This is a genomic window from Streptodolium elevatio (genome assembly GCF_053592165.1).
In genome coordinates this window covers 1-57,671 of sequence record NZ_JBSFVE010000014.1, presented here as the reverse complement: position 1 = coordinate 57,671, position 57,671 = coordinate 1, and the positions used below count along the sequence as shown (strand labels likewise).

Genomic DNA, 57,671 nt, shown 5'->3' with positions numbered 1-57,671 from the left:
TCGGTCATGCGTGTGGGTGACCTCACAACCAGCGGGTCGCCTCATACAGCGAGTTGCCTCACTGCCGGTGAGTGGCCGACCGGCTGCCTCACAGCCAGCCGTTGCGGCGGAAGAGCCGGTGGATCGACACACACGCGACCACCATCAGAATCAACGCGGCCGGATAGCCCCACCACTGCCTGAGCTCCGGCATGTGCTCGAAGTTCATGCCGTAGACGCCCGCGATCATCGTCGGCACCGCCGCGATCGCGGCCCACGCGGAGATCTTGCGCATGTCCTCGTTCTGCCGCACGCCCACCTGCGCGAGGTTCGCGCTCAGCACGTCGGACAGCAACCGGTCGAACGAGTCGACCTGCTCGTTGACGCGCGCGAGGTGGTCGGCGACGTCGCGGAAGAACGGCTGCGTCTCCGACGGGACGTACATGACCTCGGAGGTGGACAGCTTCCTTATCGGGTCGGTGAGCGGCTGGGCCGCGCGCCGGAACTCCAGTACTTCGCGCTTGAGGAGGTAGATGCGCTCGGCGTCGTTTTCGCGGTGCGCCGAGAAGACGCGGCCCTCCATCTCCTGGAGGTCGGTCTCGAGTTCGGAGGCGATCGAGACGTACGTGTCCACGACCGCGTCGCACACCGCGTACAGCACCGCCCCCGGGCCGTGCCGCAGCACGTCCTCCTTCTTCTCCAGGCGCTTGCGCACCTCGGAGAGCGGGTTCCCCGGGCCGTGCCGGACCGTCACGATGAAGGAGTCGCCCACGAAGATCATGAGTTCGCCGGTCTCGACCGACGAGGTCTCGTCGATGTAGTAGAGCGTCTTGAGCACCACGAAGACCGAGTCGTCGTACAGCTCCAGCTTGGGGCGCTGGTGCGCGTGCAGGGCGTCCTCGACCGCCAGCGGGTGCAGGCCGAACTCGCTCGTGACGAGCTCGAACTCCTTCTCCGTGGGCTCGTGCAGGCCGATCCACAGGAAGGCGCCGCCGACCGCCCGCGCCTCGTCGAGCGCGTCGGAGAAGTCGGCCGGGCCTTCGGTGCGGACACCGTTTCGGTAGATGGCGCAGTCCACGATCACGCGAGACATTGTGGCGGCTCCCGCCCCGCGGCGGGGAGGTGGCAGGTGCCTGCCGTCTGATATGCGGTATTTGCGGAGGCAAGGGCGGCTCCCGGGCCGCGCCACCTGGCCGACGACCGCCGTACAGTGATCCGATGGCGACGCTGCTCCTGGTCCGGCACGGGCGGACCACCGCGAACTCTTCGGGCGTTCTGGCGGGCTGGGCCCCCGGAGTCCACCTCGACGACAAGGGGAAGGAGCAGGCGGCGGCGCTGGCCCGGCGCATCGCCGAGGTGCCGCTCGCCGCGGTCGTCTCCAGCCCCCTCGACCGCTGCCGGGAGACCGCCGCCGAGATCGCCGCGGCCCGCGAGGGCACCAAGCTCGCGCTCGACGCCGGCGTGCAGGTCGACGACCGCGTGGGCGAGTGCCGCTACGGCGACTGGACCGGCCAGGAACTGAAGAAACTCGTCAAGGACCCGCTCTGGCCGGTCGTGCAGAACCACCCCAGCGCCGCGGTCTTCCCCGGCGAGGGCGGCGAGGCGCTGCGCGACACCCAGGCCCGGGCCGTCGAGGCGGTCCGCGACTGGAACGCCCGCATCGAGGCGGAGCACGGCCCGGACGCGCAGTACCTCGTGTGCTCGCACGGCGACGTGATCAAGGCCATCGTCGCCGACGCCCTGGGCATGCACCTCGACCTCTTCCAGCGCATCATGGTCGACCCCTGTTCGCTGACCGTCGTCAACTACGGCCGCATGCGGCCGTTCGTGGCCCGGCTCAACGACACCGGCGGCGCCGTGACCGGTCTGATCCCCGCCGCCAAGCGCCGGCGCCGCGGAAAATCCGCCGCCACCGACGACGCGGTGGTGGGCGGCGGAGCCGGTGCCCCGTAGGGTGCAGCGAGGGGTCCTTCCGGCCCGTACGCGACCGCCGGCGCCACCGCGGGCGGCGCGCGCGGTACGGTCGGGCGTCCCGACCGGCCCGCCCGGTCCGGCGGCGCCCGTCTCGTCGGTGCGCGGTCCCAGCCCCCGTCCCAACGCCCAGCAGCCCCCAGTTCAAGAGCCCCCAGTCCAATCCGTTGTACGAGTAGTACGGAGCCAACTCGTGCCCCGCCAGGTCTTCCTGTACGACCCCCCGGACCGGTTCGTCGCCGGCACGGTGGGGGAACCAGGGCAGCGCACCTTCTTCCTGCAAGCCTCCGCGGCCGGCCGCGTCACCAGCGTCGCGCTGGAGAAGGCCCAGGTCGCGGTCCTCGCCGAACGCGTCGACGAGCTCCTCGACGAGCTCGTGCGCCGCAGTGGCGGCGAGACCCCCGTACCGGCCGTCGCCCCGCCGGACCTGGAGGACGCGGCACCCCTGCAGGTGCCCATCCTCGAGGAGTTCCGGGTCGGCACGATGGCCCTCGCGTGGGACTCCGACGACGAGCGCCTGGTCGTCGAGGCACAGGCGCAGGTGCCGGACGACGACAACCCCGAGGACACCCTCCTCGGCGAGGACGACGAGGACGGGCCGCCGCTGCTGCGCGTGCGCCTGACCGGGCCGATGGCCCGCGCGTTCGCCAAGCGCGCGCTCCTCGTGGTCGCCGCCGGCCGTCCGCCGTGTCCGTTCTGCGGCCTGCCCATGGACGCCGAAGGCCACATCTGCCCCCGCGCGAACGGGTACCGCCGCTGAGCGCCGCACACGGCCCGGTCGGGGACCTCGGCAGCGCCCTGGACACGTCGGCCGCCGAAGAACTGCTGTCCCGCGGCGAGATCACCGTCGAGGGGCGGCTCACCGACGCCTCCAATGCGACGCTCTACTGCCGCGTCGAGCTCGACGGCGTGTCGCGCGCGTGCGTCTGGAAGCCTGTCGCGGGCGAGCGCCCGCTGTGGGACTTCCCGGACGGCACGCTCGCGGGCCGCGAGGTCGCGACGTACGCGCTCAGCGAGGCCACCGGGTGGGGCATCGTGCCGCCCACCGTGCTGCGCGAGGGGCCGTACGGAACCGGCATATGCCAGCTGTGGATCGACGGCGAACCGGCCGAAGGGCTCGTCGACCTCCAGGACCCGGCGGCACCCGAACCGGGCTGGAAGCCGGTCGCGCAGGTGGCCGTGGAGGACGGCAAGGGCGGCCACCGGCCCGCGCTGCTCGTCCACCTCGACAGCGAACCGATGCGCCGCATCGCGGTGTTCGACGCCGTGGTCAACAACGCCGACCGCAAGGGCGGGCACCTGCTGCCCGGCGCCGACGGCCACGTGTACGGCATCGACCACGGCATCTGCCTGCACACCGACGACAAGTTGCGGACCCTGCTGTGGGGATGGGCGGGGGAGGAACTGCCGGAGGAGGCCGTCGAGACGCTGCGGCGGCTGCGCACCGACCTCGGCGGCGCTCTGGGCGCCGCGCTGACGGCCCACCTCACTGCGGACGAGGTCGACGCCGTCGGAGCGCGCATCGAGGCGCTCCTGCGGGACGGGAAGCACCCGCTGCCGAGCCAGGGGCGGCGCCCGGCGGTTCCCTGGCCGCTCATCTGATCGCGGGCTCCCACCACCCGGCCGACCGCATCACCCGGCGACCGCACCGGTAGGCCGCCCGCCCGACAAAACGCCCGCCCGGCCGAACTCCAGCTCCACGAAGACCCGCACGGCGAAGGCCCGGAACCCCTCCCAGGGTTCCGGGCCTTCGCTTCGTACCACCGCCGCGCGGGCGTCAGCCCACGTGCACCGCACGAGCCGGAAGCTCGGCCCCCTCCTTGGCGGGCGCGGGCCGCGGGGTGTTCATCAGGAACCCGACCAGCACCGCGGCGCCGACCAGGATGAACGCGGCGTACGTCGTCGCGATCGAGAACCCGTGCACCAGCCCCTCCCGCTGTACCTGCGGGGTCACCGGTCCGTGCTCCTTCATGTAGTCGCCGGTCGCGGTCGTCGCGATCGTGTTCAGCAGCGCGATGCCGATCGAACCGCCCACCTGCTGCGCGGTGTTGGCCATCGCGGACGCGACACCGGAGTCCTCGGCGCGTACGCCGTGCGTCGCGTAGTTCATCGCGGGCGCCATCACCAAGCCCATGCCCGCACCGAGCAGGAACTCGGCGGGCAGGACGCCGGCCGCGTACGAGGTGCCCACATCGATGCGCGAGAGCAGGAACATGCCGCTCGCCGCGATGAGCATGCCGGGCACCATCAGCGCGCGAGGCGCCACCTTGGGCAGCAGCCGCGACGACAGGCCGCCGCCGCTGATCACCACGCCCAGCGACATCGGCAGGAAGGCCAGGCCGGCCTTGACCGGCGAGAAGCCCTTGACGACCTGGAGGTAGTAGGTCAGGAACAGGAACATCGCGAACATCCCGATCACCGCGAGGCCGATGGCCAGGTACGCACCGCCGCGGGTGCGGTCCAGCATCACGCGCAGCGGCAGCAGCGGCTTGGCGACCCGGGACTCGACGTACGCGAACAGGCCCAGCAGCAGCGCGCCGCCGACGAGCAGGCCGACCACGGTGCCGGAGCCCCAGCCGTCGGTCTCGGCCTCGCTCAGGCCGTACACGATCGCGAACAGGCCCGCGGTGACCAGCAGGACGCCCGGGATGTCGAACCGCGCGCGGCCCTTGGCGCGGGTCTCGCGCACCACCATGTAGGCGCCGGTGCCGGCGATCGCGGCGATGGGGATGTTGACGAAGAAGCACCAGCGCCAGTCCAGGTACTCGGTCAGCACGCCGCCGAGCACCAGGCCGAGGGCGCTGCCGCCGCCCGCGATCGCCCCGAACACACCGAACGCCTTGGCGCGTTCGCGGGGATCGGTGAACCCGACCGCGAGCAGGGACAGCGCGGCGGGGGCGAGGAGGGCGCCGAAGCCGCCCTGGAGCGCGCGGGCGGCCAGCAGCAGCCCGAACGTGTTGGCGGCGCCGCCGAGCGCCGAGGCACCCGCGAAGCCGACCAGGCCGATCATGAACGTGCGCTTGCGGCCGGTGTAGTCGGCGATGCGTCCGCCGAGCAGCAGCAGGCTGCCGAACGCGAGCGTGTACGCCGTGATGACCCACTGCCGCGACGAGTCGGACACGTCGAGGTCCTGCTGCGCCGAAGGCAGCGCGATGTTCACGATGGTCACGTCGATGATGACCATCAGCTGCGCGAGTGCGATGAACGTCAGGGCGAGCCAGCGGCGGGGGTCCGGCTCGGAGGGGGAGGCCCCGGCCGCCGCTTCCTTGTGCGGGGTGTCCGGTGTGCTCATGGCGATCGCCTTCTTCGTCATTCTCGTCGTGGTCCGATGTCGGGGTGGCGGCACCGGGGGACTTGGACTTGGACGTGCGTGTGCCGGGCACGGCGGTGTGTCCCGCCGTGTGCCTGAACGGTGTTGCGGGGGGCGGAACGGAACCGGCGTGTGGTGGCGTGCGCGCCGGGACGGGCGTACGGGTGGCGGCCAGGGGTCAGAGGTCGTCCGCTCGGCCGCTCGCGAGCCGCTTGCGGACCTTGTCGAAGTCCGCCAAGGTGACGACGGGCGCCGGGAGTTCGGCGCGTTCGCCGTCGCCCTCGGCGCGCAGGCCGTCGAGGTAGATGTCGAGGTGCCGGTGCGCGAGGTCGCCGTCGACGAGGAGCTTGGCGATCGCCGGGAGCGGGCGCGTCAGGCGGATCACCATGAAGGTGATGTCGCCGAACGCGATGTCCTTGCGCACGAGCCCCTGCTCCTGGGCGGTGTCGAGGATGCGCTGCACGACGGTGCCCGCGGCGAGCCGTGCGCCGTCGACCTCGTCGTCGAAGACCACGCGGCCGGCGAGCGCGGGCATGGTCGCGCCGATCTTGGCGTCCAGCGCGCGGTGCATGAACAGGCGGAGCGCGTGGTACGCGTCGGTGCCGTTCGCCTCCGCGTCCTGGGCCGCGTCGACCATGGCGGAGAACGTGTTGAGCACGACGGCGCGGATCAGGTCGTCGCGGTCGGGGAAGCGGCGGTAGAGGGTCGCGATGCCGACGCCCGCGCGCCGTGCGATCTCGTCGAGCGGGGCGTCGGCGCCGGACTCGATGAAGATGTCGCGCGCGGCCTCGATGATCAGCTGCCGGTTGCGCAGCGCGTCGGCCCGCATCCGTCCCTCGCCCGACTCCTTGCGCCCCGCGTCGCTCCGCTCGCTCATGCCGCCACCCCGCTCATGCCGTCTCCTCGTGGTGTAGGTGGAGAAAATTCCTCCGCTTGATGAAGACCGTAGCAGAAGTGGAGAGAATTTCTCCACTAGTTCTCCTCCGATTTTCGACGCATCCTGTGCCGCGCTCCGTGGACGGCGGCGGGCGGCGCCGGGGCGGCAGCCGCGTACGGGCGGCGGGCGGCCGGCGTACGGGCGTCGGACGCGGGCCGCGGCGCGCATTCCGGCCCGCCGGTATCCGGCGTGCGCTCACGTACCGTTACGCTCATAGGCATGTATGCCTGGCCCGCACCCGAACTGCCCGTCCTGCCAGGTCAGGGCGCGTCCCTGCGCGTGTTCGACAGCGCCGCCCGCGACCTCGTCACGACCGACCCGGGGCCCGTCGCCGGGCTCTATGTCTGCGGCATCACGCCTTATGACGCCACCCACATGGGGCATGCCGCGACCTACGTCGCGTTCGACCTCCTCCAGCGGGTCTGGCGCGACGCGGGCCACCGCGTCCACTACGTGCAGAACGTCACCGACGTCGACGACCCGCTGCTGGAGCGCGCGGCCCGGGACGGCGAGGACTGGACCGAGCTCGCGGAGCGCGAGACCACGCTCTTCCGCGAGGACATGACGGCCCTGCGCGTCCTGCCGCCGGACCACTACATCGGCGTCGTCGAGGCCATCGACCGCATCGTCCCGCTGATCGTGGACCTGCGGGACAAGGGCGCGGCGTACGACGTCGACGGCGACGTCTACTTCGCGGTGGCCTCCGACGCGCGCTTCGGCGGGGTGTCGGGCTACACCGCCGAGGAGATGCTCAAGCTGTCCGCCGAACGCGGCGGCGACCCGGACCGGCCCGGCAAGAAGAACCCGCTCGACCCGCTGCTGTGGCGCGCGGCGCGCGACGGCGAGCCCTCGTGGCCCAGCCCGCTCGGCCCCGGCCGCCCCGGCTGGCACGTCGAATGCGTCGCCATCGCGCTGGAACACCTCGGCATGGCCTTCGACATCCAGGGCGGCGGCTCGGACCTGGTCTTCCCGCACCACGAGATGGGCGCCTCGCACGCGCAGGTCGCCACCGGTGAAGCGCCGTACGCCAAGGCGTACGTGCACGCCGGCATGGTCGCGCTGCACGGCGAGAAGATGTCGAAGTCGCGCGGCAACCTGGTGTTCGTCTCCGCGCTTCGCAAGGGCGGCGTCGACCCGATGGCCATGCGCCTGGCGCTACTCGCGCACCACTACCGCAGCGACTGGGAGTGGACGGACGAGGTGCTGGCCACCGCCGAGGCCCGGCTCGAACGCTGGCGCGCCGCGGTCTCGCGCCCCGACGGCCCGTCGGCCGATCCCCTCCTGGCCGAGATGCGCGCGCGTCTGTCCGACGACCTCGACGCCCCCGGCGCCCTGGCCGCGATGGACGCGTGGGCGGACCGCCAGCTCACCGAGGGCGGTGCGGAGGAGTCCGCCCCCGGCGTGGCGTCCCGAGCCGTCGACGCACTCCTGGGCGTCGCTCTGTAGGCAAGCCCGGGAAGAACCCGCCCCGCCGGGTCGGGGCGCACCTCAGGGGGCGATCGAGTCGACGTAGCCGCCGTCGACGCGTACCGCCGCACCCGTGGTCGCCGACGCCTGCACGGAGCCGAGGTACACCACCATGGCGGCGATCTCGTCGGGCTCGATCAGGCGCTGGAGCAGGGACTGCGGCCGGTGCACGCGCATGAACTCGCGCTGCGCCTCGTCCCACGGCAGCGAGCGGTCCACCAACTGGTAGACGAAGTCCTCGACCCCGCCGGTGTGCGTCGGCCCGGCGACCACGGTGTTCACCGTGACACCGCTGCCGGCCGCCGCCTTCGCGAACCCGCGCGAGACGGCGAGGAGAGCGGTCTTGGACATGCCGTAGTGGATCATCTCGGCCGGCACGGCGAACGCCGAGTCGCTGGCGATGTACTGGATCCGGCCCCAGCCGCGGTCCGTCATGCCGGGCAGGTACGCCCGGGTGAGGCGCACCGCGGTCAGCACGTTCACCTCGAAGTACCGGCGCCACTCCGCGTCGGTGATCTCCAGCGGCTCCTGCGCGCCGAAGATGCCGAGGTTGTTGACGAGGATGTCGATGTCCGGCAGCCGGTCGACGAGTTCGGCGGTGCCCTCGTCGGTCGCGAGGTCCGCCGCCACGCCGAGCACGTCCGCGCCCGGCGCGCCGTGCCGGATCTGCCCGACCGCGGCGTCGACCTTGCCCGCGTCGCGCCCGTTGACCGCGACCCGCGCGCCCGAGCGGGCCAGCCCGGCGGCGATGGCCAGCCCGATGCCTTGACTGGAACCGGTGACCACGGCGGTCTTCCCCGTGAGGTCCAAGTGCATGTGGCGACAACCCGTCTTCCGTGGGTGGGCGGCGCGTCGGCCCCAACTCGGGGACCGGCGCCATGCGGTGCCCGTGCGCGCACCGCATGGCCATCAGCATGCAACGGCGCCGCCCGGGGAGCGCACAGCACACGCCGGGTTCCGCGGAGCGCCGCCGACGCGGCCGGCTCCGTCGGCGCTGTCGCACACTCCGCTGTCTCGGCTCTCTCAGCTCCGTCGGCTCCGTCGACCCGGCCGGATCAGCCCGTGCGGCCCAGCCGGTCGGGCAGCAGGCAGGCGTCCCCGAACATCGTGATGCCGGTGATCTGCCGGCGGTACGCCGTCGCCGAGCATGCGTCGAGGTACGTCCACACCGGCACTTGCTCGGCGGCGATCCGCTGCACCCGCGCATACGCCGCGGCCCGCACGCCCGCGTCGACCGCGGTCCGCGCCTCGTCCAGTGCCCGGTCCGCCTCGGCGTCCCGCCACCCGCCGAGATTGGCCGGCCCGCCGCCGCGCAGCAGTTCGGAGAGCGCCGGCTCGGGATCCGTGAAGGACACGCTGAACAACGAGGCCTGGAAGTCGCGGTTGACGATGACCCCGGACTGGTAGCCGGGGCCGTCGACGGCGCGGATGTCCATCTGCACGTTCTTGAGGGTGACCAGGCGGCTCTGGATGTACTCCGCGGTCTTCCGCGAGGCCGGGCTGTTGAGTGCGGTGAAGGTGAACCTCAACGGCTGGCCGGCGGTGGCGAGTTCGTCGAGCAGCGCTTGGGCGCGGGCGCGGTCCTGACCCGGCTGCCGGGCGTCCGGGGCGGCGTACAGCGTGCCCGCCGGGAAGAGGCCCGTCGATCCGGGCAACTCCCGGCCGTAGACCGTCTTGACGAGGTCGGAGGTGTCCAGCGCGGCGGCGAACGCCTGCCGTGCGCGGACGTCGTCGAACGGTGCCCGCGTCGTGTTGAAGACGATCAGGAGGCCCCCGGCCGTCACGGTCTCCGCCACACCGAGGCCCGCGTCCCGTGCGGCGCCCGCCTGGGTGGCCGCCGAGGCGAGCAGCAGGTCGGCGCCGCCGGAGGCCACGGTCTCGACCTGCTGCCGTTCGTCCAGCGCCGTCCTGACGACGAGCCGGTCCAGGTATGGGCGTTCGGGCTGCCAGTAGCGCGGGTTGCGTTCGAACACCATCTGGCTGCCGCGCGTCCACGAGGCCAGGACGAAGGGTCCCGCGCCGACCGGGTTCGCCGCGAACCCCGCCGGGTCCGCGGCGATGGCCTTGGGGGACCCGACGAACGCGAGGCTGCGGGCCACCACGCCGTCGAAGTGCGGGTTGGGCGCGGGGAGGGACACGGTGAGCGTGACCGGGTCCGTGACCGCGAGCCGGAGGTCCTTGGCGATCCGGAACTGCGGTGAGCGTACGCCCGGGTCGGCGGCCCGCGCCCAGTTGAAGCGGACCGCGTCGGAGTCCAGCGTCGTCCCGTCGGAGAACAGCACGCCGGGGCGGAGCCGGAGCACCCACGTCGTCCCGCCGTCCGGGGTGGTCAGCGATTCGGCGAGTTGCGGGCGCACCTCGCCGGTGCGCTGGTCCGCGTACACGAGCACGTCGAACACCGCGGCCATGCGGGTGCCGTACGTGATTCCCGTGGGGTTCACGGCCGCCGGGTCGAAGCCGTTCGCCTCCAGGGACAGCATCAGCGTCGCCGTGCCGCCGCGCACCGCGGGGGCCGTCGGGTCGGCCGCCGGGGCGCCGGCGGAGTCGTCGCCACCCCCGCCGCAGGCCGCCACCGAGGCCGCGAGGGCGGAGGACAGCACGCCGGCGGAGAACACCCGGCGGCTGACACTGGTCGACTGGGCCAGTCTTCGTGTCGGTGGGACGCGGGTCGGCCGGGTCGTCGGCGTCATCGGGGATGTCGGGAACATCGGTGTCATGGGGGGCTCCAGAACGGGTCTTGCGGCCGGGGTGCGTGGTTCAGCGGGGCGCGTCGCCCTCGATGACGATGCGGTGCATGACGCGCGGGCCCTGGTAGTCGTAGACGGCGTAGTGCTGCGTGCTGCGGTTGTCCCAGAGCGCGATGTCGCCGGTACGCCACGTGAATCGCACCTGGAACTCCGGCCGGGTCACGTGGTCGAACAGGAACGGCAGCAGCAACTCGTTCTCGCGCTCGTCGAGTTCGACGATCCGGGTGGTGAAGATCCGGTTCACGTAGAGGCAGCGGCGGCCGGTGGCCGGGTGGGTGCGTACGACGGGGTGGACGACGGGAGGCAGCGCGTCCATGTCGCCGCCGCGGTGCGAGCGCGACTTCGTGAAGTCGTGTTCGGCGGTGAGCCCGTCGAGCAGCGCGCGCATCGGCGCGGACAGCGACCGGTACGCACTCTCCATGTCGGCCCACAGCGTGTCGCCGCCAACGGCCGGCAGGGACACCGCGCGCAGCATCGTCCCCATCGGGGGAGCGGCCATGAACGTCGCGTCGCTGTGCCAGATGTCGGCGTTGGAGACCTTGGGCCCTTCGCCGCCGGTCGCCAGCACCATGACCTCGGGCAGGTCGGGCGCCGCGGGCTTGCCGAACGGGAAGCGCTGCAAGGCGCCGAAGCCGGCCGCGAAGTCGCGCTGGTGGTACGCGGTGACGTCCTGGTCGCGGAAGAAGAGCACCTGGTGGGTGTGCAGCGCGTCGGCGAGTGCGGCGTACACCGCGGGGGGCGGCGGTTTGCGCACGTCGAGGCCGCGGACCTCGGCGCCGATCGCGGGAGTGAGGGGGTGGATGTCGAACACGGGCATACCTCGCGAACCGATGAGACAGTTTGACTTAATCCGATGAGACGGAATGTCTTACACTGCTCGCATGGATGTCAAGACCCGGACCCGGGCGCGGATTCTCGACGCCGCCGAGCGCCTGTTCGCGGAGCGCGGCGTGGCCAACGTGTCGCTGCGGGAGATCGGCGCGGCGGCGGGCCAGCGCAACAACTCGGCGGTGCAGTACCACTTCGGCACGCGGGACGCCCTGGTCAGGGCGTTGTACGAGGACCGCCTCGCACCCCTCAACGCGCGCCGCCTGGAACTCCTCGCGGATCTGTCCGGCGGCCGGCGCGACGACCTCGGCGCCCTGGTGGACATCTATCTGCGCCCACTCGCGGAGGCCATGCGCGACAACCCCCGCGACGACAGCCACTACGCACGCTTCGTGCACCGCTTCACGCTGGAGGACGCGCCCGTCTCACCGCCCCTGGGCGAGGACGTCGCGGGCGGCATCAGGGAGGTCACCGCGCGCATCGGGGAAACCCTCGCGGCACATGAGCCGGACCTGCCGCCGGGAAACCGCGCCGCACGGCTGCGCCTCATGCAACTGCTGGTGACCGCAACCCTGGCCGACGCCGAGCGCCGGTTGGCCGACGGCAGCAAACTGCCGCTGCCCTTCGACGAGTTGATCACCGATCTGCGCGCCGCCGCGGTGGGCGTGCTGCGCGCGAACTCGGAACTGCCCCCGCGCGCCTGACAGTCGTCGGCGGGGTGGACTCACGGCCGCGGGCGGACGGAAGGCTCCGCCCGCCGCTGTCGGTCGGCCGATGTCGGGTCAGCCGGTACCCGGCCGGCCAGTGGTCGGCCGGCCCGTCGGTGGTCAGCTGGTCGGCCGGCGGTCGAGCGCCGTTCAGCCGACGTGCTGCCGGTGTCGCGTCAGTACCGGTCCTGGAACCCGGTCGACTCCGGGCGACCGGCCATCCGCGGCGGCGGGACCTGGCCGCCGTACGGCTGCGGCGCACCCGGCGCGGGCCGGTAGCCCTGCGGCGCACCGGGCGCCGGGCGGTAGCCCTGCGGGAGCGGCTGGGCGGCGTACTGCTGCGGCGGCTGCGGAGCCGCGGCGTACTGGCCGCTCTGCTGTCCGGTGATCGGCGTGAACGGCAGCGGCGCGGGCGGGGCCGGCGCCGGGGCGTAGCCGGGCGACGTGTAGCCGGCGTTGGCGTATGGCGAACTGCCGTACGAATTACCGGAATACGTGGCGGCAGGCGCCGCGGGGGCGGCGTACGACGGGCTCGAATACGACGAACCGCCGTACGACGAACCGGAGTACGACGAGGGCAGCGCGGGCAAGGCCGGCAGGGCCGGGCGCTCGCCGAAGCGCGAGTAGTGCCCGAGCCCCGTGAAGTCCGGCGCGGGCACGTGCATGGGGCCGATCTCCGGGCGGCCCCGCTCGGCCACCAGACGGTCGTAGATCGGGGTCTCCGAATACGGCGAATAGATGCCGCCGTCAAAGGCTCGAGCCGAGGTCATGGGCGATAAGGTACGCGATCCGGAGCCGTTGCGAACCCCTTTCGAGCTGTCGAATTTCCGAGGTACGCGCTGGTTTTACGCCAAGGACCCGAAGTACCCCCCTCCCATGCAACGTGCACGTAACCAACGGTGGTCGGCATGGACCGATAACATCCGATTGGGCCATTGGCGTACAGATGTACGGTGAAGTGTGGCCATCGTGCCTTCCGCAGAGCATGATGGCTGCTTGCGGCCTGCGGGCCCACCGCACTCGTGTGCACCCGCACTTGTGTCCACTTGTAACGCATGACCCACCCGACGGGGGAGGGACCACGTGCGACGCGAACGAAGCGAACCGACCGGCAACGGCCGCGGGCACCGCGACGGTGCCGTGACCGGGCGGCGGCCTCGGCCGGATGCCCCCGGCGCCCCGGATGCCGCGGGCGCCTGGGAACCCGCCGACGACGCCGGCATCGACGCGGGCCTGCCGCCCGACGGACCGCCCGACCCGCCGCCACCCGACGACGTGCTCCTCGACCGCATCCAGGGCGGCTGGCTGGGGCGTTGCGCGGGCGCGCACATGATGGCCCATCCGGGCGAAGTGCTGGACCGCTGCGACGCCGTCGACCGCGCGGTGTTGACGCTGCGGTTGCTGGAGACGTACGGTCCGGGCTTCACCCACGAGCAGATGGCGTCCCTATGGCTGCTGACCCTGCCCTTCCTGCGGCCCGGCGGCGCCGAACGGGCCGCGTACCGCATGCTCGTCGACGGCGTGACCGTGCCCGGGCACGTCGGCACCATGCGCAGGCCCGAGCCCACGCAGGAGGGCGACGGCGCCCTGCCCCGGGCCGACCTGTACGGATACATCGCCCCCGGCGATCCCCGGCGCGCCGCCCGGCTCGCCCGCAAGGACGCGCAACTCTCGCACGTCGGAAGCGGGCTGTACGGCGCCATGTGGGTCGCCGCCCTCTCGTCGGCGGCCTTCACCGCACGCGACGCCACGGAGGCCGTCGCTGTTTCCCTGCGGCACATCCCGCCCAGGTCGCGCCTGTGCGACGCGCTGTGCGAGGTGCTGGTCGCGCACGCGCGCGGACGCAGCTGGCCGGACGTCGCCGACGACATCCACCGCGCCCACGCGCACTACGGGCCGCAGCACACCGTGGGCAACGCGTGTCTGATCGCCGCCGGTCTGCTCTGGGGTGACGGGGACTGGACGCAGACGGTGTCGCTGACCGTGCGCGGCGGCTGGGACACCGAACTCGACGCGACGGTCGCGGGTTCGGTGGCCGGCGTGCTCGTGGGCACCGAGGGCATCCCCGCGGAGTGGCGGCACGCGGCGGTGGACCGGGTTCGGACCGCGGTGCCGGACGCGGGCGAATGCCGCATCACCGATCTTGCGGGAAGGACTTACGCACTGACCCGCACCAGCACTCCGTGACCACCCCGGCGACCGCCATCGTGACCATCTCCGCGATCGCCCCGTGACGTGAACTCCTTTTCGGGCGGCGGCCGCCCGAAAAGGAGTCCCCGAGAAGAACGCGGCGGAAATTCCACGAGCTATTCGGACGCTTGTCCGACGCATTGTCCGAGCCTTGTGCGGCCCTTGCGCGACGCCTTGTGCGTCGGCTTACCGAACGCCGTGTCCGGTCCCTTGTCGGACCACTTGTCGGGCCACGTGCCGGGAGCCTTGTCCGGCACGTTCGCATTCCGTGCGGGTGTGCGCGGGCCAAACCCCCGCGCGCACCCACACGACGCGTTCAGAGCCGCGCGGAGTGCGCCTGGATGCGGGTCACCGCGTCCGCGACGCGCAGGATCGTGGCTTCCTCCATATGCGACCACAACGGCACCGTCAGCACCCGCTCGGCCATTTCCTCGGTCACCGGAAGCCGCCACGACCCGGGCGGCGACGCGTACGCCTTCTGCAGGTGCACCGCGGGGTGGAAGTACCGGCGGGAATCGATTCCCTCGGCCTTCAGTGCCGCCGCCAACGCCGTTATGCCGCAGCCGAATTCGGCCGGATCGACGATGAGCGTCAGATCCTTCCACGTCGACGTGTCGCCGTCCGCGAGCGCGGGCAGCCGTACGCCGGGCAGCCCCTCGATACGCGCCGCGAACGCGGCCGCCAACGCCCCTCGGTGGGCCACGCGTTCGGGCAGCGTGCGCAGCGACACCAGCGCGAGCGCGGCGTGCAGCTCCGACATCCGCGCGTTCAGCCCCGGGAAGAGGCAGTCGTAGTCGCCGGGGTTGCCGTACCCCCGGCCGAGCCGGATCTGCTCGGCCAGCGCGGCGTCGCGCGTCGCGACGAGACCACCCTCCGCCGCGGCGAGGACCTTGGTGGGGCTCAGGCTGAACACCTCGGCCGCCCCGAACCCGCCGATCGGCGTACCGGCGCGGCGGCTGCCGAACGCGTGCGCCGCGTCGTACAGCAGCGGTACGCCCCACTCCGCGGCGACCTTGTCCAACTCCTCGACGTGGCACGGAGTCCCGTACACGTGCGTGGCCATCAGCGCCTTGACGGTGGGCGGAGACCCTTCCGCCGCGTCGATCACGCTTGCCAGGAGCGCCGGATCCAGCGTCAGCGTCTCGCGGTCCACCTCGGCGAAGTCCGGTAGCCCGCCCGCCCAGTGGGCCGCGTGCGCGGTGGCCGAGAACGTGAAGCTCGGCATCGCGACCCGATGGCCCGCCACGTCGAACGCCTGAAGCACCAGCATCAGGCCGCTCGTGCAACTCGCCACCGCGACCACATGCGGCACCTCCAGGAACTCTGCCGCGGCCTCCTCCAGTTCGCGGACGGTGTCGCCGTTCGTCAACTGCCCGCTCGTGAGGATCGCGTCGAACCGGCGGTCCAACTCCGCACGGTCCGGGACCTGTACGCGCGTCAGCGGCAGCCCCTCCGGAAACGCCGGCGACCCCCCGAGCACCGCCGGGAGCGCCACATCCGACGCACCGCCCTGCCCACCCATCGTCACCGCCATTGCGGATCCCCCCTCCCTGCGGCCGGGATCCCCGTCCCGGCCTGATCGGACGTGCCTGAAACCCCCGGATCCGGCATCCCGGACGACTCCGCCCCCGCCGTACTGCCGCTGAACGAGGCGCCGTTCGTGGCACCCGCGCCGACCCGGACACCCGCCCCGGCAGCCGCCGCACCCGCGGCACCCGCCGCACTCCCCGGCATGCCCCCGGCCGCGGCCCGCGGCTTGGCCGGAACTCTGCGGCGCCGGACCCCCACCCCGTCCGGCGCCTCGGGTTTGGGTATCGCGAGCAGGATGAGCACGAACGGGAAGACCTGCACGCGCTCACGCGTGAGGATGCCGAAGTTCTTGATGTTGGCGAACGCCATCGCGAACACCAGCACGTACACCAGCGCGAAGGCCAGGTACGGGCGTCTGATCAGCAGCGCCGGAAGGCGTCGCAACCGGGCCAGCGACGTGATGAACAACGCCAGCAGCAACACGCCTTCGAGCGACGCCAACAGCGCCTGCATGTTGTGCACTTCGAACGGGAACGGCCGGAACAGCACGGTCATCAGCGACTGCGGCAGATGCGACGGCGAGATGACGCTCGTCTGCTCGGCCGTCGTCTGCGCCGAACCGCCTTGCGAAGTCAGCGTCTGCGTGCGGTTGACGACTTCCGTGGCCGACCCCGCGCTCAGGTCCGCGGTCCCGAAGAACTTGCCGACCTGCTTCAGTGCGATCACCGCGCCGGCTCCCAGCACGACGGCGCCGATCCCGGCCCGTATCGGTCCGAGCGCCGACACCTGCTGCGGTCTGCTGCGCAGCAGGTAGCCGACGATGAGCCCGCACATCACCAGCACGGTGACGTGCGGCCGGACCATCGTCGTGCCCAGCATGCCGAGCAGCAGGAAGAGGTACGCCCCGCGCCGGCGCACCAGCAGCAGCGCGCACCCGTACGCGCACATGCCGAGGGTGAACAGCATCCACGTGTCCTTGCCGATGCCCGACGGCCAGAAAAGCAGCGACGGCAGGAAGAACACGAGCTTGGAATACCGCTTCCGGTCCCCGTCGGGATAGGCGATCGTGAACGCCCGCCAGCACAGGTACAGGCCCCAGAAGCCCAGCCACGAGTAGACGAGATATCCGGACAGGATCGACTGCCCGACGAACGCGTACACGATGCCGGTGAGGATCATGATGAAGCCGGTGCCGATGACCTTGCGCCCGATGTCGACGGTGAAGTCGCCGTCCCGGAAGAAGACCGCCAGATGGCGGCCTTCGAGGTCGTACATCGCGGCGTCGGCATTGCCGCCGTACAAGTGGAACGACATCCAGTACCGCGCGAAACAGGCCACCAGTTTGGCGACCAGCGCCCACACCACGATCTTCTGGAACCACGGCTCGTCGTCCCGGGTCAGCCGCTCCAGGATCGGGATGCTGAGCGTGAGCAGCAGCGGGAAGACGATGAGCGCCCCCCACATGTCGTACGCCCGGTTCTCCATCGACCACGCGAACACGGCCACGTAGAACCCGACCACCCCGGTCGCGGCGACGCCGCCCCACGGTATCCGCGGGCGGCGGAACCGCGGCAGCGCGGTGCCGCTCAAAAGACCTCCAGGTCACCCAGGGCCAGATGCCAGGAGTTCAGGGTGTGCGGGTCCAGGCCGTAGGGGAGCGGCCGCAACGGGCGCGCGACCATGAGCATGCCGGTGCGCGGCGGCGTCGCGTAGCCCGCGTACCGCGCCGCCCGCGACGCGTCCGAACCGGGCGTCAGGTGCGTCGCCACGTGGTCGCACCCGGACAGGCCCGCGGCGGACAGCAGCCGTCGCGCGGTCATCCGGTCGCCCGGCCTGATCAGCAGCTGCGACAGCGTGAATTCGGCCAGCGGTCCGCGCATGCGCGGGCGGCCGAACGCGACCCCGTCCAGCACGCCCTGCCGGTACGCGGCGATCACCCGGTAGTCCAGGCCCGGCGCGTCGCCGTACCGCCAGCGCAGGTACGCCTCCGTCGGCCGGGTGCGCAGCCGGTCCGGGTACAGCGCCGCGTCCGCCGAGTCCGCGTCGCCGATCAGCTCCTCCAGCCCGTTGCACGCGGCCGGGTCGGAGAAGAACTGGTGGGCGGTCGGGAAGCGGCAGCGGATGGTCGAGGCGTCCACCGTCGCCCTGGGCAGCTCGGAGACGTCGGGCAGGTTCGTCGCCCGCGAGCCGGTCCCGGACGCGTACGAGCTGCTCACCGCGCCGGGGCCGGGCCGCGTCCGGCCGAAGTCGGCCGTCGACCCGGACACCTTGGCCTCCGCCGCCTCACCGGACCGCAGTTCGCGCAACCCCTTGGCGAAGGCCAGGGGCCGGATCGGGTGCAGCGCGATCGGCACCTTGCCCACCTCGCGCCAGCCCATCTTGAGGTAGCCGGGCAGGCTGTTGGCGTTCGGCGTGTTGAACACCAGGTCGGTGTCGTCCGCGAGCCGGTCCAGCAGCTCCCGCGTCATCCGGGTGAACAGGCCGCGGCCCTGCATCTCGGGATGCGTCGCGGTGTCCACCGCCCGCACCGCGCGCACCGGTTCGCCTTGGTGCACGAACTCCCAGCGCAGGAACAACCGCACGGCCGCGATCCCGCCCTCCGGTGTCTCCGCGACCAGTCCGGGGCTGGCGCCGAACGGATTGTCGTGGTGCTTCCAGTCGAAGAACTCCTGGGTGCGTTCACCGGTCGGCCCGCCCCCCGCGAGCGCGGCGGCCAGCAGTTCGAGCACCTGCGGCTCGTCGTCCTTCGCCAACTCCCGGACCAGGACATCCCCTTGGGATCGGTCGGTCATCGTCTCAGCACCTCCCGGTACACGTCCTCGATCCGTGCCTGCGCGCCCGCCACGTCGAACGACTCCGACCGCAGGCGCGCGGCCTTGCCCCACGCGCGCCGCCGTGCCGGATCCGCCGCCGCCTCCGCGAGCGCCGCCGCCAATGCGGCCGGATCCCCCGAGGGTACGACGCGTCCCTCGACTCCGTCCGTCACGATCTCGGGCATGCCCCCGACATCGGTGACGACAACCGGCAAACCGGTCGCCATCGCCTCCATGAGCGCGACCGGAAGTCCCTCCTGCCGCGACCCGAGCGCGAACACGTCGAACGCGGGCAGCAGTTCGGGGACGTCGCCGCGCGACCCGGTGAAGACCACCGAGCCGGCCAGGTCGGGACGGGACGCCCGCTCACGCAACTGCGGCTCCAGCGGGCCCAGGCCGATCAGCACGAGGCGTGCGGCCGGCTCGCCGCGCCGCAGCAGCGCGTGCGCCTCCAGCAGGCCCATGTGGTCCTTCTTGGGCGTGAAGTTCGCGACCATGCCGTAGGTGAACGCGTCGGGGTCCAGGTCGAGCAGGCGCCGCGCCCGCTCGCGGCCGCCCGCGCCCTGGAGCACGCCGCCCAGATCGGGACCGTGGTAGACGACGCGCAGCGGCTCGACACCCGGACGCGTACGGGGCAGGCGTTCCGGGGCGATCGTCCCGGCGACCGCCTTCGACACCGCTATCACCGCCGAATTCCTGCGGTAGGTCCACGAGTTCGCGAGGCGCGTCGGAGTCCGGTAGCGGTGCCACAGGTTGTGCTCGGTGTGCACCAGCGCGACGCCGCGGTGCAGCAGCAGGCGCGCCGCGACCGCGGGGACGGGCATGTGCGTGTGCACCAGGTCGTACCCGCGCGCGGCGACCAGGCGCCGCAGGCGCAGCGGCCAGGTGCGGTCGGCCCGCGCCGCGCCGCCGCCGGCCGCCGGGCCGGGGTCCGCGCGGTCGCCGTCGGCTCCGGGGCGCTCGCCGAGGCAGTGCACGCGCACCCCGGCGTCGCGGAGTGCCGGGACGAGGGCGTCCTTCCACGGCAGGACGTATGCGACCTCGACGTCGAACCGCTCCCGGTCCACATGCCGGGCGCAGTTGACCAGCAGTTGTTCGGCGCCGCCGCGGCCCAGGCCCTTGGTCAGCCACAGCACGCGCGTCCGGGCGGCCGACCCGGGCGGCGCGCCGGTCACGGCAGGTCCTCCGTGCCGGACCGTCCGCCGCGGCCCGGACGGCCGCCGGGACGGCCGAACTGGCCCAGGTCGTTCGGGTCGTCGTCCAGGAACCCGCCGCCGCCGTAGCCGCCCTGCCCGCCGTCGAACCGGTCGTCGAGGTCCGCGGGGTAGGAAGTCGCCCGCGGCTCGCCCGGTCGCACGCTTATCGTGCGCAACTCGGCGGTGTGCACGAACGAGTCGGGGTCGGGTTCGCGGGTGGTGGGCGGCCGGGGCACCTCCGGGTCCGGGCCGTCGCCGTCGGTCCCGCCGCCGGGTCGTACGGCCACGGCCGCACTGCCGTCGCCGATCTCGGTGCGCCGCGCCCAACTCGGCGCCGAGCGCTCGCCGTCCTCGGCCAGCTCCGCCGCGTTGGAGCGGCTGCGCAGGATGAGGCCGGAGCCCGGGACGCTGATCGACGACAGGCCGCGCCCGCGCATCCCGACGCTGGACGGGTCGGTGCCGACCAGCGCGATTCCCGCCACCGGAACACCCGTGCGGGTCAGCAGCTCGGAGACACGCGACGCCTGATCGGGCGTCAGGTTGCCGCTGCGGGTGACCACGAGCATCGCGTCGGAGTGCTGGATCAGGTCGTTCGTGTCGTTCGCGAACAGCAGCGGCGCGCTGTCCAGCAGTACGACGTCCGCGTGGTGCCGCGCCCGGGCGATGACCTCGCCGACCCGCAGCAGCAGTGCGGCCGGGTAACTGGTCGGCGCGCCGCCGGTGATCACCCGCACGTGCGGGATCTCGGTGGCGCGTATGACGTGCGCGAGATCCGTCTCGCGGTCCGACAGCAGCAGTTCGGACAGCCCCGTGCCGGTCTTCGCACCGAGGTACAGGTGCGTCTCCGGGTTGCGGAAGTCGCAGTCCAGCACGAGCACGGAGCGGCCGGCCTCGGCGAGTGCCGCGGCGAGGTTGGCGACGGTGCTGGTACGGCCGTCCCCGGGCTTGGGGGAGACCACCAGGATGACCGGCGCCGGGTCGGTGAACTGGCGTACCGGCAGCGAGGAAGCCCGGCCGGTGCGCGGCGGCGTCTCGCCGAGCCGGAACGCGAGCCCGGGCGGACCGGACAACAGCAGCGCGGACCGCAGGGAGCGGTACGCCTCCGAGACCGGACTGCCGGGGCGCGCCGCCACCAGCACGGCATGCCCGGCGCGCATGCGCCGGGACGCGCGCGGCACCTCGGCGATGACCGGCATGCCGAACGCGTCCTCGACCTGGAGGCGGGACCGCAGCCGCATGTCCATGCGGTCGACCATGAGCGCCGCGACGAGGCCGAGCGCCAGGCCCAACAGCCCGGCCAGCCCGAGCCGCAGCGGACGGGAGGTCGGGGCGAGGATGCTGGTCGCCGCGTCCGCCGAACTGCGCATGTTGTCCTGCACGAGGACTTTGGGGTCGTTGAACGGCTGCGAGTACTTTTCGAACTCCGCCGACAACTTCTTGTACGAGTCCTGCTTGGTGCCCAGGTCGGCCTGCTGGATACTCGTCGCCCGCTGAGCGGCGGGAAGGGCCTCGACTTCCTTCTGCAGCCGCGTGATCTCGCCACGCAGCTTGTCGAGTTCGGGGCGGACGCTTTCGGCGGTGGCTTGGAACTTCGCGCGCTGCTTCGTCGCGAAGATCTCCACCGTCGTGGTGGCCCAGGTACGGGCCAGCAGTTCCGAATCCTCCTTGCTCGCGCCCTTGACGGTCACCCAGAAGGCGCCCGCCTCGCCGTCGACCCCACTGGTCACCCGTGCCGCGATGAGCGCCGGATCCTTGTTGATCTTGGCGGCCACGGCCTTCGCGACGTCGCCGCCGTCGGAGACGAACTTGACCTCGATGAGCTGGAATTCCTTGTCGGTCTCCGGCGAGCGCACGACGGAGATCGTGCTCTCCCAGTCGTCACCCAACGCCTTGGGGTCCTCCGGGGTGAGCATGAATCCGGCGACCAACCCCACCGCCAGGCACGCCAGCACCAGCTTCCAGCGGCGCTGCAAGACGGAGAAGTAACTAGAGGTCTCCACCGGTCCCCCTCCGGATCGCGGTCAAGGAGTGCGCAGGGTGAAGTGCGTGAGCGGTCGGCCACGATGCGTTTCCGCGGCAGGTCAACGGTAGTTGAACGGGTCGGACGGCGAACCGCTCGGATGTGCCGGAACTGTGGAGGTTTTCCCAGTACGGCCGGTACTCGTGGGTCACATGGGTCACTTGCGGTTTCCTGCCCGTGCGCGTGCGTAGAAATCGACCATGCGGTCGCAGACCCGGTCGACGGTGAAGGTGTCGAGGAACCGCGAGAGCGCGGCGTCCGCCCGGGCTGCGGCGCCCGCCCGGTCGGTGAGGGCGGCGGTCAGGGCCGCGGCGAGCGCCGGGGCATCCTCGACGGGGACCAGCGCCGCGCACGCGTCGGACCCGACGATCTCGCGCACCGGCGGGAGGTCCGTGGTGACCACGGGAACTCCGCTGCCCATCGCCTCGATGACGACGCTGCCCAGCCCCTCCCAGCGCGAGGAGAGCACGAAGACGTCGGCGGCTCCCATGAGTTCCGGTACGTCGCGGCGCTCGCCGAGGAACCGCACGCTCTCCTCGCCGCCGACCGTCTCGGCGGCGGCACGCAACCGTTCGGTCTGCGTGCCGGGCGGCCCGGCGAGCACCAGGACCGCTTCGGGGACCGTCATGCGCACCGTGCCGAAGGCCTCGACGAGGACGTCCAGGCCCTTCTGGTACTCCTGGCGGGCGGCGGCGAGGACCACCGGGGTGTCGGCGGCGAGGCCCAGTTCGGCGCGCACCGCGTCACGCTGCTTGCGGGCCGCGGCCAGGAGTTCCGGGTCGCGGCCGCGCGGCACGACGTCGATGCGGTCGCGGCGTACCGCGAGTCGGCGGGCCATGACGTCGGCGACGTGCTCGGTCAGCGCGTGGAACCGGCGTACGCCCCGCGCGGTCGCCGCGTCCAGCCCCTGGGCGGCCCGCAGTTTCCACGGGCGCAGCGTCGGCGAGGCGAACTGCTCCGGCCCGTACGCGGAATTGACCAGGCTGGACACCACCGGGACCCGGCACGCCAGCGCCGCCGCGCGCCCGGCCACGTCCGCCTCGAACAGCGTCGTGTGCACCAGGTCCGGCCGCCGGTCCCGGATGACCCGGCGCAGACCCGCCGCGGAACCCGCGCGCGAGCCCCGGTGCACGCCGAAGAGCGCCACACCGGCGTCCGCCAGTTCCGGCTGGAAACCGTCCATGTCGAGCAGATAGGCGACGTCCAGTTCGACGCCGCGGCGGATCAGATGCGACGCCGTCACAGCCAGCGCCTGTTCGGCCCCCCCGGCCCGATCGACACTGTCGATCACGTGCAACACGTGCACGGGCACAACCCCCAATGTCTCCCAGTGCCCGACTGCGAGCCCTGGCACCACCCCGAGTACCGCCCCGAAGGCGTCCCGCCGCACTCCCCGACAGCGGTCCCCCCAACCGTGAGCCTAGCGATCGAACCGCACCAAGGGGCGGGTTCTCCGAACGCCGACGCGAGCGTAGCGACCCGCGGCGCGGGCATGTCGGCGGATGCCGCACGGCGCGGCCCGATGTGTGGCAGCCTGCCTGTTCATGCGCAGCTCACCACCCCGGAGCGGGGTGTTGCACGTGATCACCGATCCGCGGCGCCGCGGGGCCCAGACCTTCGCCCACGACCTGCACGAGGCGTTGCGCGCCCGCGGATTCCCTTCCGAGATCGCCGCGTTGGCGCCGCACCCCGCCGTCGGCGGGTCCGCGGCCCGGCCGTCCGGCGCCGGGCCCGACGACAACCGACTACCCGTTCCGACGCTCGGATCCGGCCGCCTGGACCGCCGCACCCTTGCGATGCTGCGCAACCGCGCGAAGCAGACGCGCGTCGTCGTGGCACACGGGTCGTCGACGTTGCCGGCATGTGCGATCTCGCTGGTTTTCGCCCGAACTCCGTTCATCTATGTCAATATCGGGGACCCACGGCACTGGGCGGCAAGCCCGGCCAGAAAACTGCGGGTCGGGGCGATGCTGCGACGCGCCGCGGCGGTCGCCTCGGTGTCACCCGTCGGACGCGATCTCCTCGTCGCGCGGTACGGGCTGCCCGCCGCCAAGGTGCGGGCCATCCCGAACGGACGCCGTCCGGAGGCGTACCCGCGCGTCGACGACAAGTCGCGCACGCGGGCGCGCCAGGACCTGGGGATCGCAGAAGACGCGGTGGTGCTCGCGGTGGTCGGGGCGCTGAGCCCCGAGAAGCGCGTCGACATCGCGATCGAGGGCTTTGCGCGGTACGCGGAGACGGCCGACCGGGCCGCCGCGGGTATCGGCGCGCCCGGGGGACCGGAGGGGGGAGGGGGGAACGGCGACGGCAGCGGCACAGGGGCCGGGCCGCACGCCACCGGACGCCACCGGCAACTTCCGGACGGAGAATGGCTCCTGTTGGTGGCCGGGGACGGCACGGAGCGTGAGCGATTGTCGCGGATCGCTGCGGAGCGGGCGCCCGGCCGCGTACGGTTCCTCGGTAGCGTGGACGACGCCGCACGGGTCTACCGGGCGGCCGACGCGCTGCTGCTCACCAGTGACAGCGAAGGCGTTCCCGGTGTGCTGGTCGAGGCGGGCCTGTCGGGGATCCCGGCGGTCGCGACGGATGTGGGGTTCGTCCGCGACGTCGTCCTCGACGGGCGGACCGGCGTACTCGCCGCCCCCGGCGACCCCGGCGCGGTGGCGGACGCCATCGGCCGCGTGCTCGCGGACCGCGACACGATGGGCGCGGCGGCGTACCGGTATTGCCTGGACGCCTACGCGATGGATTCGGTGGTGGACGCTTGGCAAGATCTCCTGCGCGCCGTCGCCGGGCCCGCGGGAATGGTAGACAAGGCGTAACAGGGGACAGGGCTGGGGGAGTTCGGCCGATCCGGCCGGATATGTAGGCCCGCGAACACCCGGTTGATCTCTTATGAGTGATTCACGTTCGTGGCGATGTGCCATGTGCGAGAGTTGACGGCGGACCAGGGAGGGGGAGTCCGTGGGGGACGCTGTGGGGGGCTCTGTCGGCGCGCGCGGCGATGGCGCGTGGCCGCACACCCAGATGAACGGGCAGACGCACCATGCGCCAGGGGGATCGGCGATGGGGCAGCCACCGATGCAGTCACCGATGCAACCGCCGATCCAGCAGGCCGGACCGGCACCGGGGTACGTCGGCCATGCCCGCGACCCGATGGCCGCGCCGCCGCACCAGGCCGCGCCGCCGAGGTCCGGAGGCCGGCACGCCCGCCCGGGACCTGCCGCCGACAAGGCGCAACCGGCGGCGGCGGGCGGGCCGGGGACCCGGCTGCCGAGCGGCCCGCGGCCCGGCTCCTTCGGTGCGCACGCGGCCGTCGTCATGCGGCCGATCCGCGAGATACCGGAGGCGCCGCCGCCCGAACTGCGGTTCAAGCGCCGCACCGGGCTCGTCAAGGGCGTCCGCGAGCTGTGGAAGGCCCGCGAACTGGTCCGCACGCTCGCCGAGCGCGACCTGCGGGCCCGCTACAAGCAGGCCGTGCTGGGCTTCGCCTGGGCCATCCTGACGCCGGTCATGCTCATGGTCGTCTTCACCGTGGTGTTCCAACGCGTGGGCGACGTCAGCAAGATCGCCCAGTCGCACGGCGCGCCGTACCCGCTGTTCAGCTACGTCGGCCTGCTCGGCTGGACGTTCTTCATGGCCTCGGTGACCCAGGGCGCCAGCGCGATCGTCTCCAACGGCCCGCTGCTCAACAAGGTGTACTGCCCGCGCGAGGTCTTCCCGCTCTCCACGATCATCGTCGCGCTGTTCGACATGATGATCGCCGCGGTCGTCCTCGTCGTGCTCTTCGGCATCTACACCAAGGCACCGGCCGAGACGTCGTACATCGCGCCGCTGTTCCTGGTCATCCAGATCGAGGTCGCGCTCGGCGCCGCGCTGCTGTTGTCGGCGTCCGTCGTGTACTTCCGCGACATCCGGCACATGCTGCCGCTGCTGATGCAGATGGGCATGTTCGCCACCCCGGTCGCCTACGGCCTCGACCAGATCACCAAGGAGTGGCTGGTGCCGTACGTCGCCGCCAACCCGCTCGCCGCCGTCATCGACGGCTACCGCCGCACCCTGCTGTACGGCCAGCAACCCGACTGGCAGCTGACCGGCGTCGCCGCGCTCTCGGCGAGCCTGATGCTCCTGATCGGCTACAAGGTCTTCAAGAAGCTCGAGACGGGGATCGCCGATGTTGCCTGACGGGAGCATCGAGGCCACCCAGCTGTGGAAGCGCTTCCGCGCCGACAGCCGCCGCATGCTGCTGCGCGACAACCTCGGGCGCATCGTCCGCAAGGTCACGCGCCGCGACGCCGCCGACTGGCGCTGGGCCCTGCGCGACATCAACCTGCACATCGAACCCGGCGAGGCGGTCGGCCTGATCGGGTCGAACGGGTCCGGCAAGTCCACACTCCTGAAGATGCTGACCGGCGTGATGTACCCGTACGCCGGGAAGATCGAGGTCCGCGGCCGCATCGGCGCGCTGATCGAGGTCCGGGCGGGCATCCACCCGGACCTCACCGGACGCGAGAACGCCTACCTGTACGGCTCGCTCCTCGGCCTCAAACGCGCCGAGGTCGCCGCCCGGTTCGACGACATCGTCGAGTTCGCCGAACTGGGGACCGCCATCGACCGCCAGGTCAAGTGGTACTCGTCCGGCATGCAGATGCGCCTCGGCTTCGCGGTCGCCGCGTTCCTGGAGCCGGACGTCCTGCTCGTCGACGAGGTCCTGGCGGTCGGCGACGCGCTGTTCCAGCAGAAGTGCCTGGACCGCATGCGTGCCGTCCTCGAACAGGGCACCACGCTGGTCCTCGTCTCGCACGACCTCGCGTCCGTCGAGTCCATCTGTACGCGCGGCGTGTGGCTCGAACAGGGCGACATCAGGGCCGACGGCCCCATACGCGCCGCGCTGCGCGGGTACCGCGACAGCGTCGAGGAGGAGACCGGCCTGCGGGTCAAGACCGACGAAGCGGTGCGCATGGCCTACTGCGACGTGCGCGGCATCGACCAGCCGGCCCCGACCACCAGCGCCCCGATGGTCGTCGACCTCGACTTCACCACCGAGCGCACCGGGCCCGCCGTACTGCACATCGGCGTCACCGAGGGCACCGCCAGCCCGGTCTTCACCGCACGCCGCGAGATCTACCTCGGCTGGGCCGGCAACCAGGTGCGCTGCACCATCGGGCAACTCCCGCTGCCGCGCGGGCGGTACGCCCTCTGGGTCGGCATCTACGACAAGGAGGGCCACCCGCTCATGGGGTGGGCGCCGGCCAAGCAGTTCGACGTCCTCGGCCCGGACCTCGACGCCCCGCCGCGCGCGGTCGTCATGGCCGCCCCGGTGTACGTCGACCACACCTGGGAGTCGTGACCCGGTGCGCGTCATGGTCATGCCGCACGACATGCAGTTGGGCGGAAGCTCCATCAACGCCCTCGACCTCGCGCGCACGGTCCGCGACCTCGGCCACGACGTGTGGGTGATGGCCCGTCAGGGACCGTTGTCCGTACGCGCGCGGGCCTTCGGGCTGCCGCTGATCGCGTCCCCCGAGGACATGCGCGTACGGCCCTCGCCCGCGACCGTGCGTGCGGTGCGCGCGGCCGTGCGCAGGCACCGCATCGACGTGGTGCACGCCTACGAGTACTGGCCGACGCTGGAGGCCTACCTCGGTGCGTCCGGTGCCGCCGCCATCGGATCGATCATGTCGATGGGCAGCTTGCCGCCGTACATTCCGCCGGTGCCGCTCACGCTCGGCTACGGGGACCTGTACGACGAGGTCCGGGCGACCCGGCGGCACGCGTACCTGCTCGAACCGCCGATCGACACCGGGCACGACCGCCCGGACGCCCCCGGGCTCGGCCTCGCCGAGTTCCGCGCCGCGCACGACCTGCCCGCCGGACCGCCCACGGTGGCCGTGGTGTCCCGCCTCGCCCACAACATGAAGCGGGAGAGCGTCGAACGCACCATCGACGCGGTTGCCGCACTCGACACGGTCGTCCCCGGCATCCGCGCGCTGGTCGTCGGCGGCGGATCCGCCGAACACGACCTCCGCGCCCGCGCCGAGCGCGTGAACACCGAACTGGGCCGCCGCGCCGTGGTCATGACCGGACCCCTGGACGACCCGCGTGCGGCCTACGCGAGCGCCGACGTCGTCTGCGGCATGGGCAGCTCGATCCTCCGCGGCATGGCCTTCGCGACGCCCGGCGTCGTGGTCGGCGAACAAGGCTTCACCGAGCCGGTGCGCCCGGAGACGATCCCCGTCTTCGACCGGTTCGGATTCCACGGCGTCGGCCCGGGCCTGGACCCGGCGGCCGACCCGCTGCCCGAGCTGCTGCGCGCGCTGTTCCACGACGAAAAGACCCGCAAGGGTCTCGCCTCCTGGTCGCGCGACATGGTCCGCGAGCGCCTGGGACTTGACCGGCTCGCACCGCTGCTCGTCTCTTACTACGAGGCCGCCCTCGCCGAGCGTGCCGCGCCGGGGGCGGTGCGCCGCACCGCCGCGGGCGCCGGGACCCTGGGCAGGCTCGCCGGCTTCAAGGCCAAGGAGGCGGGACGCGCGGCGCGGGCCCGGCACGGGAGGGCACGTGGCTGACGAGACGACGCGCGCCACGACCGGTCGCGGCGGCGCCGGGCTGGTCTTCCTGCACGCGGGGGCCTTCTCCGGCTCGGCCCCCGGGCTACTGGCGGCGATGCGGGAGCTGACCGACGTCACGGCGTACGACCTGATGCCGCTCGCCCGCGAACCACGGCTCGCCGGAGCCCGGGTGCGGGCCATGGCCGAGGCGCGCCGGTCCGGCGGCGGGACCCCGTGGACGAAGACGGCCGCGTGGCCGGTCGCCATCCAGCGGCACGTCGCCCGACGCGGCCTGCTCACTCCCGAACGCCCGCTGCTCGTCGTGCAGTCGCTGCCCGCGCTGGTGCCGCCGTCCGGCGTGCGCTACGGCGTCTACACCGACCGCGTCGGCCTGGAGGGCACGGCCGGCTCCGAGGACCCCGCGGGCGGCAGCGGCGAACACCGCTCCCGCTACACAGCCGGCTGGCTCGCCCGCGAGCGCGCGATGGTCGCCGGGGCCCACCGCGTCTACGTCATGGGCCAGAGCACCGCCGACGCCGTCACGGCGCGGTACGGCGTGCCCGACGACCGCGTCGTCGTGGTCGGCGCGGGCGTGAACGTCCCCGCCGACAAGGCTCCCGAGCACCGTGAACCCCTGGCCGGACCACCCAAGTTGCTCTTCGTCGGCGTCGAGTGGGAGCGCAAGGGCGGACCCGAACTGCTCGATGCCTTCCGCCGCGTGCACGCCGAGGACCCCGCCTGGCGCCTGGTCCTCGCCGGCAGCGCACCGGACGGTCCGTTGCCCGAGGGCGTCGAGTACGCGGGCCGCGTACCGCACGGCCGCATGCCCGAACTGTACGCGGCCGCCGACGCGTTGGTGATCCCCACGCACCGCGAGCCCTTCGGCATCGCGCTCGTCGAGGCCCTCACCCGCGGACTGCCGTGCGTCGGCACAACGGTCGGCAACCAGCGCACGATCGTCGCCGACGCGGGGATCCTCGTCGACCCCGGCGACGTCGACGGCCTCACCCGCGCGCTGCGCACACTCCGCACCGACCACGCTGACCTGCGCAAGCGCGCCGAGGCGCACGGCGCCGTACTGCGCACCACGATGACCTGGCCGCACGTGGCTCGCACCATATGGGAGGGGCTGTCGTGACACCTTCGGTCGAAGCGCCCTCGGTCGCCGCGGTGTTCGTGACGTACAACAGGTCAGACCTGCTGCGCGAGACGCTCACCGCGCTCGCGAAGTCGACCCGGCCGGTCGACGAGGTGATCGTCGTCGACAACGCGTCGTCGGACGGCACCGCCGAGATGCTGGCCGCGGAGTTCCCGGACGTCACGCACCTCCCGCTAGCCTCGAACACCGGGGCGGCGGGCGGCTTCGCGGCGGGGCTGCGGGCGGCGGAGGCGCACGGGCACGATTGGGCCTGGCTGTTCAACGACGACGACCACCCGCTGCCCGAGGCGCTTGAGACCATGCTCGGTCGGATTCCCGAACTACCGCGCCGTACAGCGATGTTCGCGTCCTGGCTGATCGACGACACCGGGACGGTCGCGCGGCTGGGCTCGGGGTGGCGCAACCGCCGCCTGCCGCTGGTGGATCCGCCCGCCGACCGCTCGCCGTACCCGGTGGACGTGCTCATCTTCGCGGGCGCCCTGGTCAACACCGCCGCGGTACGCGAACTCGGCCTGCCCAAGGCGGAGTACTTCATGATGTGGGAGGAGATGGAGTACTGCATCCGCGCGCGCCGCGCCGGATGGGCCGTCTACATCCTCCCCGAACCACTGGTGGCCACGCTCCACGTGGGCGCCGCGACCGCACCGCCCTGGCGGCTCTACTACCAGTCCCGCAACCACCTGGCGATGGCCCTGGAACACCGGTCGGCACCCGAGGTGTGGCACTGGGCGGTACGCCAGGCCAAGTTCACCGCCGTGACTCTGGCCCGGCAGGACCGCAAGCTCGTGCGCACCAAGGCGCGTTCGCTGGGCGCGTGGCACGCGCTGCGGGGGCGGACGGGGCGTACCGTTCCGCCTGGATGACCCCGGCAAGTCCCTTCGCTCGCAAGCGAGTTCGATGGACGAGGGAACCCCCTCGACTTCTTGCCCGATCGGGTAAAGCCCCTCGGAGCGGAGCGTCGTCCGCTCCTACACTCACCGTCATGCAGGGGGATACGCTTCGGCGGGCTTTGTGGAGGTTCGGGAGCAGGCTGCTGGACAAGGCGGCCCTCGTGCTCCCGATGCTGCTGATCGGGGTGCTGACCCTGGCCGCGCCGTCGCACCGGCGCAGGGCCGGGACGGCGCGCGCGTGCGCCCGGTGGCGGGCGAGATGACGCTGTCCCGTGTCGACGGCCGGCCGGGTGACAAGGTCACGCTCACCTACGAGGCGTCGTGCGGCCGGGTCCACTGGGACGGCAAACCCGTCCCGGCGAAGGAGTTCCCCGGCGGGGAGTTCTGCAAGAGCTACGAGTTCACCGTGCCCGCCGACGCGGCCGCGCGCGACCACAAGGTCGGGCTCGGCGACGGATCCCCCGTCGTGGACTTCACGGTGTGGCCGAACCCGCGCATCGAGGTGGACCGGACGGCGCAGCCCGGCCAACGGGCCTTCATCCACTACCTCAACCACGAGAGCTGCGCGGCGTCGATCACCTTCGACGACAGCACGGTCCTCGGGAAGGTCCAATGGGGCTACCAGAGCGGCGACTTCGTCATCCCGGCCGGCGCCGACCCGAAGAGCGCCCACAGCCTCCGCATGCCCTGCGGCGGCAAGGTGGCCGCATCGGCGCCGATGACGGTGCAGGCGCCTTCGGTTCCCCCTTTGGCCCGGAACGAACCGACCCAGCCTCCGCCTCCTCCGCCGGTCGTGGGGGAACCGGGGCCGGCCGATCCGGTCCCGGTCGCGCCCGGTGTTCCGCAGCCCCAGGTAGCCGACCCCGGCGCGCCTGCGCCGAACGCGCCCCCGGAGCTCGCGCCGGTTCCCGTGCCCCCTTCGTCGCCGCCGGCACGCTCGTGCCACAACGCGCCCGCGTGGTCGCCGCGTTCGCCGCGACCGCCGTACTGTTCGCCTGCGTCGAACCCGGCAGCGGGCTGAACGGGCGAACCGCCGTGCTCGCCCTGCAACTCGGCCTGGTCCTGGCCCTGACGTGGCTGACCTACCAGCACGCCGGCGAACTGCACGCCCGTCGCGTGAGCGGCGTCCGCGGGCCCCTGCACGTCGCCGGAGCCGCCTTCGTGGTCGCGGCGTCGTGCTTCGCGGTCTCCCGCACCGCGCACCTGATTCCCGGATACGTCTACGGTGTCGTCGTGGTCTACGCGGTGAGCCGGCAGGGCATCGCGCGGTGGAACGGCCGCCGGGAGCCGGGGCGATCCTGATCGGCGTCTGGCTCACCCTGGCCGTGGCGGTCGCGGCATGGTTCGCCCGAACTCCCGTACAGGAAGCGCTCGGTGCGCGCACGGGCACCGGACAACTGGCGGCCGGCCTGCTGACGCTGGTCTTCGTCGCCGGCGTCGAGACGGTGGTCTTCGTCGCCGGCGTCGAGACGGTGGTCTTCGGCCTCATGCCGCTGCGGTTCCTCGACGGCCACAAGTTGCGCGAGCGCGGACGCCTCGCGTGGGGCGTGCCGTTCCTGCTGGCCACAGTCCTCTTCGTACACGTGCTGGTGACCGAGTACGTCACCGCCGTGCCGACCGACCAGGCGATGCGGGCACTGACCGGAATCCTCGTGCTGCTTCTGGGATTTGGCCTGGCGTCGATCGCCTTCTGGGGCTATTTCCTGCGCTACGACCGTCGCAGGGGCGCGCCGCGCCCGGTGACGACCATCACCTGAACGGCGATCCGGCCCGGTTGCTCACGGCAGGCGCCAGTCGATGGGTGATGCGCCCATCTCGGCGAGCATCGTGTTCGTCCGGCTGAAGGGGCGCGAGCCGAAGAAGCCGCCGTTGGCGGACATCGGGCTGGGGTGCGCGGATTCCACGACCGGCACCGAACTGCCCAGCAGTGGACGCAGGTTGCGGGCATCGCGGCCCCACAGGATCGCGGTCATCGGCTTGCCGCGGGCGGCGAGGGCACGGATGGCCTGCTCGGTGATCGGTTCCCAGCCCTTGTCACGATGGGCGCCCGGCTTGCGCGGAGCGGTGGTGAGCGCCTTGTTCAGCAGCAGCACGCCCTGCTCGGTCCACGGCGTCAGGTCGCCGTTGGAAGGTGCCGGCACGCCGAGGTCGTTCTGGAGCTCGGTGTAGATGTTGATCAGGCTCGGCGGGAGCGGCCGTACGTCGGGCGCGACCGAGAAGCTGAGCCCGACCGCATGCCCCGGAGTCGGATACGGGTCCTGGCCCACGATCAGAACCCGTACGTCGTCGAAGGGTTGCTGGAAAGCGCGGAGGATGTTGGCCCCGGCGGGGACGTAGCTGCGGCCCGCCGCGATCTCGGCGCGGAGGAAAGCGCCCATCGCCGCGATGTTCTCGGCGACCGGCTCCAGCGCCTTCGCCCAGCCGGCTTCGACGGTCTCGTGTAGGGGTCGTGCTGCCATGGTCGAAAACCCTACCGGCCGCTTCCGACACGCTCGGCCGCGGCCTTCTCGTACATCTGGGCGAAGCCTTCGATCATCGTCGGGCGCGTGAAGCGGGCCATCGCGCGCTCGCGTGCGGCGGCGCCCATCGTGGCGCGCAGGTCGTCGTCGGACACCAACTCGCGTACCGCGTCGGCCAATGCGTCGCAGTCGCCCTTGCGCACGAGGCGTCCGGTGACGCCGTCCTCGACGACGTCGTTGACGCCGCCCACGCCGGTGCCGACGACCGGGAGGCCGGCGCACATCGCCTCGGCGACCGCGATGCCGAAGCCCTCGTAGTCCGAGGTCGACAGGAAGATGTCGCCCGCGTCGAAGGCGTGTTGCAGGCGCGGAAGCGGGGGCACCAGGCGGACGCGCTTGCCGACACCCAACTTCTCGATCAGGTCCGGCACTTCCGGGTCCTGGTGGCCGATCACCGCGAACGCGACCGCGGGTCCGGTGTCCCCCAGACACTCCAGCACCCGGGCGGCGACGCGGACGAACAGCGGGATGTTCTTCTGCGCCGAGCGGCCCACCCCGACCACCAGGCGCGTGTTGGGCGCGAGTCCGAGCTCGGCACGTACGCGGGCACGGGCCTCCGGGTCCGGGACGTGCGGCTCGACGCCGAGCGGGACGAGCGGGATCGTGGCGCGCGGCACCCCGAGCAGGGCCGCGGTGGCGTCGCGCACGTCCGAGGAGTGCGCGAACGGCCGGAACCGGGCCCGGGAGATCATGTTGAGCTCGATGCGGTTCGTCCACTCGCTGTGCAGGCCGCCGCGCAGCGGCTCGTGGACCTCCATAACCCGGCCAGCCGACGGTACGGCGAGCGCCGCCGGGAGCGCGTGCCGGGCCGTACCGCTGTGCGCGTGGATGACGTCCGGGCGCAGCTTGCGCACCGCGGCGGCGTAGCGCAGCGGGATGCGTACCTCTTCGACCTTGTTCGGCGGCCCGGTGTAGCCGAGCGGATGCACCGTCACATTCGGGCCCAGCAGGTGGAGTTCGTCCTCGGCCGCGGCCGGGCGCGCGGTGACCGCGTGGCACTCGAAGCGGTCCGGGTCCAGGCCTGCCAGGATCTGCCTGCTGACCTGCGGAATCCCGCCGCCGGTGCTGAGCCTCCACACGACGTGGACGACTCTGATCCGACGACCCATGCGACGACCCATGCGCTGCTCCTCGACGATCCCCCCGGGCCGCACCCCTACGGCCCTTCCCGAGAGGCACGGTAACAAGGCCGCGCGGTCCCCGTCGAAGGCTTCGCGGAACCCGCGCAAAACCAGCGACGGTGTATCACCGCTCTTGGCTAGGTTCGAAGGCATGAGCCGTCCCATCACCTACCTCCGAGGCGACGCAACGGTCCCGCAGGCCAAGGGCGTCAAGATCATCGCGCACGTCTGCAACGACGCGGGCGGGTGGGGCAAGGGGTTCGTGCTCGCGTTGTCTCGGCGCTGGAAGGAGCCCGAGGCGGCCTACCGGCTGTGGCACCGCGGGCGGTCCGGCAACGACTTCGCGCTGGGCGCCGTACAGTTCGTGCAGGTCGAGAAGTACATCTGGGTGGCCAACATGATCGGCCAGCACGGGACCAAGACGGGCAGCAAAGGCCCGCCGGTGCGGTACCAGGCAATCGGCAGCGCGCTGGTCCGGCTCGCGGCCCGCGCCGGCGAACTCGGCGCGTCCGTCCACATGCCGCGCATCGGATGCGGGCTCGCCGGGGGCCGCTGGGAGCTGGTCGAACCGCTCGTCGAAGACAGCCTCGTCGCCGCGGGGGTGGCGGTCACGGTCTACGACTTCGACTGAAGCTCTTGGCGTGGGCGACTCCACCGAGCGCCTCGCGGCAGGCGACTCGGACCGGGGTACATGGGCCGGGCGACTTCGGCCGGGCGACTCCGCCGGGCGACTTCCGCCAAGCGCGCACGGGCGGCGGATCCCGCTGGCAGGATGGGGCCGTGCCGGGGAGGGGAGTCCCCGGTCTGTGGGGGGAGTGCAGCGCATGCGGGTCGTGATGATCGTCGGATACCCCGGGGTGCCGTGGGAGACCGACTGGGTGAAGTCGGCGGCACACGCCGCCGAAGTTGTCCGGCTGTCCAACACCGACGAGTTGACGTGGCCCCAGGTGGACGGCGCCCCGTACCTCGCGCAGGACCCGGACGACCCCCGCCACTACCAGATCAAGACGTTCAGCTGGCGGCCGTCGCGGCTGTTCGGCCGCGTCTCGCACGTCATGATGGCCCGGCGCTACCAGCGGGCCGTCCGCTACGTGGCCCGCAAGTACGGGCCCGTCGACATCGTGCACGCGCACTTCTACTGGGCGCACTACCTCGTCGCGATGAAGCGCGAACTGGGCATCCCGTACGTCGTCACCGAGCACCACACGTCGTGGCAGGGCCACTGGACCGAGCCACCGCCCAGCCCGCTGGGCATCAAGCGGGCCCGCGAGCTGTACGCGGAGGCCGCGACCGTCATCACGGTCTGCAAGTCGCTGCTCGACAAGATCAGTTCGTACGGGCTCACCGGCCGCTTCGAGATCATCCACAACCCCGTCGACGCCTCCGGGTTCGCGATGCCCGACCCGGCCGCGCGCGCCGGCCGCGACACCGTCGAGTTCGTCTCGGTCGCCCGCCTGGCCCCGGCCAAGGGCTTCGACGTGCTGCTGGACGCCTTCGCCGCGGCCTCGCGCGACGACCCCCGCCTGCGGCTCACCGTCGTCGGCGACGGGCGCGAGCGGGTGAAGCTGGAGGAGCAGGCCGCACGGCTGCGCATCGCCGACGTGGTCACCTTCGCGGGCCGGCAGCCGCGTACCGAGATCGCGCGCCTGCTGCACACGTCCGACGCGTTCGTGCTGGCGTCGCGCGCCGAGAACCTGACGGTCGCGGTCCTGGAGGCCTGGTGCGCCGGCCTGCCGGTCGTCACCACCGATGTGGGCGGCCACAGCGAGGTCATGGAGGCCCACCTCGGGCACCTGGTGCCGTCCGAGGACACCGCGGCGCTCGCCGACGCGCTGCGCGCGGTCGCGGACGCGCCCGAGAAGTACGACCGGCAGCGCATCGCGGCCGAGGCCCGCAAGCGCTTCGCCCCCGAGACCGTCGGCGCCGAGTTGGACCGCATCTACCGCATGGCCACCGCGGGTGATCGGGCAAGATCGTAGGTGCGCGGGCGCTCCGACCCGCCGGCACGGGTACGACGGGAAGGCGGCACACGTGGACGCCAAGGCATGGGACGAGCGGTACACGGGCACCGAGCTGGTCTGGTCGGCCGACCCCAACCGCTTCGTCGCCGAGCAGACGGGCGACCTGCCGCCGGGCCGTGCGCTCGACCTCGCGGCGGGGGAGGGGCGCAATTCCATCTGGCTGGCGAAGCGCGGCTGGCGCGTCACCGCGGTCGACTTCTCGGCGGCGGCACTGGCCAAGGCGAAGCTGCTGTCGGACGCGCAGGACGTCGCGGTGGACTGGGTGACCGCGGACCTGCTGACGTGGCGGCCGGAGCCGGGGGCGTACGACCTGGTCCTGATCGCCTACCTGCACCTGCCCGAGGCGGAGATCGCCGCCGTGCTGGCGAACGCCGCCGCGGCCGTCGCCCCCGGCGGCACCTTCCTGCTCGTCGGCCACGACCTGGACAACCTCGAGCACGGGATCGGCGGACCGCAGGACCCGGACATCCTGCACACGCCCGACAGGGTGTCCGCGGCGCTCGGTGCCGGCCTGCGGGTGGAGCGCGCCGAACGAGTGCGGCGTCCGGTGACCGTCGAGGGCGAGGCGCGCGAGGCGATCGACACCTTGGTGCGCGCGGTACGCCCGTAGCGCTCGACCCCGCATCGCCCCGCCGCGGCGCAGGCCGTCGCAGTCGTCAGCGCTTGAACAGCCGCCACATTGCCAGTTCGGCGTCGTGCGCGCGCAGCCGCTCGACCGCCTCCTCCAAGGTGCGCAGCTCGGTGAGCTCGTAGAAGAGGAACAGCGGGGCGAAGACGCTCGCGTACCCGAAGGGCCCGTGCACCGGGGCGACGTACGCCGCCGCGCCGACGTCGAGGAAGGCCTCGGCCAGCGCCTCGTCGCCGGTGTCGCACCCGGTGGCGATGACGACGCTGCCGGGGAAGCGCAGGTGCGCTCGCACCTCCGCCGGGCCGATGTTGCCGTCGAACGGCTGGAACGCCGCCAGTTCCCCGGCGAGTTCGTCCATCAGGATCGCGCCCTCGTCGCCGTGGCAGGCGATGACCACGTACGGTGCCGCGGACCGCTCGCCGCCGAGTGCCGCGACGATGTGGCGGGCCTGGCCGACCGGGAAGTAGTTGACGCGTACGCCGAACCCCTCAAGCACGCCGCGGATCGCCGTCGCGTCGCCGTCACCCACCGCGAGCAGGTCCACCTCGGTCCAGCCCAGCCGTCCCGCCTGTACCTCGCGCACGCGGGACGGACGCTGCCCGGCCAACCACGCGGCTTCCTCGGCACTTGTCATGACCGCCACCCTGCCACCGGGGCGCGTGGGGACCCACCGGATTTCCGCGGTCCGCTGCCGCTTGCGTGCCCAGGTGCCGCGCGTACCTTGCCGAATCGGCGCGGATACCCGCCGAAACCGGCCTGGGCCTTTCCTCCCGGACCCCGTCGCCGCCACGATGGCCGGATGCCGCCGCGCCGCCGAACGCCCCTGCCTCCCGCGCTCGTTCCCGTGCTCGTCGCCGGGGCTCTGGTCGCGGTCTCCGCGTGCGCCGACGGTTCCGGCGGCGACGACCAAGTGGCCTCACGGCCTTCGCGGTTCACGCCCAGCGCGCCGGTCACCGGGCTCGGCACCGTCGGCCTGGACTGCGCCTCGTCGATCGAGGGCATCCCCGAACCCCCGGACGGCTACCTGCGGGTCCTCGACGCCGTCGCCGTCCCCGACCGCGACCGTACGCTGCAACTCGCCTTGGCCGACGGCTCGGGTGACCGGCGTTTCGCCAAGCAGGGACTCGTGCTCCGGGCCGGCGAGGGCGCGGAGTTGAGCGTGCCCTCCGACGCCGCCGAACGCCCGGCCATCGCCTGGGGGAACATCCGGGAGCCGGTCTCGGTCATCACCGTGGCCCCGTGTCCGGAACACCCCGGAGCACAGGCATGGTTGGCGTTCGCGGGCGGCTTCTACGCCGAGCGCCCCATGTGCGTCCCGCTGACGATCCGGACCGCCAGCCGCGAGGCCACCGTCCACGTCCCGGTCGGCATGCCGTGCCCCGAGTGACCTACACCGGGCGGATCTTGTTGCCGTGCCAGCGGACCCAGTCCCGGCCCCGGCGCAACGTGACCAGGGACGTGACCGGGTTCAGGCGCCCGCAGCGGGTCGGCCCCAGCGACATGCGGGCCCGGGCGCCCGGGTACTCCGGGAGTCTGCGGACGTCCGTCAACTCCGCGGCGAGTTCGTACAGTTCGTCGACTGTGAGACCGTCGGCGGACTCCTCGCCGGCGTCCAGCGTGCGGATCACCTTGCGCAGCACGCCGCGTGCCAGTTTGCGGCGCATGTCCGCACGCACCGCGTCGCCGTAGGCCAGCGCGCTGCCGTCGTTGTCGAGGAACGACTCGTAGCCCGCCCGTAGCTGGGCTAGGCGGGCGCGGGCGTCGAAGGTGGAGTGGTGCATGTTGCTGTCGTGCATGCGGTAGTAGGCCTGGTCCGCGGCCGGCAGCCAGCCCACCGACCCGCGCCGGGCCAGCCGCAGCCACATCTCCAGATCACCGGAGTGCGGCAGCGCCGCGTTGTAGCCCCCGGCGTCGTGATGGGCGCTGGTCCGTGCCACGACCTCCGGCGACAGGATCAGGTTCCGCCCGGCCCGGAAGACCCCGCGGATCCAGCGGTCGCCCTGCCAGACACGGGACTTGGTGCCGGTGCGGGCGACCGGCAGCGGGCGGCCGCTCACGAACTTGACCGGGTTGCCGTACACGAACGTGACGTCCTCGTGCGCCTCCATGACCCCCGTCGCGCGCGCGAGTGCACCCGGCGTCAGCAGGTCGTCGGCGGAGAGCAGCACGCAGTAGTCGCCGTCGGCCCACTCCAACAGGCCCTCGTTATACGTGGCGATGTGCCCCTTGTTGGTGCGGTGCCGCTCGTACGTGACCCGGGGGTCGCGCGCGAGGTCCGCACCGACCTCGGGCGTACCGTCGGTCGAGGCGTCGTCCAGGATCAGCACCCGGACCTCGACGCCCTCCTGGTCCAGCAGGCTCCCGATGTTGGTGGGCAGGTAGCGCGCGTAATTGTAGGACGGCACCACCACACTCACACTCGGCGGCGTGCCGGGCGCCGGCACCCGGTCATCCTGCGCGGCCTCCGCGGCCGCCGGCATCTGCGCGGTCATCGACTCACCTCTCCGACACGATCCGGTCCGCGGCCCGGCGCGATTGCCGCGACTTCGCGGCCGAGCGCCCCTCCAACACCAGCCGGGACAACCCGCGGCCGGCCAGCCACGTGGTGTCGTGCCGGTCGACCGCCCCGAAGCGGTACTTGTACTCCTCGGCGCCGCGCAGGAAGTCGAACACGGCGGCGCCCTCGGCGTGCACCGCGGCGACGGTCTCGGCGACGAGCACGGTGCCGAGGCTCAGCCGGGCGAAGGACGGGTCCCAGCCGGTCTGGTAATAGGAGAACGTGTCGCCCCAGAGGAACCCGTACAGCACCCCGACCGGTCCGTCCGGGCCCTCGGCGACCATGGCGCACGGCCCGCGCCCGGGTGCGGCGCGGCCGCTCAACGCCATGTGGAACGGCTTGCGGGACACGTCGAAGGTCGTGGCGCGGCCGATCGCGGTCTGCCGCCGCCCGTGCAGGGCCAGCAGGACGTCGAACAACTTGTCGTCGACCGCGCCGGGCGCCGCGAACCGGAACCGCACGCCCTCGGCGGCCAGACGACGCCCGTAGTGCCGCAGGTCCTTGCGGAAGCGCGCCGACCCGATGCGGTCCGGATCGGCGGGCATGGTCGGACATGCGGTGCGCTCGACCAGCCGCGCACCCGGTGGGATGTACGACACGCCCGTCGCCGTGTCGAGGTTGGGCAGCCACAGGGTGTGCCGTCGGGCCGCCGCGGCGAACCAGGCGCGCACGTCGTCGGCGCGCCGCGGCTCGACGGCGAACCCGCAGTGGTCGGCCGCCGCGGCGCCGGAGCCCAGGAACGTCAGGCAGCGCGCCCCGCCGGGCAGGCGCGGATGCAGCGCCTGGCGGGTCCGCAGCAGCGGGACGACCGCCTCGGGCTCGCCGCTCGCGCCGCGCCACACCGCGACCAGCGGGCTCCCGGGACCGTTCGCGCCGATGTGCTCCCACCAGGACAGCACCCAGTCCGGCGTACCGAAGTACGCGACCCCCGTCGCGGCGGCCAGTTCGCGCCACGCGGGCACGAGCTTCTCCAACGCGACCGGGTCGCGCACCAGCTCGGGCAGTGCGGACGCCGCCTCGACCACCTTCATCCGCGACCCCGCAGTCCGTGTACGGCCGGGTGCAGCCCCGACAGGATGGTCTCGAAGCGGTCCGGCGGCGTGCCCGACGCGACCCGCAGCCGCGACACGCGCAGCGGCTGGTCGGGCAGCCGGGGCCCGAGCCGGTGGTCGAACAGGAACGCGGTGGTGTAGCCCAGTTCGTGCAGCAGGCGCTCCGCGCGGGCGTCCCAATTGCCGTTCGGGTACGCGAAGGACCGGGGCGCCCGGCCGAGGATCTTGGTGAGCAGGTCGTGCGCTTCGCCGATCTCGGTGCGGATGTCGGCGTCGTCGCAGCGGTCGAGCAGCGGGTGCGTCAGCGAGTGGTTCTCCACCCGGACCCCGCCCGCGTCGAGGGCGCGCACCTCGTCGGCGGTCAGTTGCGTCTGGCGTACCGCCGCGCGGCCCGCGCGCAACCGGTCCAGGTCCGCGAGCCGTTCGGCCTGCGGCACGGTCTTGAGGTGCCGCAGCCATGCCGCGGTGCTCCGCTCCGCGCCGGCGCCCGCGGCGACCAGCCGGTCCACCTCGTGCCACCAGAAGGGGGTGTCCGTCCCGACCAGCGACGGGATCACGAACGCCACCGCCGGGAGGCCGCGTTCGCGAAGCAGGGGGAGCCCGTGCTCGAGGACGCTGCGCTCACCGTCGTCGAACGTGATCAGCACGGCCCGCCCCGGCAGCGGACGCCGGTGCTCGATCGCGTGCTCCACCTCGTCGAGCGACACCGGACGCGCGATACGCGTCAGCCGGTCCAACTGCCGTGCGAAACCCTCCGGGTCGTCGACGCCGTGATAGCCCAGCACCGCGAGGCGCGAGACGGCCCGACCGCCGAACCACCACTGCGCCGGTGACCGGCGCATGATGGTGTCCCCGCCCGTGCGCAGCCCGGAGCGCAGGCTTGATCGCAATGTCTCTCCCCACCGAAATCTCCCACGGCCGCACCCTCCGGCCTCCCCACAGGGCACGGTAACAAGCCTTTTCACACACCGTCAGCCGCTTGGCCGATTGCTCCCACCCGGGAACGACGACACCGGAGCCATCCTGCGGGCCGCGCCGGGATGTCGCGCCGGGATGTGACGTACGGGGCGCATGGCACGCCCATCGGGCCGACTCGGCGGAGCATTCGCGAATTCCTGGCGAAACCACCCGCATGGCGGCTTGCGTGCCCCTAGGCTGATGCGCGGGTGGGCTGTGTCCAGGTGGGGGAGCACCGGGGCGCGGCTCTAGGAGCACGCCTCGGCACTGCTCATGCCGGGGCTGAGAGACGCTGGGGTCTCATGGTGGGGGCGGTATCAGCCATGCGCCGCGACGGGGCCGTCGGACGCAGGGCAGTCAGGGAGACCAGCGCGGCACGGTGTACCGAAGCCGCTGCCCGCGCACGGTCGGAGGCGGGCCGTTGAGCGCCCGCGGAGTACTCCTGCGCGCGCAGGACCTCGACGCGGCCTTCGCCGCGGGCTGGGACGACCTCGTGGCGGCCCGAGGCACGCTGGCCGACTGCTTCGACACCCACGTGTGGGCCGGAGCGGTCCTCGCCACGCACCCCGAGACGGCCGAACGCGCCCGCATAGCCGCCGTCGTCGACGAGGCCACCGGATGCCCGCAATCTTTGCTGGCCCTCCAGGACCACGGCGACGGCCGCTACACGACCTTCGCCCCCGACCGGCCCCGCTCGCGCGTCGTCAGCGAACAGGCCGACCTCACGCCGCTCGCCGAGCAGTTGGCCCGGAGCGGCGTACGCGACCTGCGGCTGCGCCGACTGCCCAGCCGCGACGCGGCCACCCACCGGCTGCTCGGCGCACTCCGCCGCACCGGCTACGACGTACACGCGCGCGAACGGTCGCACGACATGCTCGCCGGCGTCGAGGACGGCTGGGACGGCCACCGCGCCCGCTTCAAGTCCTTCCACACGCACTGCGGCCGCGTCGAGCGCAAGATCGGCAAGCACGGCGACGTCGTCTTCGACGCCTACATCGAAGCAGGCGACATCGACACGGGCTTCGCGGTCTACGCGGACCTGTTCCCGCGCAGTTGGAAGGGACCGCTCACCGACCGCATACGCGCCGAACGCCTCGACTTCGTGCGCCGCGCCGCCGCCCGCGGCTGGGCCCGGCTGTACGTGCTGCGCGTCGGCGACCGCCCGGCCGCCACCTACCTGTGGTTCCGGGTCGGCTCCGTCGCACTGTGGCACTCCACCGCGTACGACGAGGAACTCGCTCCGCTCGGCGTAGGCAACCTCGCGATGTGGCGCGCCCACCGGCACATCCTGACCGAGGACCCCGCCGACCCGCCCGCCCTAGTCGACCTGCTGCCCACCACCACCGTCCAGAAGAACCGCCTCGCACCCGAGCGCCCGCCGCTCCTCGACGTCGAGGCGGTCCGCGAACGTCCTTTCGCCTCCGCCGTCCTGCCCGTCCGCGCCCTGGCCCGCACCGCGCGCGCCGCGGCCGTCGGACGCCTGCGGGCCCGCGCGCGAGGCCGCACCACCGCACCGACTTCACCAGGGGGCACGACGGCATGACCAGGCGCATGACCAGGCTCAGCGGCGACCAGGTCCGCACCGGGCTCAAACGCGGACTCGCCCGCTGCGCCGGACGCCGGCCCGCACCCGGCGCGACGGTGCTCATCTACCACCGCGTCGGCGGCGGCACCCGGGACGAACTCGACCTGCCCGCGGACCGGTTCGCCGACCAGCTCGACGCGCTGCCGACCGGCTCGGTGGTGTCCCTGGACACCGCGCTCGACCGGCTCGACGGCGCCGACCGCACCCCGTCCGTCGTCCTCACCTTCGACGACGGCTTCGCGGACGTCTACGACAATGCCTGGCCCCAACTGCGCGACCGCGGGCTACCCTTCACCCTCTACCTCGCCAGCGGCATGGTCGGCGGCACCATGCACTGGGAAGGCTCGACCGGCACCAGCTCCGGCGCGCCGGCCCTCACCTGGGACCAACTCGCCGAAATGCACGGCAGCGGCCTGCTGACCATCGGCAACCACACCCGCAGCCACGCCCGGCCCGAAGCCCTCACCGAGGACGAACTCGACGCCGCCTCGGACGACATCGAGAAGAACCTGGGCGTACGGCCCGACCACTTCGCGTACACCTGGGGCGTCCCGGTGCCCGCCATGGAGCACGCGCTGCGCTGCCGCTTCCGCAGCGCCGCCACCGGCACCCTCGGCCGCAACCTGCCCGGCACCGACCCGATACGCCTCAACCGCGTCCCGGTCCGGCGTACCGACCCCACCGAGTTCTTCAGTGCCAAGCTCACCGGCAACCTCGGCCCCGAACGCGCGTACGCCGGGGCCGTACGCCTCGGCAAGAAAGCGGGCGCCCGTGCCTGAGCACCGTCCCGGACCGTCGGACACGACACTGCCCGACGGCCTCACCGTCCCCGTCGGACCCGGCGGCAGACCCCTGCGGGTCGCCCACCTGACGACCGTCGACATGAGCTTGGCGCTGCTGCTGCGCACCGAACTCGAGGTGGACGTCGCCGCCGGCTTCGAGGTGTTCGGGCTCAGCGCCCCCGGCGAGTACGTGCCCGGCATCGAGGCACTCGGCGTCACGCACGTACCGCTGCACGCACTCACCCGGTCGTGGGACCTCGCCCGCGACGCCGCGGCCGCCCGCGAACTCGCCGCCACCCTGCGCCGGTTGCGCCTCGACGTCCTGCACACGCACAACCCCAAGACCGGCGTACTAGGCCGGATCCTCGGCCGCGCGGCCGGGGTGCCCGTCGTCGTGAACACGTGTCACGGACTCTGGATCCGGCCCGGGGACCCGTGGCCGCGCCGCGCGTTCGTGCTGGGCGCGGAGTCCGCCGCGGCCCTGGCGTCGCACGCCGAGCTGTACCAGAACGCCACCGACCACCGGACTCTCGCCCGCGCGGTCCCGGCATGGCGTTCCCGCGTCGTCGGCAACGGCACCGACCTGCGCCGCTTCCGTCCCGACGCGGAGGCACGCCGCCGGGTCCGCGCGGAACTCGGCGTCGGCGACGACGAACTCCTCGTCGGCGGAGTCGGCCGACGCGTCGCGGAGAAGGGCATAGCCGAGTACGAGGCGGCCGCTCGCACCCTCGCCGGCAAGGCCCGCTTCGTCTGGATCGGCCCCGAGGACCCCGACAAGCCCGACGCGTTCGCCACCGACGGCCGCTCCGGCGTCGACCACCTCGGCGGCCGTTCCGACATGCCCGACGTGTACGCCGCACTCGACGTGTTCGTCCTGCCCTCCTACCGCGAGGGCTTCTCGCGCTCCGCCATGGAGGCCGCGGCCAGCGGCGTACCCATGGTCCTCAGCGACATCCGCGGCTGCCGCGAGATCGGCACACACGGCGAGCACCTGCTCCTCGTGCCGCCCGGCGACGACGTCGCGCTGGCCGCCGCCATCGCCCGCATGCTCACCGAACCCGAACTGCGCGCCCGACTCGCCGCCGCCGCCCGCGAGCGCGCACTCGCCGAGTTCGACCAACGCCGCGTCGCCCAGGTCTCCGTCGACACCTACCGGGCCGTCGCGCGCCGCAAGAAACTCGGCTGGGGTGTCCGCCCCGCCGACGCAGCACGCCACGGGCACGGGAAAGAGGGCCAGGCATGATGCGGAGACTGTTCGACATCGCGACCGCCGCGCTGACGCTGCTGCTGCTCGGCCCGGTGATCATCGTGATCGCCGTTCTCATCCGCACCACCATGGGCGGCCCGGTGCTGTTCCGGCAGACCCGCAGCGGCCTGCACGGACGCGAGTTCCGGATCCTCAAGTTCCGCACGATGCGCCACGCGCGGTACCCCGACGAGCCCGACCAGGACCGCATCAGCCGCGTCGGCCACCTCCTGCGCACCACGAGCATGGACGAACTCCCGCAGCTGATCAACGTCCTGCTCGGCGACATGGGGGTGATCGGGCCCCGACCGACGCTACCTGAGCAGGTCGCGCACTACACGCCGCGCCAACGGGGGCGCCTCGACGTACGACCGGGCCTGACCGGCTGGGCCCAGGTCCAGGGCCGCAACGCCCTCAGCTGGCCGGCGCGCATCGAGTACGACCTCTACTACGTCCGCAACCACGGCCTCCGGCTCGACACCCGGATCCTGCTGCGCACCGTCGTGGTCCTGCTCAGGCCGCAGGGCATCACCGGCGCCAACGGCGTCAACCCCGGGTTCCCCGCGGCCCACAAGCCGCCCGTCGCCGCGGCGCCCGCCGGTCCCGGCAGCCGGGGGCCGTGGACGGTGCCCTACAACCCCGCCGCGACGGTGGACGCCGTTGCCGCCGAGGAAGCTTCCTGACGGGAAGCCTTCCGACCCGGGAGCCTGTTGCCCCGGGAGCCTGGTGACCCGGAAGGTCCCGACGGGGAAGCCAGCGGAGACGGCACCACCGACCGCGCCCGGCGTCAGCGGTGCCAGGACCGCAACTGCTGGTCCGGCGCCGCTGTCGCGACCCCCAGGACCACCCCCACCGCGGCCAGCACCACCGGGAACTCCGCGACGTAGTCGATCGACGCGTGCAGCGCGAACGCCGTCAGCGAGGCCGCCCCGATCGCCACGACGGCCGGATCCTGCCGGGAGCGCCACAGCCGCACGTACGCCCATGCCAACAGCGCGACCAGGCACAGCAGTCCGGGCACACCCTGCTCGGCGGCCTGCCGAAGCCACTGCGAATGCGCCGACTTGGTGTCGCCGTCCGCCCGCGCCGTCGGGCTCTGCGCGAGGAACGTCCCCGGGCCGGAGCCGCGCCACGGGTTCTGCCGGGTCAACTCCAAGGCGTCGTGCCACACATCGATCCGCCGCTCGGTGAGCCCCGACTCGGCCGTGCCGCGCACCCCGGACGCCCCCGACACCCGGTCGCCGCCCAGGTACACGGTGCCTGCCGCGACGACCGCGACACACAGCGCACCGACGACCACGAACGAACCGCGCCGCCGGGCCGACAGCGCGGTCAACCCGATCAGCAGGATCACCAGCGCGCCGAACACCGCCGCCAGCGACCGTGTCGCGAAGGCGCCCAGCACCAACAGCCCGGCCAGCAGGTGCATTTCACCGCGCCGCCGGTCGCTGGTGGCGGCGAGCGCCGCGAGGCACGCCGCCCCGACGGCCTGCGCCACCAGCGCACCGTTGGCGTTGCCGTAGCCGAGCGGTGCCGCGAGGGTCTCGCCGGCCAGCGCGTCCGGCGACAGGAGCAGCAGCACCGCCACCGCACCCGCGAGCGCCGCGCAGACGCCGAACGCCGACTGCGCACCGGCCACGCGCCCGGCGACGTACGCCACCGAGATCGTCAGCAGCCCCAGCAGGTACCCCTCCGGGCTCGCCGGACGCCCGGCGGCGGCCAGCAGCCCCCACACGGCCGCTGCCGCGACGAGGATCACGCCCAGGAGATCCAACCGGGAGAGGTTCCCCCGGTCGATCCGCCCGGTCACGCCCAGCGAACGCCGCACGGCCCGCGACCTCTTCAGCCGCCGCCACGCACGCGCCGCACGGGAGCTCCCGATGCGCTTCGGGATCATCGCGCTGCCTTTCCGGTCACCGCACCGGGCGGTGTGGTCCGAGGTCGTGTCTGCGAACCCCCGCCGCACGGCAGGATGGGGCCATGTCCTTCTTCATCGCCGGGGCCGGCGGCGTCGGCCGCGAAGCCCTCGACGCCGCGATCGCCGCCGGAGTGGCCGTCGACGCGTTCCTCGACGACACGCTCGCCGGCGGCAAGGTGCGCGGCCTGCCGGTCCTGCGGCCCACCGAGGCCGGACCGGGTGCCGCGTACCTGATCGGAATCGCCGCACCGGCCGCCCGCGCACGCCTGGCGGAACTCCTGGACCAACTCGGGCTTACCGCGGCGACGCTCGTCCACCCGCGCGCGGTCATCGCCCCCGAAACCCGCATCGCGGACGGCTGCCTCGTCCTGGCCAACGCACACGTGTCGAGCAGCATCACGGTCGGACCGCACGCGCAGGTCCACTACAACGCCACCGTCGGACACGACGCCGTCCTCGACGCACGCGTGACGGTCTACCCCGGGGCCAACATCTCCGGCAACGTGCACCTGTGCGCCGACGCCACCGTCGGCAGCAATGCCGTGGTGCTGCAAGGACTCACGGTCGGCGAAGGCGCCTTCGTGGGGGCGGGCGCGGTCGTCACCCGCGACGTACCGGCCGGCCAGGTCGTCGTCGGATCGCCTGCCCGGCCGCTGGCGCCGCGCGACCGCTGAGCCCCGCCGCGCCGCCGCGATGTTCCCGGCGTTCCCGGCGTTGCCGATACGAGGCCGTGCGGCCGTCCGGCCCGGTCCGCGTCCCCGTGCTTCGGACACCGGTCATCCCCGGGTCGGCACCGCGACCCGGGACCGGAACCACGCCACGGTCTCCGCGAGCCCCTGGCGCAGGTCGACGGGCTGCGCGTCGGGGAACAGCCGGCGCAGCTCCGAGCTGTCCGCCTGCGAGTCCCGGACGTCCCCCGCCCGCGGTTCGACGTGCTCCACGTCCAGCGGCTCGCCCAGCACCTCGCCGAGCAGCGCGATGAGCGCGTTGAGCGATGTGCGGGTGCCGAACGCCAGGTTGACCGGCCCGTCGTGGGTCACCCGGCGCACCACCGCGTCGGTCAGCACCGCGCAGACGCTGCCGATGTTGGTGAAGTCGCGCGTCTGCTCGCCGTCGCCGTGCACGGTCAGCGGGCGTCCGGCCAGCGCGGCGTCGACGAAGCGCGGGATCACCGCCGCGTACGCGTGGTCGGCCGGCTGCAACGGGCCGAACACGTTGAAGAAGCGGAACGGCAGCACCGGCAGCCCGTAGCAGTGCCCGTACGCGAGCACGTACGACTCGGTCGCCAACTTGCTGACCGCGTACGGGCTCAGCGGCATCGTGCGCAGGTCCTCGCGCTTGGGCAGCACCGGGTTGCCCCCGTACACCGACGACGAGGAGGCCGCGATCACATGCGCACCACCGGCCCGCCGCGCGGCCTCCAGGACCATCAGCGTGCCGGTCGCGTTGGCGTGGTGGCTCGCGAGCGGCGCCTCGATCGACCGCGGCACCGACGGCAGCGCGCCCAGGTGCACCACGGCGCCCGCCCCGGCACACGCCTTGTCCATCAACTCCTCGTCCAGGAACGTCCCGCGGTGGAAGTCCACGGCCACGCCCGCGAGATTGTCCAGCGAACCGGTGGACAGGTCGTCGACCACCGCCACTTCGTCGACCTCGGGCCGCGCGAGCAGCGCCCGCGCCAGATTCGACCCGATGAAACCGGCACCACCGGTCACGACGACCTTCATGAGCCCCCCACTGCTTCGGCTGCACATCGGCAAATCGGCACTTCAGCATTCCGGCTGCAAATCCACCGCGCCCCGGCTGCACATACGGCGGTGAGGCGAATCGCGGACAGGCCCCCAGAGCCCCCTCAAACGGCCCGGTCCGGTGGAGGCATGCTACCCAGCGTCCGCGCTCGGCGGGGCAACCGTTTCGAAGTGCCCACATCAGCGATGTTCTTGCGCAACACTGTGCGCAGGCAACTGCCGGCGACGCTCACCCCCGTCGGAATCGGACCCGTGGGGGACGTCGGCAGGCGGCCCGGCCGGCTGCTCTGGGGAGAGGGCCCGACCGGGTCCTAGGGGTAGGGGTCGCCATCATGCATTCCGCGGCATTTCGCCGTCCTGGTTTCCGGCAACTTGGGGGCAGACTTCGGCCGCGGTGGCGGGGGCGCACCGTTTCGCCGGTCTATCTCGTGCTGTTCGCGCTGCTCGGCGCGATGGCCATCGTGCTGCCCACCGCCGGCCGCGCCAGCGCCGGGCCGTGCGACGCACCGGTCGTCAACGCGATCGTGTGCGAGAACAGCAAGGCGGGCACCGCCCGCAGCACCTGGGACGTCACCGGCTCGGGCAGCAGCTCGATCCAGGGCTTCGCGACCGAGATCAGCGTCAACGTCGGACAGACGGTCCGCTTCAAGGTCAAGACCCCGGCCACCGGGTACCGCCTCGACATCTACCGGCTCGGCTACTACGGCGGCAACGGCGCCCGCAAGATCACCACGGTCAATCCGTCGGCGCCGCTGCCGCAGAACCAGCCCGGCTGCAACTCCGACGACGCCAACACCGGCCTGATCGATTGCTCCAACTGGGCCGAGTCCGCCTCGTGGACGGTTCCGGCGGGGTCGGTCTCCGGCTACTACCTGGCCAAGCTGGTCCGTACCGACGGCACGACGGGGTCGAGCCACATCGCCTTCGTCGTACGCGACGACGCGTCGACGTCGAAGCTGTTCATGCAGGCGTCGGACACCACCTGGCAGGCGTACAACGAGTACGGCGGCAACAGCCTCTACGAGGGCCAGCCGGTCGGCCGCGCGTACAAGGTCAGCTACAACCGGCCGTTCACCACGCGCGGGGACAACCCCGAGGACTGGCTGTTCAACGCCGAGTACCCGATGATCCGCTTCCTCGAGCGCAACGGCTACGACGTCAGCTACACCACCAACGCCGACACCGCCCGCCGCGGCCAACTGATCAAGAACCACAAGGTGTTCCTGTCCGTCGGCCACGACGAGTACTGGTCGGCCGAGCAGCGCACCAACGTCGAGGCGGCCCGGGACGCGGGCGTCAACCTGGCGTTCTTCTCCGGCAACGAGCTGTTCTGGAAGACCCGCTGGGAGAACGGCGGCATGAACGGCGAGGGAGCGGAATACCGCACCGTCGTCACCTACAAGGAGACCCTCGACGACGACAAGACCGACCCGGCGGGCCCGAACATGTGGACCGGCACGTGGCGCGACCCGCGCTTCTCGCCGCCCGCGGACGGCGGCAAGCCGGAGAACTCGCTGACCGGACAGCAGTTCAAGGCCAACTGCTGCACCACCGACATGACGGTCAACAGCGCCGACGGCAAGATGCGCTTCTGGCGCAACACCCGCGCCGCGACACTCGCCGCCGGAACCGAGACCACACTCGGCAGCGGCCTGCTCGGCTACGAGTGGGACGTCGACACCGAGAACAGCGCGCGCCCGGCCAACATGATCCGGCTGTCCACGACCACCGAATCCGGCGACATGCTGCAGGACTACGGCTCGTCGTACGCCGACGGCACCGCGACCCACCACCTGACGCTGTACCGCGCGCCCAGCGGCGCACTGGTCTTCGGCGCGGGGACCATCCAGTGGTCGTGGGGCCTGGACAACACCCGCACCAGCGGCACCGGAAGCGTCGACACCGCGGTGCAGCAGGCCACGCTCAACCTGTTCGCCGACATGGGCGTGCTGCCCGGGACCCTGATGGCCGGCATGACCGCGCCCACCACGTCAGCCGACACCACGCCGCCGACCTCGCAGATCACCGCGCCGGTCGTCGGCCAGAACATCGCGGTCAACCAGGCCACCACCATCACCGGCACCGCGGTCGACGGCGGCGGCGGGCGGGTCGGCGGCGTCGAGGTCTCCACCGACAACGGTGCCACCTGGCACCCGGCGACCACCGGGCGCGAGTCGTGGACGTACAGCTTCACGCCGACGGCCACCGGCCCGATCACCATCAAGAGCCGGGCCACCGACGACAGCGTGCGCAGCGAGACCCCCGGCGCCGGGGTCAACGTCGTGGTCGGCAGCGGCGGTCCACCGCCGGTCGTCAATTGTCCGTGCACCATCTGGCCCGAGGGCACGGTGCCCGGCTCGGGTGCGGACAACTACTCCGACCCGGTCGAACTGGGCGTCAAGTTCAAGCCGGACCGGGACGGCTACATCGCCGGCGTCCGCTACTACAAGTTCGCCGAGAACACCGGGACGCACGTCGGCCACCTGTGGAACTCGTCGGGCACCCAGCTGGCCGAGGCCACCTTCACGAACGAGACCGCGAGCGGCTGGCAGCAGGTCATGTTCTCGGCGCCGGTCCCGGTGACCGCGAACACAACCTACATCGCGTCCTACTTCGCGCCGAACGGGCGCTACGCGGCGGACGAGAACTACTTCGCCGCGCAGTTCTCCCGCGCCCCGCTGACCGCCCCGGCCAGCGGTACGTCCGGCGGCAACGGGGTCTACCGCGAGGCCGGCGGGTTCCCGAACGCCACGTGGAACGCCGCCAATTACTGGGTGGACGTGGTCTTCACGACCTCGTCGACCCCGCCGCCGGTCGGCCCCGCACCGACCGGCAAGACCCCGGCGGACGGCGCCGCGAATGTGGCGGTCGGGTCCAACCTGACCGCGACGTTCGACAAGGACGTGCAGCCCGCGACCATCACGTGGCAGCTCAAGAAACCGGACAACTCCACGGTTTCCGGGGCCGCGTCGTACAACGCGGGGACGCGCACCGCCACCTTCGACCCGGGGGCCGACCTGCTGCCGGGCACCGTCTACACGGCAACCCTCAGCGGTGCCAAAGACACCGGCGGCGTCGCGATGAACCCCGTCACCTGGTCGTTCACCACGGCCGGGACCACCCCGCCGCCGACCTGCGCGCCGTGCACCATCTGGCCCTCGGGCACGGTGCCGGGCACGCCGTCCGACCCCGAGTCGATACCGATCGAAGTGGGCGTCAAGTTCACCACGACCGTCAACGGCTCGATCACCGGCGTGCGGTTCTACAAGGGCACCGGCAACACCGGCACACACGTCGCACACCTGTGGTCGGCGTCCGGCACGTTGCTGGCGACCAAGACCTTCACGGGTGAGACCGCGACCGGCTGGCAGCAAGTCACCTTCGACACGCCGGTCCCGGTGACGGCCGGCACGACCTATGTCGCGTCGTACTACGCCCCGGTCGGCCGGTACGCCGCCGACCAGGACGGCCTTGTGCAGCAGGCCGGGACCGGCCCCGTCAAGGCCCTCGCCTCCGGTCCGGCCGGCGGCAACGGCGTCTACCGGCAGGGCACCGGCGGGGGCTTCCCGACCGACTCCTGGAGCGCCAGCAACTACTGGGTGGACGTGACGTTCACGACGAGCTGACCGCCGGTCGGCCCACCAGAGCAGCACGTCTTCGGGCGGGGCGCCGCGTCGGCGCCCCGCCGCCCGTATCGAACTTCCACATAGGAGTACCGACGATGGCACGCCGCCACGCGCCGCCGCGTTCCCGAACCCTCAGACCCCGTCGGGCCTTCGGCCCCTTCCGCTCGCGTCGGAAGAAGGCCGCGGCCCTGTCGAGCGTCACGACGGCCCTCGCGGCGGTCGCGGCGCTGCTGTTCACGCTTTTCTCACCGCTGTCCGCACAGGCCGCGCCCTGCAACCCGTGCTCCCTGTTCGGGACCACGAACCCGGGCATCGGGCCGGACAGCGAGGCCATCTCCGTCGAACTCGGCGTGCGGTTCACGCCCAAGGTCAACGGCCGTGTGCTCGGCGTCAAGTTCTGGAAGGACCCGGCCAACACCGGCGTGCACAAGGGCTACCTGTGGAACACCACCACGGGCACCGCCACGCAGGTGACGTTCGCGAACGAGACCGCGTCCGGGTGGCAGACCCAGATGTTCGCCGCCCCGGTCGACGTGACGGCGGGGACGACGTACATCGCGTCCTACCTCGCGCCCAACGGCCGCTACACGGCGACCACCGGCTTCTTCAACCAGGTGTTCGACAGTGAGCAGTTGACCGCGCCCGCGAGCGGGGGCGGTCAGGGCAACGGCGTGTACCAGGCCGGTGCGGGCGGCACGGTCATGCCGAACAACTCGTGGAACGCCAGCAATTACTGGGTCGACCCGGTGTTCGAGCCCGGCGTCGACGCGACCGCGCCGACCGTGACCACGACGTCGCCCGCCAACAGCGCGACGGCCGTGCCGGTCAACTCCAGCCTGGGCGCGACCTTCAGCGAGGCCGTGCAGCCCGCGACCGTCGCGTGGGAGCTCAAGAAGCCCGACAACTCGACGGTGGCCGGCACCGGGACATATGACGCCGGCACCATGACGGCGACCTTCACGCCGACCGCCAACCTCGCCGTGTCCACCGTCTACACGGCCACCGTCAGCGGGGCCAAGGACGCCGCCGGCAACACGATGGCGCCGAAGACGTGGTCGTTCACCACCGCGGCCACCCCGCCCTCGACGTCGACGTTCAGCATCTTCACCGGCAGCGAGCCGGTGGCCACGCCGAACAACGACGACTCGCCGAACGAGCTGGGCGTACGTTTCCACACCACGGCGAACGGCTTCATCAAGGCGATCAAGTTCTACAAGAGCTCGGCCAACACCGGGCCCTTCACGGTCAGCCTGTGGAACACGGCGGGCGCGCGCATCGCGGGCGTCGACAACGTCACCAATCTCAGCGGGTCCGGCTGGAAGACCGTCAACCTGGCGAACCCCGTTGCGGTGACCGCCAATACGACGTACATCGCGTCGTACCACACGATGAGCGGCAACTACGCGTACGCCAACGGCTTCTTCTCCGGTCAGTCGGCTGGCAACGCCAAGATCGTGGCGCCGGCGAGCATCGGCGGCGCGCCCAACGGCGTCTACAAGTACGCCAGCGGCACGACGTTCCCGACCGACAGCTACCAGAACAGCAACTACTGGGTCGACGTCCTGTTCGACACCGACGGCACGGACACCGTCGCGCCCGTCCTGGCGAACCGCAATCCGCTGCCCAACGACACCGGCGTGCCGATCGCCATCCAGCCCGAGGTGGACTTCAGCGAGGCGGTCAAGCCCGCGACGATCAGCTTCACCCTCAAGCAGGGCGCGACCACCGTGCCCGCCACCCTGGAGCTGGACGACCCGGCGCAGCCCACGCAGGTGCTGCTGAAGCCGAGCGCGCCCCTCGCGTACTCGACGCAGTACACCCTGACCCTCGGCAACTTCCAGGACCTGGCCGGGAACAACGGCACCGGAGCCACCTGGAACTTCACCACGGGGGCCGCACCGCCGCCCGCGCCGTGCTCGTCGCCGAACGCCGGGCCGATCCTGGTCGTGACGTCGAACGCCAACCCGTACGCCTGCTACTACAGCGAGATCCTGCGCGCCGAAGGCCTCAACTCCTTCACGACGCTGGACATCGGCGCGGTGAACCCGACCGAGCTCAACAAGTACACGACGGTCGTCCTCGGCGACCTCGACCCGAGCCCGACCCTGATCACCGCCCTGACCACCTGGGTCAACAACGGCGGCAACCTGATCACGATGCGCCCGCGCGCGACGCTGTCCGCGCTCACCGGGCTGACCTCGAGCGCGGGTGTGCTGAGCGACCAGTACCTCAAGGTGCAGGACACCACCGGACCCGGAGCGGGCATCTACGCGGACCGGGCCATCCAGTACCACGGCAACGCCGACCAGTGGACGCCCGCGGCCGGGACCACCGTGATCGCGGAGCTGTTCCGGCGTACCGGCGCCGCCGAGCCCACCGGCGTCGGCAAGCCGGCCGTCACCCAGCGGACCGTCGGGAGCGGCACCGTCACGGCGTTCGCCTTCGACCTGGCCAAGTCCGTCGTGTTGACCCGTCAGGGCAACCCGGCGCAGGCCAACAAGGAGAACGACACCCTCACCGACAACCTCCGCTCCACCGACATGTTCTACCGGGACTGGATCGACCTGAACCGGGTCGAGGTGCCGCAGGCCGACGAGCAGCAGCGGCTGCTCGCCAACGTCATCGAGAAGGCCAACCGCGACAAGGCACCCGTACCGCGCTTCTGGTACTTCCCCGGGAAGGCCGGATCCGCGACACCCGACCTGCACCCGGCGGTACTGGTGTCGACCGGTGACCACCACAACACCCCGCAGCTCGGCATCACCGACCGCGTGAGCAAGTACAACGCCAACAGCGACCCCGCATGCACGGGCGCGCTCACGCAGGCCGACTGGGTGAAGAACTGGCGCTGCATGCGCGGCACTTTCTACATCTGGGACGCGGACGGCGAGGCGTCCTCCGCCACCGTCAACAGCTGGCGGACGCAGGGCTACGAGGTCGGCCGCCACGTCTCCGAGAACGGCCACTGCGTCGGGGTCAACCCGAACACCCCGCAGCCGGTCATCCAGTCGACGCTGACCAACGCGTTCACCGCGAGCCTCGGCGACTTCGAGGGCAAGTACGGCTACACGCCGACCACCAGCCGGACCCACTGCATGACGTGGCCCGACTACAGCACCAACGCCACGGTCGAACTGGCCAACGGCGTGCGCATGGACACCAACTACTACTACCTGCCGGACGTGTGGTCGAACTCGTACGGCTCGCCGCTCATGAAGAACGCGCCGGGCTACTACACCGGTTCGGGCATGCCGATGCGGTTCGCGGACCCCAACGGCACGATGATCGACGTGTACCAGGCGGCCACGCAGCTGCACGACGAGTTCTGCCAGACGTACCCGACGCAGTTCAACACGATGGTCGACCGCGCCCAGGGCAGCCAGGGCTTCTACGCGGCCATCACCCTCAACAACCACCTCGACAACAGGCTCGCCAACACGACCGGCACCTGTGACGCGGTGGACCAGATCACCATCCAGGACGCCGTCATCGCCGCGGCCAAGGCCAAGGGCGTACCGGTCGTCTCGGCGAAGCAGCTGCTGGAGTGGACGGACGGCCGCAATCAGTCGTCCATCACCGGGCTGACCCGCACCGGCAACAACGTCACCTTCACGGTCAACGCGAACGCGGCGGCGGCCAACCTGATGACGATGATCCCGACCGCGGGCCCGTCGGGGCAGACGCTCAGCGGACTCACCCGCGGCGGCGTACCGGTGCCGTTCGCCGAGAAGACCGTCAAGGGCATCGAGTACGCGGTCTTCAACGGCGTCTCCGGCGCCTACACCGCCACCTACGCCGCGGCCCTGGCCGCACCGCAGGTGCAGACCCTCGCGGTCGACCCGCAGAAGGACGGCACCGCCGACGTCTCGTGGACCACGGACACGCCGTCGACGACGAAGGTCGCGCTCGGCGAGAAGGCCGACGCCCTCGCGCCGGTCAAGGACGTCGCGGAGAGCGCCGGCGAGCACCGCGTCGAGGTCGGCGCGCTGAAGCCCGACACGACGTACTACTACCGCGTCACCTCGGTCGACGCGGCCGGACGCACCACGGTCGCCCCGGACCCGGCGCAGAAGCCGCTGGAGTTCAGGACGCCGAAGGCGGACAAGAAGGCCCCGAAGATCACCGACCAGAGCGTGGTCCCGTGGCCGGACGGCACCGCCGTGGTGACGTGGAAGACGGACGAGCCCTCGACGACCAAGGTCGTGGTGGGCCAGGGCGCCGCGCAGATGCGCGTGGCGGCCGACGACCAGGAGCCGGTGAGCACGCACAAGGCGGTCGTCACCGGGCTGGTGCCCGGGCAGTCGTACGCCTTCCAGCTCGTGTCGAAGGACGACGCGGGCAATGAGACGAACTGGTCGGGCAAGAAGGCCGGGACGGCGAGGTTCGACATGCCGAAGTACGGCGTGGCCGAGCACACCGGACCGACCTTCGCGACGGGCACCCGTACCGGGGGAGCCGTCGTCGACGAGACCGCGGGGGTCCTGACCCTCGGCAGCCAGGCCGAACAGGACTTCGCGGACGGCACCGGCAACGGTCCGTGGGGCCAGGTGCCCATCGCCCCGGGCGGCAACACCACCGTGGACGACGGGGCCCTGACGCTGGACGGCACGGCGGCCGGCGTCGGCCTCGCCCCGTCCTCCGGACGGCGCCTGGACTTCCAGGCGGTCTTCGACGGCCCGGCATCGCAGGTAGCCGGCTGGGGCGACCCGGTCAACGGCCCGGCGGCGGTCTTCGAATGGCGGGCCGACGGTCTGCACGCGCTGACGGTCGGCGTCGGCGGGCGCGACCGGACCGACAAGAAGATCGACGGCGACTGGGGCGGCGCGCCGCACAGCTACACGGTCGAGCGGGACGGGAAGGGCTTCCGCTTCTCGGTGGACGGCACGAAGGTCGCCGACATCAAGGCCCAGCTCCCGGCGATGACGCCGGCGGCCCGGGACACCCTCACCGACCGGATCCCGCTGCGGGTCAAGCAGGTGAAGGACGGCGACAAGCAGACCGCCGGCGGCTACACGTCCCAGGTCCTGGACGCGTCGCAGATGGTCAACTGGCTCCAGGCCACCTGGCAGGCGGACCTGCCGCAGGGCACGTCGCTCAAGGTCTCGGTGCGTACCGGCAGCAAGGCGGTGCCGGACGCCACCTGGACGCAGTGGCGTGACCTGGGCGCCTCCGGCAGCACGGTCGGCGGCGGGTCGCGGTTCCTGCAGTACAAGGTGGAGCTCGTCGGCAACGGCGCGGTGGCGCCGACGCTGTACGGAATCGCCTTCACGCACGACGGGCAGCCGTCGGTCCAGCCGGCCGAGGCGGAGCACATCGGCGAGGTGCCGACCGCGGCGAACAAGCCGTAGGGACGCCGGCGGGGTCAGGGCGCTGTGTGGCGAACTGACCCCGTCCGCAAGGTCGTTTGGGCCCGTCCGGAAGGGCGGGCCCAGGCGATTTTGTGTTGCGGCGCGGGGCATGTAATGTTCTCGGAGTCGGAAGCGACCGACACAAAAATCCTGAGAAACACAGCAGGAAACGCAACGCCCGGAGAGACCGGTGAAAGGGTCTCGAAGGAAGCGTCCGTTCCTTGAGAACTCAACAGCGTGCCAAAAGTCAACGCCAAATAACAACCCC

At 72.2% G+C, this 57,671-nt stretch carries 48 protein-coding genes; 27 read left to right on the top strand and 21 right to left on the bottom strand.

The genetic code is table 11. The features are described 5' to 3' along the window. Positions 1-88: 88 nt before the first annotated feature. A complete protein-coding gene (gene corA, locus ACWD12_RS24650) occupies positions 89-1,072 on the bottom strand; it encodes a magnesium/cobalt transporter CorA (protein ID WP_358362741.1) in 984 nt (327 codons plus the stop codon). Positions 1,073-1,197: 125 nt separating this feature from the next. Between corA and ACWD12_RS24645 the strand changes: the two genes are divergently transcribed. The 3 genes from ACWD12_RS24645 (at position 1,198) to ACWD12_RS24635 (ending at position 3,552) form a co-directional block, all read left to right on the top strand. Beyond that, complete coding sequence (locus tag ACWD12_RS24645; RefSeq protein ID WP_450101369.1) at positions 1,198-1,932, top strand: histidine phosphatase family protein; 735 nt, start codon at positions 1,198-1,200, stop codon at positions 1,930-1,932. Between the two features lie 211 nt (positions 1,933-2,143). Then, positions 2,144-2,710: a DUF3090 domain-containing protein gene (locus ACWD12_RS24640; RefSeq protein ID WP_358362744.1), complete on the top strand. Its 567-nt coding sequence runs from the start codon at positions 2,144-2,146 to the stop codon at positions 2,708-2,710. Beyond that, entirely contained in the window at positions 2,680-3,552 is an 873-nt protein-coding gene (locus ACWD12_RS24635; protein WP_450101503.1) for an SCO1664 family protein, read from the top strand. Before ACWD12_RS24640 ends, ACWD12_RS24635 begins: the two co-directional genes overlap by 31 nt. A 175-nt stretch (positions 3,553-3,727) precedes the next feature. Here the strand turns inward: ACWD12_RS24635 and ACWD12_RS24630 are convergent, their stop codons facing one another. Both ACWD12_RS24630 and ACWD12_RS24625 read right to left on the bottom strand, forming a co-directional pair. Then, the gene (locus ACWD12_RS24630) at positions 3,728-5,242 is read right to left on the bottom strand and encodes an MFS transporter (RefSeq protein ID WP_450101368.1); all 1,515 of its coding nucleotides are present in this window, start codon (positions 5,240-5,242) and stop codon (positions 3,728-3,730) included. A 196-nt stretch (positions 5,243-5,438) separates the two neighbouring features. Next, positions 5,439-6,137: a TetR/AcrR family transcriptional regulator gene (locus tag ACWD12_RS24625; protein ID WP_450101367.1), complete on the bottom strand. Its 699-nt coding sequence runs from the start codon at positions 6,135-6,137 to the stop codon at positions 5,439-5,441. A gap of 279 nt (positions 6,138-6,416) precedes the next feature. Here ACWD12_RS24625 and mshC point away from each other — a divergent pair, with 279 nt between their 5' ends. Continuing rightward, positions 6,417-7,643 carry a cysteine--1-D-myo-inosityl 2-amino-2-deoxy-alpha-D-glucopyranoside ligase gene (gene mshC / locus ACWD12_RS24620; RefSeq protein ID WP_358362747.1) on the top strand — a complete coding sequence of 409 codons (1,227 nt, stop codon included), beginning with the start codon at positions 6,417-6,419 and terminating at the stop codon, positions 7,641-7,643. 42 nt (positions 7,644-7,685) lie between these two features. Here mshC and ACWD12_RS24615 read toward each other — a convergent pair whose 3' ends face one another. From ACWD12_RS24615 to ACWD12_RS24605, 3 genes are all read right to left on the bottom strand, one after another. Continuing rightward, positions 7,686-8,480 carry an SDR family NAD(P)-dependent oxidoreductase gene (locus ACWD12_RS24615; protein WP_450101366.1) on the bottom strand — a complete coding sequence of 265 codons (795 nt, stop codon included), beginning with the start codon at positions 8,478-8,480 and terminating at the stop codon, positions 7,686-7,688. Between the two features lie 239 nt (positions 8,481-8,719). Next, positions 8,720-10,381, bottom strand: coding sequence for an ABC transporter substrate-binding protein (locus tag ACWD12_RS24610; protein WP_450101365.1), 1,662 nt, complete (start codon positions 10,379-10,381; stop codon positions 8,720-8,722). 40 nt (positions 10,382-10,421) lie between these two features. Further along, complete coding sequence (locus tag ACWD12_RS24605; protein WP_450101364.1) at positions 10,422-11,222, bottom strand: TauD/TfdA dioxygenase family protein; 801 nt, start codon at positions 11,220-11,222, stop codon at positions 10,422-10,424. Positions 11,223-11,292: 70 nt separating this feature from the next. Here ACWD12_RS24605 and ACWD12_RS24600 point away from each other — a divergent pair, with 70 nt between their 5' ends. Further along, positions 11,293-11,943 carry a TetR/AcrR family transcriptional regulator gene (locus tag ACWD12_RS24600; protein ID WP_450101363.1) on the top strand — a complete coding sequence of 217 codons (651 nt, stop codon included), beginning with the start codon at positions 11,293-11,295 and terminating at the stop codon, positions 11,941-11,943. Positions 11,944-12,122: 179 nt separating this feature from the next. Here the strand turns inward: ACWD12_RS24600 and ACWD12_RS24595 are convergent, their stop codons facing one another. Then, on the bottom strand, positions 12,123-12,716 hold the full coding sequence (locus ACWD12_RS24595; RefSeq protein ID WP_450101362.1) for a DUF6643 family protein: 594 nt from the start codon (positions 12,714-12,716) through the stop codon (positions 12,123-12,125). Between the two features lie 313 nt (positions 12,717-13,029). Between ACWD12_RS24595 and ACWD12_RS24590 the strand changes: the two genes are divergently transcribed. Next, a complete protein-coding gene (locus ACWD12_RS24590) occupies positions 13,030-14,133 on the top strand; it encodes an ADP-ribosylglycohydrolase family protein (protein WP_450101361.1) in 1,104 nt (367 codons plus the stop codon). A gap of 319 nt (positions 14,134-14,452) precedes the next feature. On the opposite strand, the gene ACWD12_RS24585 is transcribed toward ACWD12_RS24590, so the two are convergent. The 6 genes from ACWD12_RS24585 to ACWD12_RS24560 form a co-directional block, all read right to left on the bottom strand. After that, a complete protein-coding gene (locus ACWD12_RS24585) occupies positions 14,453-15,670 on the bottom strand; it encodes a DegT/DnrJ/EryC1/StrS family aminotransferase (protein WP_450101360.1) in 1,218 nt (405 codons plus the stop codon). Further along, positions 15,661-17,256 (bottom strand): hypothetical protein, encoded by a 1,596-nt coding sequence (locus ACWD12_RS24580; RefSeq protein ID WP_450101359.1) that lies wholly within the window; start codon positions 17,254-17,256, stop codon positions 15,661-15,663. The genes ACWD12_RS24585 and ACWD12_RS24580 overlap by 10 nt, the downstream gene beginning before the upstream one ends. Further along, positions 17,253-18,458, bottom strand: coding sequence for a GNAT family N-acetyltransferase (locus tag ACWD12_RS24575; protein ID WP_450101358.1), 1,206 nt, complete (start codon positions 18,456-18,458; stop codon positions 17,253-17,255). Before ACWD12_RS24575 ends, ACWD12_RS24580 begins: the two co-directional genes overlap by 4 nt. Continuing rightward, positions 18,455-19,654 (bottom strand): glycosyltransferase, encoded by a 1,200-nt coding sequence (locus tag ACWD12_RS24570; RefSeq protein WP_450101357.1) that lies wholly within the window; start codon positions 19,652-19,654, stop codon positions 18,455-18,457. The genes ACWD12_RS24575 and ACWD12_RS24570 overlap by 4 nt, the downstream gene beginning before the upstream one ends. Further along, entirely contained in the window at positions 19,651-21,675 is a 2,025-nt protein-coding gene (locus ACWD12_RS24565) for an AAA family ATPase (protein WP_450101356.1), read from the bottom strand. The genes ACWD12_RS24570 and ACWD12_RS24565 overlap by 4 nt, the downstream gene beginning before the upstream one ends. Before the next feature lie 177 nt (positions 21,676-21,852). Continuing rightward, positions 21,853-22,986, bottom strand: a complete 1,134-nt coding sequence (locus ACWD12_RS24560; RefSeq protein ID WP_358357704.1) for a glycosyltransferase — start codon at positions 22,984-22,986, stop codon at positions 21,853-21,855. A 289-nt stretch (positions 22,987-23,275) separates the two neighbouring features. On the opposite strand from ACWD12_RS24560, the gene ACWD12_RS24555 reads away from it, so the two are divergent. The 10 genes from ACWD12_RS24555 to ACWD12_RS24510 all read left to right on the top strand — a co-directional run bounded on the left by ACWD12_RS24555 (position 23,276) and on the right by ACWD12_RS24510 (position 32,052). Further along, complete coding sequence (locus ACWD12_RS24555; RefSeq protein ID WP_450101355.1) at positions 23,276-24,517, top strand: glycosyltransferase family 4 protein; 1,242 nt, start codon at positions 23,276-23,278, stop codon at positions 24,515-24,517. A gap of 259 nt (positions 24,518-24,776) precedes the next feature. Then, positions 24,777-25,880 carry an ABC transporter permease gene (locus tag ACWD12_RS24550; protein ID WP_450101354.1) on the top strand — a complete coding sequence of 368 codons (1,104 nt, stop codon included), beginning with the start codon at positions 24,777-24,779 and terminating at the stop codon, positions 25,878-25,880. Continuing rightward, the gene (locus tag ACWD12_RS24545) at positions 25,870-27,045 is read left to right on the top strand and encodes an ABC transporter ATP-binding protein (RefSeq protein ID WP_450101353.1); all 1,176 of its coding nucleotides are present in this window, start codon (positions 25,870-25,872) and stop codon (positions 27,043-27,045) included. The genes ACWD12_RS24550 and ACWD12_RS24545 overlap by 11 nt, the downstream gene beginning before the upstream one ends. Positions 27,046-27,058: 13 nt before the next feature. After that, positions 27,059-28,264 (top strand): glycosyltransferase, encoded by a 1,206-nt coding sequence (locus ACWD12_RS24540; protein ID WP_450101502.1) that lies wholly within the window; start codon positions 27,059-27,061, stop codon positions 28,262-28,264. Next, positions 28,257-29,384, top strand: a complete 1,128-nt coding sequence (locus ACWD12_RS24535; RefSeq protein ID WP_450101352.1) for a glycosyltransferase family 4 protein — start codon at positions 28,257-28,259, stop codon at positions 29,382-29,384. The genes ACWD12_RS24540 and ACWD12_RS24535 overlap by 8 nt, the downstream gene beginning before the upstream one ends. After that, positions 29,381-30,268 (top strand): glycosyltransferase, encoded by an 888-nt coding sequence (locus tag ACWD12_RS24530; RefSeq protein ID WP_450101351.1) that lies wholly within the window; start codon positions 29,381-29,383, stop codon positions 30,266-30,268. Before ACWD12_RS24535 ends, ACWD12_RS24530 begins: the two co-directional genes overlap by 4 nt. Positions 30,269-30,387: 119 nt before the next feature. Beyond that, positions 30,388-30,558, top strand: a complete 171-nt coding sequence (locus tag ACWD12_RS24525; protein WP_450101350.1) for a hypothetical protein — start codon at positions 30,388-30,390, stop codon at positions 30,556-30,558. Beyond that, complete coding sequence (locus ACWD12_RS24520; RefSeq protein ID WP_450101349.1) at positions 30,555-31,316, top strand: hypothetical protein; 762 nt, start codon at positions 30,555-30,557, stop codon at positions 31,314-31,316. The genes ACWD12_RS24525 and ACWD12_RS24520 overlap by 4 nt, the downstream gene beginning before the upstream one ends. Continuing rightward, complete coding sequence (locus tag ACWD12_RS24515; RefSeq protein ID WP_450101348.1) at positions 31,253-31,597, top strand: hypothetical protein; 345 nt, start codon at positions 31,253-31,255, stop codon at positions 31,595-31,597. Before ACWD12_RS24520 ends, ACWD12_RS24515 begins: the two co-directional genes overlap by 64 nt. After that, entirely contained in the window at positions 31,564-32,052 is a 489-nt protein-coding gene (locus tag ACWD12_RS24510; RefSeq protein WP_450101347.1) for a hypothetical protein, read from the top strand. Before ACWD12_RS24515 ends, ACWD12_RS24510 begins: the two co-directional genes overlap by 34 nt. A 21-nt stretch (positions 32,053-32,073) precedes the next feature. Here the strand turns inward: ACWD12_RS24510 and ACWD12_RS24505 are convergent, their stop codons facing one another. Next, positions 32,074-32,754, bottom strand: coding sequence for a uracil-DNA glycosylase (locus ACWD12_RS24505; RefSeq protein WP_450101346.1), 681 nt, complete (start codon positions 32,752-32,754; stop codon positions 32,074-32,076). Between the two features lie 11 nt (positions 32,755-32,765). After that, positions 32,766-33,935, bottom strand: coding sequence for a glycosyltransferase family 4 protein (locus ACWD12_RS24500; RefSeq protein WP_450101345.1), 1,170 nt, complete (start codon positions 33,933-33,935; stop codon positions 32,766-32,768). A gap of 151 nt (positions 33,936-34,086) precedes the next feature. Here ACWD12_RS24500 and ACWD12_RS24495 point away from each other — a divergent pair, with 151 nt between their 5' ends. The 3 genes from ACWD12_RS24495 to ACWD12_RS24485 all read left to right on the top strand — a co-directional run bounded on the left by ACWD12_RS24495 (position 34,087) and on the right by ACWD12_RS24485 (position 36,566). Then, positions 34,087-34,566, top strand: a complete 480-nt coding sequence (locus ACWD12_RS24495) for a macro domain-containing protein (RefSeq protein WP_450101344.1) — start codon at positions 34,087-34,089, stop codon at positions 34,564-34,566. 193 nt (positions 34,567-34,759) lie between these two features. Next, the gene (locus ACWD12_RS24490; protein ID WP_450101343.1) at positions 34,760-35,914 is read left to right on the top strand and encodes a glycosyltransferase; all 1,155 of its coding nucleotides are present in this window, start codon (positions 34,760-34,762) and stop codon (positions 35,912-35,914) included. Positions 35,915-35,966: 52 nt separating this feature from the next. Further along, positions 35,967-36,566, top strand: coding sequence for a class I SAM-dependent methyltransferase (locus ACWD12_RS24485; RefSeq protein ID WP_450101342.1), 600 nt, complete (start codon positions 35,967-35,969; stop codon positions 36,564-36,566). A 46-nt stretch (positions 36,567-36,612) separates the two neighbouring features. On the opposite strand, the gene ACWD12_RS24480 is transcribed toward ACWD12_RS24485, so the two are convergent. Next, a complete protein-coding gene (locus tag ACWD12_RS24480; protein ID WP_450101341.1) occupies positions 36,613-37,218 on the bottom strand; it encodes a hypothetical protein in 606 nt (201 codons plus the stop codon). 165 nt (positions 37,219-37,383) lie between these two features. Between ACWD12_RS24480 and ACWD12_RS24475 the strand changes: the two genes are divergently transcribed. Then, a complete protein-coding gene (locus tag ACWD12_RS24475; RefSeq protein ID WP_450101340.1) occupies positions 37,384-37,971 on the top strand; it encodes a hypothetical protein in 588 nt (195 codons plus the stop codon). A 1-nt stretch (position 37,972) separates the two neighbouring features. Here the strand turns inward: ACWD12_RS24475 and ACWD12_RS24470 are convergent, their stop codons facing one another. The 3 genes from ACWD12_RS24470 to ACWD12_RS24460 are packed head-to-tail and all read right to left on the bottom strand — an operon-like array spanning position 37,973 to position 41,035. Continuing rightward, entirely contained in the window at positions 37,973-39,076 is a 1,104-nt protein-coding gene (locus tag ACWD12_RS24470) for a glycosyltransferase family 2 protein (RefSeq protein WP_450101339.1), read from the bottom strand. 4 nt (positions 39,077-39,080) lie between these two features. After that, positions 39,081-40,172 (bottom strand): GNAT family N-acetyltransferase, encoded by a 1,092-nt coding sequence (locus ACWD12_RS24465; RefSeq protein ID WP_450101338.1) that lies wholly within the window; start codon positions 40,170-40,172, stop codon positions 39,081-39,083. Beyond that, positions 40,169-41,035: a polysaccharide deacetylase family protein gene (locus tag ACWD12_RS24460; RefSeq protein WP_358357671.1), complete on the bottom strand. Its 867-nt coding sequence runs from the start codon at positions 41,033-41,035 to the stop codon at positions 40,169-40,171. Before ACWD12_RS24460 ends, ACWD12_RS24465 begins: the two co-directional genes overlap by 4 nt. A 536-nt stretch (positions 41,036-41,571) precedes the next feature. Between ACWD12_RS24460 and ACWD12_RS24455 the strand changes: the two genes are divergently transcribed. The 4 genes from ACWD12_RS24455 to ACWD12_RS24440 are packed head-to-tail and all read left to right on the top strand — an operon-like array spanning position 41,572 to position 45,446. After that, entirely contained in the window at positions 41,572-42,693 is a 1,122-nt protein-coding gene (locus tag ACWD12_RS24455) for a GNAT family N-acetyltransferase (protein WP_450101337.1), read from the top strand. A gap of 8 nt (positions 42,694-42,701) precedes the next feature. Continuing rightward, positions 42,702-43,514 carry a polysaccharide deacetylase family protein gene (locus ACWD12_RS24450; RefSeq protein WP_450101336.1) on the top strand — a complete coding sequence of 271 codons (813 nt, stop codon included), beginning with the start codon at positions 42,702-42,704 and terminating at the stop codon, positions 43,512-43,514. Continuing rightward, entirely contained in the window at positions 43,507-44,760 is a 1,254-nt protein-coding gene (locus tag ACWD12_RS24445) for a glycosyltransferase (protein ID WP_450101335.1), read from the top strand. The genes ACWD12_RS24450 and ACWD12_RS24445 overlap by 8 nt, the downstream gene beginning before the upstream one ends. Beyond that, positions 44,757-45,446, top strand: coding sequence for a sugar transferase (locus ACWD12_RS24440; RefSeq protein ID WP_358357661.1), 690 nt, complete (start codon positions 44,757-44,759; stop codon positions 45,444-45,446). Before ACWD12_RS24445 ends, ACWD12_RS24440 begins: the two co-directional genes overlap by 4 nt. 104 nt (positions 45,447-45,550) lie before the next feature. Here the strand turns inward: ACWD12_RS24440 and ACWD12_RS24435 are convergent, their stop codons facing one another. Further along, positions 45,551-46,591, bottom strand: a complete 1,041-nt coding sequence (locus tag ACWD12_RS24435) for an O-antigen ligase family protein (protein WP_450101334.1) — start codon at positions 46,589-46,591, stop codon at positions 45,551-45,553. Between the two features lie 152 nt (positions 46,592-46,743). Between ACWD12_RS24435 and ACWD12_RS24430 the strand changes: the two genes are divergently transcribed. Beyond that, positions 46,744-47,355, top strand: coding sequence for a NeuD/PglB/VioB family sugar acetyltransferase (locus tag ACWD12_RS24430; RefSeq protein ID WP_450101333.1), 612 nt, complete (start codon positions 46,744-46,746; stop codon positions 47,353-47,355). 102 nt (positions 47,356-47,457) lie between these two features. Here ACWD12_RS24430 and ACWD12_RS24425 read toward each other — a convergent pair whose 3' ends face one another. After that, positions 47,458-48,408, bottom strand: a complete 951-nt coding sequence (locus ACWD12_RS24425) for an NAD-dependent epimerase/dehydratase family protein (RefSeq protein WP_450101332.1) — start codon at positions 48,406-48,408, stop codon at positions 47,458-47,460. A gap of 449 nt (positions 48,409-48,857) precedes the next feature. Between ACWD12_RS24425 and ACWD12_RS24420 the strand changes: the two genes are divergently transcribed. Next, positions 48,858-52,055: a N,N-dimethylformamidase beta subunit family domain-containing protein gene (locus tag ACWD12_RS24420; RefSeq protein ID WP_450101331.1), complete on the top strand. Its 3,198-nt coding sequence runs from the start codon at positions 48,858-48,860 to the stop codon at positions 52,053-52,055. Between the two features lie 95 nt (positions 52,056-52,150). Continuing rightward, positions 52,151-57,403: a DUF4082 domain-containing protein gene (locus tag ACWD12_RS24415; protein WP_450101330.1), complete on the top strand. Its 5,253-nt coding sequence runs from the start codon at positions 52,151-52,153 to the stop codon at positions 57,401-57,403. The last annotated feature ends 268 nt before the right edge of the window (positions 57,404-57,671 follow it).

Excerpts from the sequence above, each read along its gene's own strand:
- ACWD12_RS24615 (WP_450101366.1), bottom strand. The coding sequence starts at position 8,480 with ATGCACTTGGACCTCACGGGGAAGACCGCCGTGGTCACCGGTTCCAGT.
- ACWD12_RS24495 (WP_450101344.1), top strand. The coding sequence starts at position 34,087 with ATGAGCCGTCCCATCACCTACCTCCGAGGCGACGCAACGGTCCCGCAG.
- ACWD12_RS24520 (WP_450101349.1), top strand. The coding sequence starts at position 30,555 with ATGACGCTGTCCCGTGTCGACGGCCGGCCGGGTGACAAGGTCACGCTC.
- ACWD12_RS24585 (WP_450101360.1), bottom strand. The coding sequence starts at position 15,670 with ATGGCGGTGACGATGGGTGGGCAGGGCGGTGCGTCGGATGTGGCGCTC.
- ACWD12_RS24505 (WP_450101346.1), bottom strand. The coding sequence starts at position 32,754 with ATGGCAGCACGACCCCTACACGAGACCGTCGAAGCCGGCTGGGCGAAG.
- ACWD12_RS24645 (WP_450101369.1), top strand. The coding sequence starts at position 1,198 with ATGGCGACGCTGCTCCTGGTCCGGCACGGGCGGACCACCGCGAACTCT.
- ACWD12_RS24630 (WP_450101368.1), bottom strand. The coding sequence starts at position 5,242 with ATGAGCACACCGGACACCCCGCACAAGGAAGCGGCGGCCGGGGCCTCC.
- mshC (WP_358362747.1), top strand. The coding sequence starts at position 6,417 with ATGTATGCCTGGCCCGCACCCGAACTGCCCGTCCTGCCAGGTCAGGGC.
- ACWD12_RS24595 (WP_450101362.1), bottom strand. The coding sequence starts at position 12,716 with ATGACCTCGGCTCGAGCCTTTGACGGCGGCATCTATTCGCCGTATTCG.
- corA (WP_358362741.1), bottom strand. The coding sequence starts at position 1,072 with ATGTCTCGCGTGATCGTGGACTGCGCCATCTACCGAAACGGTGTCCGC.
- ACWD12_RS24610 (WP_450101365.1), bottom strand. The coding sequence starts at position 10,381 with ATGACACCGATGTTCCCGACATCCCCGATGACGCCGACGACCCGGCCG.
- ACWD12_RS24525 (WP_450101350.1), top strand. The coding sequence starts at position 30,388 with ATGCAGGGGGATACGCTTCGGCGGGCTTTGTGGAGGTTCGGGAGCAGG.
- ACWD12_RS24545 (WP_450101353.1), top strand. The coding sequence starts at position 25,870 with ATGTTGCCTGACGGGAGCATCGAGGCCACCCAGCTGTGGAAGCGCTTC.
- ACWD12_RS24440 (WP_358357661.1), top strand. The coding sequence starts at position 44,757 with ATGATGCGGAGACTGTTCGACATCGCGACCGCCGCGCTGACGCTGCTG.
- ACWD12_RS24415 (WP_450101330.1), top strand. The coding sequence starts at position 52,151 with ATGGCACGCCGCCACGCGCCGCCGCGTTCCCGAACCCTCAGACCCCGT.
- ACWD12_RS24460 (WP_358357671.1), bottom strand. The coding sequence starts at position 41,035 with ATGCGCCGGTCACCGGCGCAGTGGTGGTTCGGCGGTCGGGCCGTCTCG.
- ACWD12_RS24475 (WP_450101340.1), top strand. The coding sequence starts at position 37,384 with ATGCCGCCGCGCCGCCGAACGCCCCTGCCTCCCGCGCTCGTTCCCGTG.
- ACWD12_RS24600 (WP_450101363.1), top strand. The coding sequence starts at position 11,293 with ATGGATGTCAAGACCCGGACCCGGGCGCGGATTCTCGACGCCGCCGAG.
- ACWD12_RS24540 (WP_450101502.1), top strand. The coding sequence starts at position 27,059 with ATGGTCATGCCGCACGACATGCAGTTGGGCGGAAGCTCCATCAACGCC.
- ACWD12_RS24470 (WP_450101339.1), bottom strand. The coding sequence starts at position 39,076 with ATGACCGCGCAGATGCCGGCGGCCGCGGAGGCCGCGCAGGATGACCGG.
- ACWD12_RS24480 (WP_450101341.1), bottom strand. The coding sequence starts at position 37,218 with ATGACAAGTGCCGAGGAAGCCGCGTGGTTGGCCGGGCAGCGTCCGTCC.
- ACWD12_RS24575 (WP_450101358.1), bottom strand. The coding sequence starts at position 18,458 with ATGACCGACCGATCCCAAGGGGATGTCCTGGTCCGGGAGTTGGCGAAG.
- ACWD12_RS24450 (WP_450101336.1), top strand. The coding sequence starts at position 42,702 with ATGACCAGGCTCAGCGGCGACCAGGTCCGCACCGGGCTCAAACGCGGA.
- ACWD12_RS24500 (WP_450101345.1), bottom strand. The coding sequence starts at position 33,935 with ATGGGTCGTCGCATGGGTCGTCGGATCAGAGTCGTCCACGTCGTGTGG.
- ACWD12_RS24550 (WP_450101354.1), top strand. The coding sequence starts at position 24,777 with ATGCAGTCACCGATGCAACCGCCGATCCAGCAGGCCGGACCGGCACCG.
- ACWD12_RS24490 (WP_450101343.1), top strand. The coding sequence starts at position 34,760 with ATGCGGGTCGTGATGATCGTCGGATACCCCGGGGTGCCGTGGGAGACC.
- ACWD12_RS24430 (WP_450101333.1), top strand. The coding sequence starts at position 46,744 with ATGTCCTTCTTCATCGCCGGGGCCGGCGGCGTCGGCCGCGAAGCCCTC.
- ACWD12_RS24465 (WP_450101338.1), bottom strand. The coding sequence starts at position 40,172 with ATGAAGGTGGTCGAGGCGGCGTCCGCACTGCCCGAGCTGGTGCGCGAC.
- ACWD12_RS24425 (WP_450101332.1), bottom strand. The coding sequence starts at position 48,408 with ATGAAGGTCGTCGTGACCGGTGGTGCCGGTTTCATCGGGTCGAATCTG.
- ACWD12_RS24625 (WP_450101367.1), bottom strand. The coding sequence starts at position 6,137 with ATGAGCGAGCGGAGCGACGCGGGGCGCAAGGAGTCGGGCGAGGGACGG.